Here is a 57,671-nt window from a genome sequence, read left to right on the forward strand (position 1 = left end):
TGCTGCGGGCGTGGTGATCGACAACAGCATCACGCTGACGGATGCGGACGACACGCAGATGGCATCGGCGACGGTGACCATTTCGGCGGGTCGGACGACGGGTGATCTGCTCAATTTCACCAACCAGAACGGCATCACCGGCAACTACGTCGCTGCGACGGGCGTGTTGACACTGACGGGTCCAGCGACGACGGCGAATTATCTGACGGCCCTGCAGTCGATCACCTTCAGCAGCACGAGCGATGATCCGACGGTGAACGGCACGGCGACGGGTCGCACGATCAGCTGGACGGTGACCGACGCCAACTCCGACGCTGCGGGCGCTGCGACGAGCACGACGCAGACCTCCACGATCAACGTGACGGCGGTGAACGATGCGCCGGTGTTGGGTGGTCTGGGCGGCTCGGTGGGTTACACCGAGAACGCTGCGGGCGTGGTGATCGACAACAGCATCACGCTGACGGATGCGGACGACACGCAGATGGCATCGGCGACGGTGACCATTTCGGCGGGTCGGACGACGGGCGATCTACTCAATTTCGCCAATCAGAACGGCATCACGGGCAGCTACAACGCCGGAACGGGTGTTCTGACGCTGACAGGTGCTGCGTCAACTGCGAATTACTTGACGGCTTTGCAATCGATCACGTTCAGCAGCACCAGCGATAACCCGACCGCGACGAGTACGACGCGAACAATCAGTTGGGCAGTGACGGACGCAAACTCTGATGGTGCGGGTGCTGCGACGAGCACGACGCAGACGTCGACGATCAACGTGACGGCAGTGAATGATGCGCCGGTCTTTGCGCCAACTGGAGGAGTATTGACTCTGGTGAGCAATACGGGCAACGGTGCCGTGACGTTCACGGAAGCGGCGCTGGTGGCTTACTTCACCGATGTTGATAGCAGCCAAATCGGCGTGGCCGCTGTCGCGGCAGATACCGGGCTCCAGACCGTCAATGGCACGAACTTGGGCGGGGGCACGGGCCTGACCACGGTGGGTACGATCACTGTCGACGACAACGGAACGCTCGGCGGAACGTTTACCGTCACGGCCACGGATGGGACAACGGCGAGCGCGCCAGCGTCGTCGGTAACGTTCACCAACAATGCGACCGGTACTCTTGCACTCAGCGCCGCCGCCAACGGCGACTCGATCATCGTTGCCTCTCAGACGGGGAACACCACCTTGAATGGTGGTGGTGGTAATGACTGGTTGATCGGCAACACGGGCAACGACACCCTATTGGGTGGAAATGGAAACGACGTGCTGATTGGGGGCGAGGGCAACGACAGGATGACTGGCGGGGCCGGGGTGGATCAGTTCCGATACAACCTTACGGGTGCCACTACCAACGATCCGGTGGGGGGTATCGACGTCATCGTCGATTTCCTGACGGGCGCGGGCGGCGATCAGATCGGAATTTCGCAGGGTTTCATTGATTTCGCTAACACGGGAACGTCCTCTGGGGGCACGACCCTGGCTGCAAGCGATTATCTGACTCGCGCCTCAATTACCAATTTCGTCAATTTGACGGACAGCGATAAGCTCATCGAGCTCTCGTCGTCTCTGACGACAAACCAGATCGAGACTCTGGTGACCCCGGGAAACGGCACCACAGAGGCATTTGTTCTGGTCTTCAACAGCACGACGAATCGTGGCGAGCTGTGGTTTGATCCGCGTTGGGAGACCACCGTAGCCCGCGTTCAAGTGGCGACTTTCGAGAACATCACCTCTCTGGCTCAGCTCACCGCTTTCGATAACACCAATTTCATTCAGTTCAGCTAAGGCGCACTTCTAGCCCACCATGTTAGGGAGACGTTTAGTTCTCTAGCAGGTGGGCTGAGTAACCGGCTGGGTATTCGGGCGCCTGCGGATCAAGACGGCAAGCAACAGGGGGCTCATGAGCAGCCCTGCGCTACCGCCTCCGCCAGATGATCCGCCGCCACTGGCGTTGGATCCGCTGGCATCGGGCGGTGACGGGATGGTCGTGGGCGGCGTCGAGCTGGAGCAAGCAGCAGCCGCCGCGACTCCCGGATTCTTCCCGCCCACCCGCGAGCATCCGGTGTTCTGCGGATCCAGCACGCTCTTAAGCGAAAGCGGCGACAGCAGATTCGCGCCGGGCTGGGTCCACGCGGTATCGAGGCGCGCGTAGTAATCGGTGCCGCCGTTGTTGCTCGTCGTGGACGTGCATTCCGATCTGCCGCCGGAGAGCGTGCCGACGAGGTAGCCGTCCTGATTCCACAGCGCGGAGCCCGAAGAACCCGATTCGGTCGTGCCCTTGCTCCAGTTCGTTGCCCAGGCGTTGATCTTGAACCCGTCGGAGAGGAGTTCGCCGCAGTGCGAGCCGATGCAGACGCCGGAAGCGGCGGATGCCGGACTGGTGAAGCGGCTCAGTTTCTTGTCGTCACCAGAAGGGTGATGAATGCCCACGCCTGATGTAGGCACTGCACCGCTGATATCGAAACCACTGTAGTAGGCGTTGAAGCTGCTGGGTGGCTTCGACGCGAGTTCGATGAGGGCGAAGTCGGAGTTGCTGCCGAGGCGGGAGTTCGTGAGCAGCGTCTTGCCGCGCAGGTTCTGCAACATGGCGCCCCACGTGCCGCCGGCGCAGGCGCCGCGCTGAACGTTGAAATAGACGATCGTGGACGTGACGTTGAGATCGTTGATGCCGCAGTGATTCGCGGTCAGCACTAGAGGCCGGTCGTCCTGCTGCGCGTTGTTGACCAGAGTGCCGGAGCACAGGGTCGTGCCGGCAATCGTGAGCATCACGGTGGCGCGCGATTGCGGATGCCAGGCATCGCCGGCACTGCAGGCGACATCGACGTTGCAGGCGCCCGAGGCGCCGTTGCCGGTGCCGCTCGAAGGATCCAGCGGCCAGCTGCGCCCCGATACATCGGCGAATCCGTGGAACGCGCGCTCGATGACGATCGCGAAATCCTCGCGCTCTTCCGTCGGCATGTTGGCTTCGATCAGCGCCTCGTTACTCCTCACCAGCGGCAGCCATGTGGAGCCGGTGCTCGCTGCAACGATAGGGCCCTGCATGTCGTGCCCGTCGCGGTCGTACACCCAGAGCTGCGCGTTGGGAGGCAGCGTGAGTTGTCGCAACTCGAAGCTCAACGAATGTGCGCCGTCCGACCCGATGCGCAATCTCCAGCGTGCGCGCCCGGGCGCCGGTTCATCCCACGTACCGGCACTGGCGTCGGCCATGACCGGAGTGCCGACTGCGAACGTGAGTCCGTCTTCCTTCCGGGCTTCGATCAGGCTTTTCACCACGACGGGCGAGAGTTGGACCACCGGCACGGAATCGCGTGAATCCAGCGTCGGAGGCGTCGCCATCGCGAAGCGCGGCAGCGCGAACAGCACCAGGAACCCAATGGCGCGGATCAGGAGATCTGCAGAGCGCGCGCGAGCCGGGCGATGCCGAGCCGCCTCCGAAAGCCGCCCTACAAGTTCTGTTCCTCGGCTCCGCCGTCGAGATTCCGACGTGGTCGTCACGTCCACGCGGAAGCGGTGGTGCTGCAGGATGGCTTGCGTGGGTAGCGTCGCGCCCATGTTCATTCTCGATTGCTGACGAATGAGGTAGCGGCGAGACCGCGTGCGACTTGAGTGCTCTCGTCCGGCTCGCGGACGAGTGGACGTTCACGCGCCGGGAACGGCGCGTCGGGTTACATCTGGATCAGGTGTCCTGAAAGCGTAGCCCGGGTGAAACCCGGGGTTACGCTCCGTATGCGAGGGGAATCCCGGGTTTCACCCGGGCTACGGATCGTCAGGCGTCGCGCAGCAGCGCAACGACCCGACGCTCAGCCCAGGAATCGAAGCGCCAGTTCTCGATGAAGCCGCAGTGGCCACCGTGATCGGTGATGTCGCAGGCGACCACCGAGCCGCCCACTTCGAGGCCTGCGAAATCGCGGATCGGGATCACGCTGTCGTCGCGGGAAGTGACGATCGCCAGCGGCGAGGGCGAGGCGGCCAGCAACGCAGGCGTCAGCGTGTATTGCGCCAGATAGTCTTCGTACGTTGCGTACTCGGTGAAGTCGGCGACGAAGCGGCGGGTCGTGTCGACGAATGTCTTGAGCTGTCGATAGGCACTGAAGTCGTAACGCGGCCAGGCGCGCCGCTTGGCCTCGAGCGTGCGCTGCCATTTGTCCAGGAAGTACCAGCGGAACAGCGCGGGTCCGCTGTCGATGCCTTCGAGCGTCGAAGCCGGATTGATCGACGGCGAGATGCCGATCGACAGTCGCGGGTTCACGCCGCGCGATGAACCCTGCAGCCCGACGCGCAGCGAGAAATTGCCGCCCAGGGAAAAGCCGATGACGAACAGCGGGCCCTGCGGCTCGAGCGTGCGGATGCGCGCGAGCGCGCCGAACACTTCGTCCATGCGGGCCGAGTGGAACATCTCTTCGTTCAGATCGTGCGTGCCGGCGTGATCGCGCAGGTTGAGCCGGAACGTCGCATACCCTTCGGTGTGCAGGCGGGCCGCCATCGAGTAGAGATAACTCGAATCGTGGCCGCCCTCCCAACCGTGGACCAGCACGGCGAGGCCGCGACTCGCTGCGGTCGGGGCAGGGGTCTGCTGGCCCGTCAGACGTACGCCGTGGCCGCAGTCGAGCACATGCGCGATGGATTTGGCGTTGAGGTCGAGTCCCTTCTTGCGCCACAGGCGCTGGACCGGCCGCTTGCTCGCCAGCGTCGATTGGAGGCTGGCGTGGCGCAGGCCTGCTGGTGGCGCGAACGCCGGGAATCCCTTGTCGTCCGCGGGCGGCATCGAGCGTACGGGCTCAGGGCGTCGCGAGGCGGCGCAAGGTGGTTTCGTAGATGCGCGAAAGCGGCTCGAGATCGTCGACGCGGACGTGCTCGTTGATCTTGTGGATGCTGTCGTTGATCGGGCCGATCTCGACGACCTCCGCACCCCAGGGGGCGAGGAACCGGGCGTCGGAGGTGCCGCCGCCGGTGAACAGCTCGGGTTCGGCCACGCCGACGACGTGCGCCACGGCGCTGCGTGCAGCGTCGATCAGCTTGCCCGCGCGGGTCAGGAACGGCTGGCCGGTATGCCACCAGGTGGCTTCGTACTGCGGGCACCAGCGATCGAGCACGGCGTGCACGCGCGCCTTGAGATCGTCGGCTTTCGATTCCGTCGAATAGCGGAAGTTGAAAACGGCTTCGGCCGAACCCGGGATCACGTTGGTTGCGCCGGTTCCGGAGTGGACGTTCGAGATCTGGAAGGACGTCGGCGGAAAGTGCGCGTTGCCTTCGTCCCAGCGAGTGGCGACGAGTTCGGCCAGCGCCGGCGCCAGGCGATGCACCGGGTTGTCGCCCTTGTGCGGATAGGCGACGTGCCCCTGCTTGCCGATGACCTTGAGATTGCATCCCAGCGAGCCGCGGCGTCCGACGACGATGCGGTCGCCCAGCCGTTCGTTGGAAGAGGCCTCACCGACGATGGCGTAGTCCGGCACCAGGCCGCGCGCCTGCAGCAGCCGGACCGCGTGCTGGGTGCCAAAGGTCGCCATGCCTTCTTCGTCGCTGGTGACCAGGAAGGCGAGGGTGCCCGGAAAATCGCCGGCAGCGAGCAGGCGCTGCACGGCGCAGACCATGGCCGCGAGACCCGACTTCATGTCCGCCGCGCCGCGTCCGTACAGCACGCCGTCGCGAATCTCGGGTGTGAACGGATCGGACGTCCACTGGTCGAGCGGGCCCGTCGGGACGATATCCGTATGCCCTGCGAGGATCGTCAGCGGGCGGCCGCTGCCGCGCGTGGCCCACAGGTTGGTGACGCCCTCGGCGTCGAGATATTCGATCGTGAATCCCAGCGGGCGCAGACGCGCTGCGATGATCTCGCAGCAGCCGGCGTCGTCGGGCGTGTTCGATCGCTGCGCGATCAGCGCGCAGGTCAGGTCCAGAACGGCTTGCGGAGAAGTGCTCACGAACGACGCTGATGCTTCAGAGATCGCGCAGCAGCTCGTTGATGCCGACCTTGCCGCGCGTCTTCTCGTCCACGCGCTTCACGATGACGGCACAGTTCAGGTTGTAGCGGCCGCCGTCCTTGGGCAGCGAGCCCGCGACGACGACGCTGTAGGCGGGGACGCGGCCGTAGGAGATTTCGCCGGATTCGCGATCGTAGATCGGCGTGGACTGCCCGATGAAAACGCCCATCGAGATGACCGAGCCCTTTTCGACGACGACGCCTTCGACCACTTCCGAGCGTGCGCCGATGAAGCAGCCATCTTCGATGACGACCGGGCCGGCCTGGATCGGTTCAAGCACGCCGCCGATGCCCACGCCGCCGGACAGGTGCACGTTGGCGCCGATCTGGGCGCAAGAGCCCACGGTCGCCCAGGTGTCGACCATCGTGCCGCTGCCGACATAGGCGCCGATGTTCACGTAGCTCGGCATCAGGATCGCGCCCGGCGCGATGTAGGCGCCCTTGCGCACCGCGGCCGGCGGCACGACGCGGGCGTTCTGCTGCGCGAAGCGCTCGGCGCTCCAGCCATCGAACTTGAGCGGCACCTTGTCCCAGCCGCCGAGCTGGCCCATGCCGATGGGCGCGTTGTCATGCAGGCGGAAATACAGCAGCACCGCCTTCTTCAGCCACTGGTTGACCTTCCAGCCTTCGGCGGTGGGTTCTGCGACGCGGGCCTTGCCCGAATCGAGCTGCTCGATGGCCTCGAGTACGGCTTCGCGCACAACGGCGTCGTTGCGATCGAGGGTGGCGCGGTTTTCCCACGCGGTGTCCAGTGTCTTCTGAAGGTCGGTCATATGAATTGCTTTCGACCGGGGCTGACGCCCCGTCCTATGGGGGTTACTAAGCTTCGCTGCGATCCAGCGTGCGGGTCAGCACTTCGCGCAGATCGTCGAGCGTTTCCTCGTCCGTGATCGGACGATGTGCGGAATCGGTGATGAAGAACACGTCCTCGGCGCGCTCGCCGATCGTCGCGATCTTGGCGGCGTCGAGGAGGATGCCGCGCTTGTGGAAAGCGCGGCCGATCATCGACAGCAGGCCCGGCTGATCGGCCGTGACGAGTTCGAGCACGGTGCGCGCACGCGCCTCGTCCTGGCTGACGTAGATCGTCGTCGGCGTGTTGAAGTGCTTCAGGCGATGCGGAATGCGGCGATTGATCTCGACACGCGAGATGGCCGGATCACCCAGGACCTTGCGCAATTGCTCGCGGATCTCCTCGTGGCGGTGCGGATTCTGGATCGGTGAACCGTCGCCTTCCATGACCACGTACGAGTCGAGCACGAAGCCGTCGGCCGAGGTGTGGATGCGGGCATCGAGAATCGTCAGACCCAGCCGCGCCAGCACGCCGGTGGACAGCGCGAACAGGTGATCGCGGTCGTGCATGTAGACGAAGACCGTGGTGCCGCGTCCGCCGACGGTGTCGACGATGACCAGCGGAAGCTCTTCTTCCCTGGCCTTGAGGATCGCCGGCAGATGCCACGCGAGTTCCTCTGCGGAGTGCCTCAGGAAATATTCGTCGCCGAACCGGGCCCAGGCCTTGTCGGCCGTGGCGGCGTCGATGCCCTGGGCGGCGAGCAGCGGCGTCGCCTCGGCCTGGGTTTCGTCAACCATCTCTTCCTGACGCAGCGGATTCTCGATGCCGCGCTCGAGCGTGCGGCTCGTCGCCTTGTAGAGATCCAGCAGCAGCGACTCGCGCCAGGAATTCCACAGCGCGGGATTGGTGGCGCGGATGTCCGCCACCGTCATCAGGAACAGGTAATCGAGGTGCGTGCGATCGCCGACCTTGCGCGTGAACTCGGCGATGACCTGCGGATCGGTGATGTCGGCGCGCTGGGCGGTGAGCGACATCACCAGGTGGCTCTTCACCAGCCAGGCGACCAGTTCGGCGTCGGTGTGCGACAGGCCGTGGTCCAGGCAGAACTGTCGGGCTTCGGATGCGCCGATGTCCGAGTGGTCTCCACCGCGGCCCTTGGCCATGTCGTGGAAGAAGCCTGCCAGGTAGAGCAGCTCCTGCTTGGCGATCTTGTCCATCCGCTGGCTGCAGAACGGCATCTCGTGACGGAAGCGTTCCATCGCGAAGCGCCGCAGGTTGCGCACGACATACAGCGTGTGTTCGTCCACGGTGAGCGTGTGGAACAGGTCGTACTGCATCAGGCCCACGACCTTGCCGAACGCGGGCAGGTAGCGGCCGAGCACGCCGTATCGATTCATGCGCCGCAAGTTGCGCGTCAGGCCGCGGCGTTCACGGAACATCTCCATGAACAGCGTGCGTGCACGCACATCGTTGCGGACTTCATCATTGATCAGGCGGGTGTCGCGCAGGATCATCCGTACGGTCTGTGCGCGGATGCCTTCGAGCCCGCGATGCTGCTGCATCAGCAGGAAGATCTCGATCAGCGCCTCGGGATCCTTGCGGAAGACGTCGTCGTTGCGCGCTTCCATGTAGCCGTTGCGGATCTGGAAACGCGCGTTGACGATCTTCACCGCCGCATCGGGCAGCGGGTGCAGGATCGCTTCCTCGAACAGCTGCAGCAGCATGTCGTTGAGGCAGCTCAGCGACTTGATGGTGCGGTAATACAACTGCATGAACTGCTCGACCGCCTGGTTCGGATGCTGCGGATCGCTGTTCACATAGCCGAACAGGCTCGCGATCTTCACCTGGTGATCGAACAGCAGACGGTCTTCCCGGCGGCCCGTGATCATGTGCAGTGCGAAACGCACGCGCCACAGCAGGTCCTGTCCCGCGAAGAGTTCGTCGCATTCCTGCTTGGTCAGGAAGCCGTGATCGCGCAGCTCGCTGAGCGTGCTCGCGCCGAAGTGACGCTTGGCGACCCAGCCGATCGTGTGGATGTCGCGCAGGCCGCCGGGCGATTCCTTGACGTTGGGTTCGAGTTTGTAGCCGGTGTCGTCGTATTTGCGGTAGCGAGCCTGCTGCTCCGCTTTCTTGGCGCGGAAGAATTCCGCGACCGGCCAGACCTTGTCCGGCGTCAGGCGCTTCTGCATCGCTCCGAACAGCGACTCGTCGCCGGTCAGGTAGCGCGCCTCCATCAGGTTGGTGATGACCGTGATGTCCTTGGCCGCCTCGGACGCGCATTCGTCGAGCGAGCGGACGCTGCTGCCCACTTCCAGCCCGATGTCCCAGAAGAAGGCGGTCAGTTGCTCGAGCGACTTGCGAAGATGCTCGAGGCTGGTGCCGTCGTGCAGCAGCAGGATGTCGATGTCCGACGAGGGCAGCAGTTCGCCGCGCCCGTAACCGCCGACGGCGATCAGGGCGATGCCGGGAGAGTCCGGAGACAGATGCCGGAGCCAGGCTTCGCGCAGCACTTCATCGACGAGGTGGGCGCGTGCCCGGACCAGCGATTCGGCGGCCTGGCCCTCGTGGAAAAGGCTCAGCAGGCGCTCCTTGCCCCAGGCGAGCGTCGCGCGGAAGGCCGGAACCGGCTTGCCATCGTCCGCTCGCAGGCGCGCGCGGACCTTCCGCGCAGAGAACACGCTGGCGGCTTCGTCTTCGGCTAGTTCGAGTTCGGCACCCATGCTCGGCAGTGTCCCGTTTCCAGGTGCCAGTTACCAGTTGATCCGGAATAGCGTTCCGTTGGCCTGGGAACCGGAGTCCGGCAGACGCGGCTAGATCGTTTCGCCTTCCCGCTGCGTCAGCACTTCGAAGCCGTCCGCCGTGACGAGCACCGTGTGCTCCCACTGCGCCGACAACGAGTGGTCCTTGGTGACCACCGTCCACCCATCGGGAAGCAGGCGAACCTCTGCCCGTCCCGCATTGAGCATGGGTTCCACGGTGAAGCACATGCCTTCCTGGAGTTCGATGCCGGTGTCCGGCTTGCCGTAGTGCAGGACTTGCGGATCTTCGTGGAAGATCTGCCCGATTCCGTGGCCGCAGTATTCGCGCACGATCGAGTAGCCACGCGATTCCGACAGCCGCTGGATGACATGGCCCAGGTCGCCGAGGCGAACGCCGGGCTTGATCAGGCGGATGCCGGCGAGCATCGCTTCGCGGGTGGTCTCGACCAGGCGCTTGGCCAGGACCGTGGGTTCGCCGACGAAGAAGGTCTGGCTGGTATCGCCGTGCCAGCCGTCCTTGATGACGGTGATGTCGATGTTGATGATGTCGCCGCGCTTGAGGACCTTGGCGCTCGGGATGCCATGGCAGACCACATGGTTGACCGAGGTGCAGATCGACTTCGGGAAGCCCTTGTAGTTGAGCGGGGCGGGGACGCAGCCCAGTTCGTCGACGATGTAGCGGTGGCAGATCCGATCGAGTTCGTCGGTCGAAACGCCGGCTTTGACATCCGGTGCAATCATTTCCAGCACTTGCGCCGCCGCGTGTCCGGCCTCACGCATTTTCTGGCGTTCGTCCGGGGTCTTGATCGTGATGCCCATGCGGGGAGAGGTTTCCGAATCCATCGGGTAAGCGGTTCCAGGCGATTTTCCTCGCTGCCGAGCCTACTTGGCACGGTTGAGAGGCGAAGCCGCGCATGCTATAAAGCCGCGCTTTTTTTGGCAACGAAGTTCCTCTGGTTCTTCCGCGTCACAACCTCATCCGTTCCGGCCTTGGGTGCATCCGTACTTCACCCCGGAGCGGTCAGTTCTAACCCAAGGAGTTGTTTCAATGTCGAATGTCACCATGCGCCAGTTGCTGGAGGCGGGGGCCCACTTTGGCCACCGGACCCGTTACTGGAACCCGAAGATGGATTCCTACATCTTCGGAAGCCGCAACAAGATCCACATCATCAACCTCGAGCACACCCTTCCGTTGCTGAAGGATGCCTGCTCCTACGTCGGCAAGATGGCCGCCAGCGGTGGCCGCGTGCTGTTCGTCGGCACCAAGCGCGCCGCCCGCGAGGCGATCGAAGCCGAGGCCCAGCGTTGCGGCATGCCCTTCGTCAGCCAGCGCTGGCTCGGCGGCACGCTGACCAATTTCAAGACCATCAAGGGCTCGATCAAGCGCCTGCACGAGATGGAAAAGCAGGTCGAGGACGGCACGATCAACCGCCTGTCCAAGAAGGAACAGCTCCTGTTCCAGCGCGAACTGGAGAAGCTGCGCCGCTCGCTCGGAGGCATCAAGGACATGCCGAGCCTGCCGGATTGCCTGTTCGTCATCGACACGGGCTACGAGAAGATCGCCGTCGCCGAAGCCCGCAAGCTGGGCATTCCGGTGGTCGCCGTGGTCGATTCGAACAACGATCCCGAGCTGATCGACGTGGTCATCCCGGGTAACGACGACGCCACCCGCGCGATCAAGGTCTACTCGCAGTGCGTGGCCGACGCCATCATCGAGGGCCGCGGCTCCAACAGCGTCGCTCCTCGCGAAGATGCCGCCGACGCGGCTTCGGCCGAAGACCGTGGCGCACGCCGCCCCCGTGGCCCGCGCAAGCCGGCCGGTCGTGGCGAGAAGGCGGAGGGCTGAGCATGGCTGCAGTAACTGCCGCTCTGATCAAGGAGCTGCGTGACCGTACCGGCGCCGGCATGGGCGATTGCAAGAAGGCGCTCGAGGCTGTCGAGGGCGACCTCGACAAGGCAATCGAGAAGCTGCGCATGGATGGAACGACCAAGGCCGACAAGAAGGCCGGTCGCACGGCTGCCGAAGGCATCATCGCCCTGGCGTCCAACGCCGAGGCGGTGGCGCTGGTCGAGGTCAATTCCGAGACCGATTTTGTCGCCAAGAACCCGGAATTCCGGGCCCTGGCCCAGTCGGCTGCCAACGCGGCGCTCGTCCATCGTCCGAAGTCGGCCGAAGAACTGGTGGCGCTCAAGGTCGGTGACCGTACGCTCGACGAACTGCGCCGCGAACTCGTCGGCAAGATCGGCGAGAACCTGACGATCCGTCGCGTGGACATCGTGGTGTCCGGCGGGGGTCCGCTGGTCACCTACGTGCACCCTGGCGACAAGATCGCGGTTGCCGTGGCGCTCACGGCCGGCAGCGTGGATCTGGCGAAGGATCTGGCGATGCATATCGCCGCGATGTCGCCGCGTGCGGTCGATCCGGCGAGCATTTCCGCCGACATCGTGGCCGCCGAGCGCCGCATCATCGAGGCGCAGGTCGCGCAGGAACAGGCGGAGGACGCCGCTGCGGGCAAGAAGCCGAAGCCGGCCGAGATCGTCGCCAAGATGACCGAAGGCAAGGTGACCAAGTTCCTCGACGAGCAGACCCTGATCGGTCAGCCCTTCGTGAAGAACGACGCCTACGGCCTGAAGTCCGACGCCAAGGTGCGCGAAGTCCTCACCAAGGAGAAGGCCACCGTGTCGCAGTTCGTGCGGCTGGCCGTGGGCGAGGGCATCGAGAAGAAGCAGACCGACTTCGCAGCGGAAGTGGCTGCGGCAGGCGGCTGAGAAGCTAAACTAGTGTGATCCCGAGGCCCCGGAAACGGGGCTTCGTTTTATCCGAAGCCGACATCAGCCAGCCCGAACGGAAGCTTGATCGATGAGTAACAAGCCGGCTTACAAGCGCATCCTGCTGAAAATCTCCGGTGAAGCCCTGATGGGCGACCTGGAGTTCGGTATCTCTCCGAAGGTGATGTCCTTCGTGGCCGAAGAGCTCAAGCAGGTCGTGGCGGCGGGCGTGCAGGTGGCGCTCGTGGTCGGTGGCGGCAATATCTTCCGCGGCGAAGGCCTTGCGCGTGCCGGCATGGATCGCGTCACCGGCGACCAGATGGGCATGCTGGCCACCGTGATCAATGCGCTGGCGATCCAGGACGCGATCGAACGCGTGGGTCTGCAGGCGCGCGTCCAGTCGGCCATCCGGATCAACGAGGTCTGCGAGGACTTCATCCGTCGCCGTGCCGTGCGCCACCTCGAGAAGGGGCGCGTGCTGGTGTTCGGCGCCGGAACGGGCAATCCCTTCTTCACGACCGATTCGGCTGCCGCTCTGCGCGCCGTCGAGATCGGCGCCGATCTGATGCTCAAGGCCACAAAAGTGGACGGCATCTACACGGCTGATCCGAAGAAGGACAAGACCGCGACCAAGTACGACGAACTGACGTACGACAATGCGCTGGATCAGCGCCTCGCCGTGATGGACCAGACGGCGATGGTGCTGTGCCGCGATCACAAGATGAAACTGCGGGTCTATGACATGGACCGCCCCGGTGCGCTGATCAGCATCGTGATGGGCGACCAGACCATCGGCACGCGCGTTCACGCCTGAGGAAAACATGATCAACGACATCAAGAAGGAAGCTGGCGATCGCATGCAGAAGTGCATCGACTCGCTGAAAGCCGCGCTGGCCAAGCTGCGCACGGGCCGCGCTCACGCGGGTCTGCTCGACCATCTCACCGTCGATTACTACGGCTCCGAGGTTCCGCTTTCGCAGTGCGCGAACGTGGTCGTCGAGGATGCACGGACGATCTCGATCACGGCCTGGGAAAAGAACATGACCTCGGTGATCGAGAAAGCGATCATGAAGTCGGATCTGGGCCTGAATCCGAGCACCGCCGGCACGATCATCCGCATCATCATGCCGCCGCTCACCGAAGAGCGCCGTCGCGACATGGCGAAGATCGTCCGGGGCGAGGCCGAGGGCGGGCGAGTCGCCATTCGCGCCGTGCGCCGCGATGCCAACCAGGACATCAAGGAGCTGGCGAAGGAGAAGGTGATCAGCACTGACGATGAAAAGCGCGGCGAAACCGAAATCCAGAAGCTGACCGACCAGTTCGTCGCCAAGGTCGACGAGCTGGCTGCCGCCAAGGAAAAGGAGCTGATGTCCCTTTGACGGCTGGCGGCATGGGCGAGGCCGGAATCTGCGGCCATCGCGACATCCGCTACCGCATTGCGCTCGCATTCAGCATCGGCACGTTCGAATTGCCGATACTGCTCTCCACGGTGATCCCCACTTGATCCAGGCCCCGCCACCGCTGCCAGACGAAAGCGTTCCGACGCATGTTGCCGTCATAATGGACGGCAACGGACGCTGGGCGAACGCGCGTGGAGAGCCGCGCGCCTTCGGGCACCGTGCTGGCGTACGCGCCGCCCGCCGTGTGTTGCGATGCGCCCGCAAGCACGGAGTGGAGTACCTCACGGTGTTCGCGTTCAGCCAGGAGAACTGGCGACGCCCGGCCACCGAGGTCAGCCTGCTGATGCAGTTGTTCATCCGCACGCTGGGGCGCGAGATGAATTCCTTGCACCGCAACGGCGTGCGCCTGCGCTTCATCGGCGACCACGCCGAGTTCTCCGCGCCGCTGCGCGCCGAGATGAACCGGGCCGTGGAGCTGACCCGCGACAACCGGGAACTGAAACTCAACGTCGCGGTGGGCTATGGCGGCCAGTGGGACATCGTGCAGGCGGCGCAGCGACTGGCCGAACGCGGCGAGACCATCACGGCTGCCGGCATCGAAGCGGGCCTGGATACGGCCGGCATTCCGCCTCCGGACCTGCTAATCCGTACCGGTGGCGAGAAGCGCATCAGCAATTTCCTGTTGTGGCAGCTCGCCTACGCCGAACTGTATTTCTGCGACACGTTGTGGCCGGACTTCGGCGACGCCGACCTCACGGCTGCGCTGGACTGGTTCGCGACGCGCCAGCGGCGATTCGGCCGCGTGCCCGAAAGCGCCTGATCGGACACGCCCCTCGATGCTGATCCAACGGGTACTGACCGCGCTGATCCTGCTGCCGCTGCTGATCGCAGCCATCGCGTTCCTGCCGCCGCCGGCGCTGTACGCCGTCTTCTGCGCTGCGGGCCTGATCGCGGGTTGGGAGTGGGCAGGGCTGATGAAGGCGCCCGCGCCCTCCACCGCGATCCGCGCGGGTTTCGTTGCGAGTTGCGCGGCGCTGCTCGCCGCCGGCTGGCTGCTGCGGGAACACGCGCTGTGGGTATGTGTGGCCGCAGGGCTGTGGTGGCTGCTGGCGATCGGGCTCGTGCGCGGCTATCCGGGTAATTTCGAACGCTCGCGACCGGGTCTCCCGGTGATGTGGCTGATCGGCGTGCTGCTGATCGTGCCCACGATGCTTTCGCTGTGGATGCTGCACGCCATGCCCAACGGGCCGTGGCGCGTGTTCTTCCTGTTCTTCCTGGTCTTCGCCGCCGACACCGGCGCGTACCTCGCGGGCCGAAATTTCGGCAAGCACAAGCTCGCGCCGTCGGTATCGCCAGGCAAGACGGTGGAGGGAATGGTGGGCGGACTGCTGCTCTGTGCCGCCTGGGCGGCATGCGCCGGTCCCTGGGTTTTCCCGATCGATTCGCCGGTGCAGATCGTGCAGCTGGTGGTGCTGTGCCTGTTCGTGGCGCTGTTCTCGGTGCTGGGTGACCTGGTCGAGAGCCTGTTCAAGCGGGCTGCGGGAGTGAAGGACAGCGGCACGATCCTGCCGGGTCACGGCGGCATGCTGGATCGCGTGGACAGCATCCTCGCAGGCGCGCCGATGATGGCGCTGGGCCTGACCCTGCTGAAACTCTGATGCGAAAACTGCTCGTCCTGGGTGCGACCGGCAGCGTTGGCCGCAGCACACTGGACGTGGCGGCGCGTCACCCGGACAAGCTCGACGTCGTGGCACTTGCGGCGAATCGCGACGTCGAAGGCATGCTCGATCTGGTTCGCCGGTTCCGGCCCCGCGTCGTTGCGATGGCGGATCTCTCGGCCGCTCGCGCGCTGCGCCAGGCCAATCCCGGTTGCGAGGTGCTGGAAGGCATCGATGCGATCTGCGACCTGGCGGCGGACGGCTCGACCGACACCGTGATGTCGGCCATCGTCGGTGCCGTGGGCCTGCATCCGACGTTGTCGGCCATCCGCGCCAGCAAACGGGTGCTGATCGCCAACAAGGAGCCGCTGGTCATGGCTGGCGCGCTGATGATGGAGGAGGCGCGCACGCACGGCGCCACGATCATCCCGATCGACAGCGAGCACAACGCGATCTTCCAGTGCCTGCCCGGCGACTATCGTTGCGGGCACGAGGTGAGGGGGGTGCGCCGGCTGATCCTGACCGCCTCGGGTGGCCCGTTCCGCGAAACACCGCTGGAGGCGCTGGCGGACGTGACGCCGGAACAGGCCGTGCGCCATCCGAACTGGAGCATGGGCCGCAAGATCTCGGTCGACTCGGCCACGCTGATGAACAAGGGCCTGGAACTGATCGAGGCCGCGGCGCTGTACGGCCTGCCGCGCGAGCGGCTCGACGTGGTGGTGCACCCGGAAAGCGTCGTCCATTCGCTGGTCGAGTATGTGGACGGCTCCAGCCTCGCCCAGCTCGGACAGCCGGATATGCGGGTTCCGATCGCTCACGCGCTGGCATGGCCGGAGCGCTGGGAATCCGGCGTCGGCGGGCTGGATCTGGCGGCGCTGGGCCGGCTGCGCTTCGAGACGCCTGACCTCGAACGCTTCCCTTGTCTTCGTATCGCCCGCGACGCGCTGGCCGCCGGCAAGAATTTTCCGAACGTATTGAACGCGGCGAACGAAATCGCGGTCGAAGCGTTTCTGAACGTCCACATCGGGTTTCTGGGGATTCCACGAATGGTCGAAAGCTGTTGCGAGGCGGCTCTAGCGGCTGGCCTCCCCAACCCGTCCGACATCGACGCCGTTTTGCACGTCGATGCTTGGGCGCGCGCGTGGTGTGGCGGGAGCCTGAAGGAGCTCGCCGGTGCTTGACCTCGTCTGGGATATCGCCGGGTTCGTCGTCGCCCTGAGCATCCTGGTGTGCTTCCACGAGTACGGGCATTACTGGATGGCCCGCCGCCTGGGCGTGAAGGTCCTTCGATTTTCGCTGGGCTGGGGCAAGCCCTGGAAAAGCTTTCACACGCGCGACGGCGTCGAATGGGCGCTGGCCCCGTATCCGATCGGCGGCTACGTCAAGATGCTCGACGAGCGCGAAGGCCCGGTTGCTCCGTCGGAGCGCCATCTCGCCTTCAACACGCAGTCGGTTCCGCGGCGCATGGCCATTCTCGTGGCCGGCCCGCTCGCCAATTTCCTGCTCGCCATTGCCCTGTACTGGCTGATCTTCATGATCGGCGTCCAGGGATTGCGGCCGCTGATCGACGCCCCGCGACCGGGCACCGCCGCCGCCGCCGCCGGACTGCACGCTGGCGATGAGGTCCTGACGGTCGGCGGCACGCCGGTGCCGACGTGGAATGAGCTCCGCATGGAGCTGATCGACGGCAGCCTGGGCAGCGCTCGCATCCAGTTGGCCGTTCGCAACGAGCAGGGGCTGACCCGCGAGGTCACCTTGCCGCTGAACGGGGTCCGTACCGACCCGCAGTTCCTGTTCGACGACCTGGGTCTGGATGTCTGGCAGCCGAAGATCGATCCGGTGCTGGGTCAGATCATGCCGGGCAGTTCCGCCGAGGCAGCTGGCCTGATCGCGGGCGATCGCATCGTCAGCATCCAGGGCGAGCCGATAACCGATTGGCGGTCACTGGTGACGGCGGTCCGGCCGCGACCTGGCGCGGTGACCCGGATCGAGGTGAATCGTGCCGGCACGATGATCGAGGTCAACGCCGTCCTGGCCAGCGTCGACGAGGCAGGACACAACATCGGACAGCTGGGCGCGCGCCCCGCTGTTGACGAGGAGTTGTGGCAGAATCTGCGCGCCGCGCGCCGGCTTGGTCCGATCGATGCATTTCCTGCAGCGGTCGGACAGGCATGGCAGATGACGCAGCTCACGCTGCGAGTGCTCTGGCACATGGTGCTCGGCGAAGTATCGATCAAGAACGTCAGTGGTCCGATCCAGATCGCGCAGGTGGCGGGAGATTCGGCTCAGATCGGGCTCGTTTCATTCCTCAGCTTCATGGCGGTGGTCAGCGTCAGCCTCGGCGTGCTGAATCTGCTGCCGGTGCCGCTGCTCGATGGCGGTCACCTGCTGATGTTCGCGATCGAAGGAATCAAGGGGAGGCCCTTGTCCGAGCGGGCACAGATTGCTGCTCAGTACGTGGGCCTGACGTTCATCGGCATGCTGATGGTGCTGGCTCTGTTCAACGACATCATGCGCCTCGTCTGACGGCGCCATAAGCAAACCTCGATGGGTCAACACAACAAGCGTTTTCGGCTCAAGCTGATTGCGGGCGCGGCAGCCATGATGTGGCTTCCGGCAGCCTCCGCCTTTGAGCCCTTCACCATCCGCGAGATTCGCGCCGAGGGCCTGGAGCGCCTCGATGTCGGCACGGTGCTCACCTACCTGCCGCTGTCGGTAGGCGACCAGCTCACGTCGCAGACATCCCGACAGGCCATGCGAGGGCTGTACTCCTCCGGTCTGTTCGAGGACGTCAGATTGGAGAGCGACGGTGACACGCTCGTGATCTTCGTCAAGGAGCGTCCCGCGATCTCCAAGTTCGAGATCGAGGGCAACAAGAAGATCGGCGGCGACGAGTTGATGGACTCGCTGAAGAATCTTGGCCTGACCGAAGGCGAGTTGTTCAAGCGCGAACTCCTCGACGGCGTCGAGCAGGAACTGCAGCGGCAGTACTACGCCAACGGCTACTACGACGTCCAGATCAAGACGACCGTCGAACCGCTGCCGAACAACCGCGTGGACCTGAAGATCGACGTGACCGAAGGCAAGGTCACGACGATTCGCGACATCAATATTCTCGGCAACAACGTCTACTCGCGCGAAGAGCTTTTCGAAGCTTTCAAGCTCGACAAGACCAACCGCTGGGAGCCGCTGCAGAAGTCGGACAAGTACTCCAAGCAGCAGCTCGGCGGTGACCTCGAATCATTGTCGTCGTACTACCAGGATCGTGGTTACCTGAAGTTCGAAGTCGCCTCGGTCCAGGTGCAGCTGTCCCCCACCAAGGAGGACATCTACATCACGATCAACGTCGAGGAAGGCGATCGCTACAAGATCAAGGACACGAAGTTCTCCGGCGACACGATTCTGCAGTCCGATTTCCTCAAGCTGTTCCTCTCGACCAAGCCGACGCAGTGGTTCTCGCGCAAGGAAGCCACCGAGAGCGCCAATCGAATCGAAGCCGCGCTGTCCGACGTGGGCTACGCCTTCGCCAAGGTCACGCCGCTGCCGGAGATCGACGAGAACACGAAGGAAATCACGCTCAACTACTACGTCGAGCCGGGCAAGCGGGCCTACGTACGTCGCATCAACTTCTCCGGACACGGTCGCACGCACGACGAGACGCTGCGTCGTGAAATGCGCCAGCTCGAAGCCGCGCCTTTCTCGAAGAGCAGTGTCGAGCGCTCGCGTGTGCGACTCGCTCGTCTTCCGTTCGTGGAAGAGGCCGAGGTCGAGACGCAGCCCGTTCCGGGCAGCGACGATCTGGTCGACATCAACTTCAAGGTAAAGGAGCGCCCGCCGGGCTCGATCCAGTTCGGCGTGGGCTTCTCCGGTTCGCAGGGCTTCCTGATCACCGGCAGCGTGACGCACACCAACTTCCTGGGCACCGGCAACCGCGTCAGCCTGGAAGTGAGCAACAACTCGGTGTCCAAGGCGGCCAGCGCGAGCTGGACCGATCCTTACTTCACCAACGACGGCGTCAGCCAGACGGTATCGGTCTTCTACCGCAAGGCCGATTCGGTGATCCGTCAGAGCTCGGGTTTCAACTACAACACGATCGGCACGACGCTCACCTACGGCATTCCGTTGTCCGAATATTCGGCGCTGCGCGCAGGCTTCGGTATCGAAACGACGGCGATCGACACGTTCGCCAACAGCACGTCGGATCAGGTGCTGGAGTTCGTGATCGACAACGGTACGCGCTACACCGACTTCGAATTCCGGACCGGTATCTCGCGTGATACGCGCAACCGCACGTTCTTCGCCTCGCGCGGATCGCTGCAGTCGCTGACACTCGATGCCCGCATCCCGGGCAGTGATCTGGAGTTCGCGACGGCGACGTACCGCATGCAGCAGTACATCCCGTTGCCGTTCAAGTTCTTCGTTGAATTCAACGCGAACGTCGCGGCCTCGGAAGACTACGGCAGCGGCAAGTCGCAGGTGCCTCCGTACGAGAACTTCTTCGCCGGCGGCTCGCGCACGGTACGTGGTTTCGACGACGGCTCGCTGGGTCCTCGCGATACGCCGTTCGACAACCCCTTCGGTGGCCGCTTGCGCACCACGTCGCAGACCGAAATCGTCATTCCGACGCCGTTCGAGAGCGACCAGAAGTCGACCCGCGTCAGCTTCTTCTACGACATCGGTCAGGTCTACAAAAGTCCCAAGGATTTCGACGCGGACAAGCTGAAGAATTCGGCCGGTATCGCGTTTCAGTGGTTCACGCCCTTCCTGGGATTGCTCGATCTGTCCTACGCTTATCCTCTGAACGACGAATCGAGCGACGACACCGAGCGTTTCCAGATCAACTTTGGTACCGGCTTCTGAGGACACGATCGCGAGATCGCATCCTTCTTCATAAACACACCTAGAGACTTCCATGCGTAATTTTCACCGTGTCTTTGGCGTCATCGCCCTCTTCGTCCTGAGTGCCGGGGCTGCCCAGGCCGCCGACATGAAGATCATCACGATCCGCTTCGGGGATATCGTTCAGGCTGCGCCGCTGTTCAAGTCCGGCCAGACCCAGTTCAAGACCGAGTTCGAGAAGCGCAAGACCGATCTCGAAACCGAGGCGCGCAAGCTCGGCGACGACGCCAAGAAGTTCCAGCGCGAAGGCGACGTGATGAGCAGCGATGCCCGCGCCAAGACCGAAAAGGACCTGCAGACGCGCAAGATCGACTTCGAATACAAGCAGCGCCAGCTTCAGGAAGACGCGCAGAAGCGCGAGCGCGAGCTGTACGACAAGGTCATGAACAGCATCAAGGCCGTCGTCATCGAAGTGGCCAAGGAACAGAGCGCCGACATCGTGCTTCAGGATCCGGTGTACGCCGCTCCTGGAATCGACGTGACCGACCAGGTCATCAAGCGCCTCCAGGCTGCTTCGCCCGCGAAGTAAGCGTTTCGACGGGCATTGATCCCGCGGGGCGCGATGGCCGGGCACACGCTAGGTGGACTGGCGTCGCGCTTCGGGCTCGAGTCCCGCGGTGACGTTGCCACGCCGATCGACGGCGTCTGCAACCTGTCGCCCGGGAAGCCGGGTTGCCTGAGCTTTCTGTCGAGTCCGCAGTACCGGAAATTCCTGACCGAGACGGCTGCTGCGGCCGTCATCGTCCGTCCGCGCGATGCTGCGGCCCTGACCGGCGCCGGATTGATCGCCAAGGATCCATACCTAGCCTACGCGCGCATCGCGGCCTTGTTCGATCCTGATCGGAATTTCGAGCCCGGCATTCATCCTTCGGCGGTGATCGACCCCGCGGCGAAGATCGGCGAGGGCGTGCTCATCGGCGCCAATGTCGTTGTGATGGCCAGGGCCAGTATCGGTGCCGGCAGCTCCATCGGCGCGGGCTGTGTCATCGGCGAAGACACGGTGATCGGCGAGGGTGCGCGCTTCGTTGCCCAGGTCCATGTCGGCAATCGCGTATGCATCGGGCGGCGTTGCCACGTGCAGCCGGGGGCCGTGATCGGCTCTCGCGGGTTCGGCAATGCGCTGGGCCCCTCCGGTTGGGAAGAGGTGCCACAGCTTGGCTCGGTCGTCATCGGAGATGATGTCGAGATCGGCGCCAATACCTGCATTGATCGCGGTGCGCTGGACGACACGTTGATCGCCAACGGCGTGCGGCTCGACAACCTGATCCAGATCGCCCACAACTGTTCGATCGGGGAGCACACGGCCATCGCCGCGTGCACCGGCATCGCGGGGAGCACCCGCATCGGGGCGCGCTGTATGATCGGCGGCGCCGTCGGCATCAGCGGCCACCTCGAGATCACGGACGATGTCGTGATCCTGGGCCGCACGATGGTGACGCGTTCGCTGACGGAGAAGGGGGCGTACGGATCCGACCTGCCGGTTGCTCCGGCACGCGAGTGGAGAAAGCGGACTGTCCGGGTGCGCCGGCTGGACCAGACCGAGCGGCGACTGACGTCGATCGAAAAGACGCTCGGGATCGAATCGAAAAAGGGGAACGAGGGAGACGATGGCGGAGACGACTAGTGTGAACTTCGACATCCGCGACGTGATGCGGATGCTGCCGCACCGCTACCCGTTTCTGCTGGTGGACCGCGTCATCGAGCACGCCGAGGGCGAGCGCGTCGTCTGCATCAAGAACGTCACCTACAACGAGAATTTTTTCGTCGGGCACTTTCCCGAGTTGCCGACGATGCCCGGCGTCCTGATTCTCGAAGCGCTGGCGCAGGCCAGTGGCATTCTGGCGGTGCTCAAGTCAGGTCTGCGCGCGGATTCCGGCTTGATCCTGTACTTCGCCGGCATCGACAACTGCCGCTTCAAGAGGCCCGTCGTCCCTGGTGACCAGTTGCTGCTGCACACGCAGCTGGAAAAGCAGAAGCGCGACCTCTGGAAATTCCGCACGCACGCGACCGTGAACGGCGTCGTCGTTTGCGAAGCCGACATGATGTGCGTGCTCAAGACGCCGGCCCCCAGCCAAGGCCCTGCGTGATCGCGCGTCTCCATCCGACCGCGATCATCGATCCGGCCGCGGAGCTCGACTCGACGGTCGAGGTCGGTCCCTACAGCGTCATCGGACCCGGTGTGAAGATCGGGGCCGGCACCAAGGTCGGTTCGCACGTCGTCCTGGACGGCCCGATGCAGATCGGGTGCGACAACCAGATCTTTCCGTACGCTGCACTCGGCGCGATCTCGCAGGACAAGACCGCGAAGCCAGATGACCCGACTTCGGTCGTCATCGGCGATGGCAACGTGATCCGTGAATTCGTGACGATCCAGCGCGGCACGATGAAGGAGTTCGACACCAAGCGCGGCGTCACTGCGGTGGGTGATCGCAACTGGATCATGAATTACTGCCACATCGCCCACGACTGCCAGATAGGCAGCGACACGATCTTCGCGAACAATTCGAGTCTGGCGGGGCACGTCGAGATCGGAGATTGGGTGATCCTCGGCGGCTACACGCTCGTCTACCAGTTTTGCCGTATCGGCGCGCATGCGTTCACGGCGTTTTCGTCGGGCGTCGCCGGCGACATTCCGCCGTTCGTCATGGTCCAGGGCAATCCGGCCGAGCCACGCGCGATCAACAAGGAAGGCCTGCGGCGGCGCAAGTTCGCGGCCGTCGATATCGAGGCGGTCGAAGAGGCCTACAAGCTCGTGTACCGCTCCGGCAAGCTCATGGCTGACGTGAAGACCGAACTCGTTCCGCTGGCGCAAGCCAACGCGCACGTGAAGACCATGCTGGATTTCATCCTCAGCGCGAAGCGGCCGCTCGTCCGTTAAGGGCTGGCGCCCGTGGTGGTGCAGGCGTGGCCTGGCGCCGTAGGCAACCCGACATCCTTTCCGCCTCGGGATCGGACAGGTCGACCGGCCCCGGACGCGAGGACGTCAATGGGACCGTCCATCTCGGTGCAGTCCGAATCGCTGGGGCGTGGCCTTACGGCGTCCCCGAAATCATGTAGATATAGGGCTGCCGGTCCGAGACCTCCGTGGAGCGCCCTGGATGCTGCGAACGACGGAATCAAGGCCCGGCCCGTCGGCTCCGATTGACGCAGGTCAGTGGAAGATCGCATCGCAGCGGGAGTCTGAAAAGCCAAGCAGTGAAACACCAGGATCGGAAGTTCGGCGAATGAGTGCGACGAAGAAGAACGTGAAGCGCGAACCGGCGGTGAAGCCGGCGGCCGCGCAGCAGGAGATCGCACACGTTCCCCGCGCGCAGGCGGCGCGCGCTCTGCTCGATCTGTTCTACCCGGTCCATTACGCCGTGGGCATGAAGGTCGAGGACACACTCAGGAGCAGCGCCGCGCTCGACCGTCAGCAGGCCATCATCCTGTGGCTCGTCAGGTCCGAAGGCGAAGGTGGCGAAGTCATGCGCCGAAAGTACATCGAGGCAACGATGACGAGCTGGTACGACATCACCGGCAGCTCGATCTCCAAGGCGATCAGGTCGCTGGCCAAGCCGCCGCTGCGTTTGCTCACCATCGAAGAGCATCCGGACTCCGCGCGCGAAAAGCTGATCCGGCTCACGGAGAAGGGCAAGCGATTCATCGCGCAGATGGAGGAGAACGGCACGGCCCTGTGCACCTGGTTCCTGGGAGAATTCTCGAACCGGGATGTGGACTACTGCCTCTACATCTACTCGAAGGTCAACGCGCTGTTCGATTACCTGTCGGATCAGCGGGACGCAGACAGCAGCGGTGCGAAGGCGGAGCGCGTGGACAAGCCGGTCTCCAAGACGACCTACCAGCATCCCTTGTCGTCCACGTTCGTCGAGACGCAGTACTCGTTCGCCGAGATTCCCAAGGTGCGCCCGAAGCTTGGGCCCAGAATGCAGCTGGATATCTTTTTTCCCATTCACTACAAGGCTGGAAACCGAGTCGAGGGCGTATTGCGCAGCGGCATCCCACTGAGCCGGCAGCAGGTGATCATCCTCTGGATCATCCAGTCGGAGGGAAGCAAGGAAAATGGCATGCGGCGCAAGGACGTGGAGAAGGACTTGCAGGATTGGTTCGAAATCAGCAGCAGTTCCATCTCCAAGGCGATTCGATCCCTGACACGGCCGCCCCTGAACCTGCTCACCATCGAAGAGCATCCCAGTTCCGGGCGCGAAAAACTCGTGAAGCTCAGCAGGAAGGGCGCGATCTTCGCCGACCGCATGATGGCCAACGGAACTCAATTTCTGGAAGGCATCGTCGAGAAGTTGAACGACGACGAGATCGACATGCTGATGCACGTGTTCAAGCGTACCTCGGAGATCTTCGAGACTTATCCGGGCCCGTTCCGCTCGGCCAAGCCTGTGCTGCGTCCGCAACTCTGAGCGCCGGAATGGCGGCGACACGCGGCCCAACAGGTTCGCGTGCGACGCCGACGGTCCTGACCCAGTTCGGATGAGTGCCCGGAGAAGAAACGATCGGGCGAGTCGTAACGCTCTGCGGTAGGGGCGGGCCGCGATCTCGTCGACGGACATGATCTCCGCCCTCCCGGAGCCGGTCGTATCTAGGCTCGTATCCCGGCGTCCCTGTTTCCAGGTCCATCTGCGGGGCGAATTCGCTGGCGCCATGGGCGCGGCAATAGCCGTCCCTGCGCGTCCGCTTTGGGTCGTCCGGCCTGTCGCCTGGACGCTCACGTTGCGACAGCCAAGCGTCGCCGACTGCGGGCCTGCGAGGGAAAATTTCGCGCTCCGACGGTAGACGCCGTTCCGGCACGTGATGCCCACACTCTTCGGCGTTAGCGAAGCCGGGCCAGACGAAGTGGGATTTCGGTTCGTCAGCCGGACTCATCCGTCCTTTGATCCGGACGCTGTGTGTCCGCGCTTTTCTGCCGTCTGCGCCTCGTCGTGTCGAAGCGAGGGACAACTGATCGAGTTGTTGATAGAGCGGCCCTCGTCCGGTGATGTCGATCACGTTGCGCGACGAGCGGGGTGTGCGTAGATCAGCGGCGGTGATGCGCGATGGCGATAGACCACATGTCTCGGCGCGACGCGGATCCTCGTGATGCACGCAAGAAGCCGATCACGTGAACGGCATTTTCATGAAGTCGCGAACGATCTGGACGTTTCGCGAAAACCAGATTCGATTCGACGCGAGTCTTGGTCGGTTGCTCTCGAGCGCCGTGTCGACTCACGAGGAGCTGGAGTTGTCCACATTCAAACACTGTCATATGGACATAGTCTCTTGACAACACTATTGCGAGAATGGAAGCTAAATGGACGACGACGTCAGCGGGGCGGTATCCGCTGAGGCATAGCAAAAAAATCAAGAACAGTCGGCTGGGGGTGGCAAGTGAACGGAAGAGGACTGCAGTAATGGCTGACGCCGTCATCATTGGCGCCGGTCAGGCAGGCATCCAGGCGGCCCTGTCGCTCAGGGCAATGGGGTTCGATGGCCGTGTGCGCCTGCTCGGTGACGAAGCCGCCGCGCCCTACCAGAGGCCGCCCCTCTCGAAGGGTTTCCTGCTCGGCAAGGTCGCAGAGTCCGAACTGTTGCTGAGATCGGCGCATGCGCTGTCCGGGCAGGCGATCGAGTGGCTCGGGCAGACACGCGTTCGCAGGATCAATCGTCCAGGGAGAAGCGTCGAAACGGATACCCAGCGCTTTTCCTACGACGCCTTGATCATCGCGACCGGCGGGCGGGCACATCGCCCCGAGATCGAGGGCGCATCACTCCAGGGGGTCGAGACCCTGCGCAGCATCGACGATGCCCTGCGGATCCGCTCGGAACTGGCCCCGGGCAAGCGCTTGGTGATTCTCGGTGGCGGATACATCGGACTCGAGGTCGCCGCTGCATCGACTCAGGCGGGCTGCAAGGTTGTCGTCGTCGAAGGCGCGTCCCGAGTCCTTTGCCGTGTCGCTCCGCCGGCCTTGTCGCAGTTCTTCGAGAAGGAGCACCGTGCGCGCGGTGTCGAGATCGAGTTGTCGTCGACGATCAGCAGAATCGTCGGTACTGACGGCAAGGTCAGCGCAGTGGAACTCGAGAGCGACCGGGTGCTGCCCGCCGATATCGTGCTTCTGGCAACCGGACTGATCGCCAACGACGAACTGGCGGTGACGGCAGGGCTGCCCTGCAATCGCGGAATTCTCGTGAACGAGTGGGCCGCCACGGAAGATCCACGCATCTTCGCGATCGGCGATGTGGCGGTTCAATACCACGCGCAGACTCAGGCCTGGGTGCGAATGGAGTCGGTCGCCAACGCGGTGTGGCAGGGAAAGATGGCTGCCTCTTGTGTCACGAGTTCGCCGCCTCCGCTCCCGGAGTTGCCGTGGTTCTGGTCAGACCAATTCGACATCAAGTTGCAGATCGCGGGCCTGAGTCACCCCGAAGACGAAATTATTCTCCGCGGCGACCCAGGCGACGCGAAGTTCTGCATGTTCACGGCCCGCAACGGTGTGCTCACCAGCGTCAGTGCCGTGAACAGTCCGGGCGAATTTCTCGTCGCCAAGAGGCTGGTCGCCGCACGAAGAGACCTCCCGCTCGCGGCGCTTCGTGATCGCTCCGTTGCACTCAAACAATACCTTCTGGATTAAGTCGGGCCTGCTCATGATCAAGATCTCTGTTTGCCGTCGTGGCGGAGAGCCGCTGTCGCTGACCGCGAAGGAGGGTGAGAACTTCATGCATTTGCTGCGCGACAGCGAGGCGGGCGTCGAAGCCATATGCGGGGGCGCCTGCTCGTGTGCCACCTGCCACGTCTATGTCGGACAGCAGTGGTTGGAGAAATTGCCGCCGCAATGCGATCAGGAGCGAGACATGCTCGGCGACATGCTCTTCTCCAGGCCCGACAGTCGCCTTGCCTGCCAGATCCATCTGACAGCCGATCTCGATGGGATTGCGGTCGAAGTCGCGCCGCCGGAAGGCTGAAAGTTTTCCAGGGTGTCGTCTCCGTAACGTGGACGAGGAGGCGGATCGGCTTATGCGTTCGGGAGCTCTCGGAGGCCTCGGCCTCAGCGGGGCGCTAGACGATTCGCATGGAGCGGAGCATCAGCGCAAATCCCGGATTCCCGATGTTCGAAGAAGTAGATGAAGAACGGGTGTCATCAATAACGCAAAACGAGGAGATCGACAGGATGAGCGTAGCGGAGAAGGTCAGTGCGGGAACGTTCGAAGCCAGGGATTTGTATGCGCCGGAAGTGATTTCAAATCCGTATCCGTACTACGCGATGTTGCGGGACAAGCCGATCCAGTTCGGCTTGGAGGATTATCCGCCGGGCACGATTCCCGGTGTCGACAAGCCGATCCCGTCCTGGGTCATTCTGAAATACGCGGATCTCGTGCACTGCGCGAGCAATCACGCCACGTTCTCCTCGCGTGATCGCATGCAGGAGGCCTCGGACGCGGCGAGCCTGATGCTGGTCAATCACGATCAGCCCGAGCACACGCGCCTGCGCAACATCGCCCGCAAGGCATTCACTCCGAAGCGAGTGGAATCGGACGTTGGTCCCTGGCTCAAGGCCGTGGTCAACGAGATGCTCGACGACGAGGGCGACGGTTACCTGGATTTCATGGAAAACCTCGCCGCGGATCTTCCCGCCCGGTTCATCGCCAAGCTGCTGGGAACGCCCCAGAAGGACTGCAAGCGTATCCGCGGCTGGTCGGACGCCTTCATGGGCACGTCGCATCTCTCGATGGAGGAGAAGGTCCGGTCCAACGCCGAACTGCTGGATTACTACACCGAGCAAGTCACCCGGCGCTATGCGGACATCGAAGCGGGCAGGGCGAGTGACGATCTGCTCACCGGATTCATCCTCGCAGAGGACGGTGGCAAGCGCCTGACGCCGATGGAGGTGATCCGCTTCTGCATCACGATGGTCGCAGGTGGCGCCGAATCCAGCGTGTACCTGTTGGGTAACCAGGTGGCGGCAATGCTCGAGATGCCGGACCTCTACCAGAAGATGCGCGCGGATCGCTCGCTGGTTCGGCCCTTCCTCGAAGAGAGCATCCGACGCGACGGTCCGATTCAGCGGCTGTTCCGAGAATGCACGGAGGACACGGAAGTCTCCGGGACCAAGATGAAAAAGGGGGATTGGGTGGCGCTGTTCTTCGCCTCCGGGAACCGCGATCCGGCGTTCTACGAGCGTCCCGACGAGTTCATCCTGCACCGTCCGAACGTCGGCAAGAACCTGACCTTCAGCCACGGGATCCATCACTGCATCGCGGCTGCGGTCGCGCGTAACGAGGCGGCGGAAATGATCAACGGAATCCTCGACCGCTACGCCAGGGTCGAGCCGGGTGACGGTCCGGTGGTCTATCAGAGCGCCGGATTCATTAATTACGGACCGAAGTCATGCCCGGTGAAGTTTGTTCGCGGCTGAGACCGGCGCACCGAATAAAGGGGAGCGAACGATGGCTGCAACCGACAAGTCACAGGCCCACTTCGACATCGTCGTCGTGGGTGCCGGGTTCTCCGGCATGTACATGGTGCATCGCGCGCGCGCCAGCGGCCTGCGCGTGAAATGCTTTGAAGCAGGTGCCGGAGTCGGTGGCACCTGGTACTGGAATCGGTATCCGGGTGCCCGGGTCGACATCGAGAGCCTGGAATATTCCTACTCGTTCTCGGACACGCTGCAGAAAGAGTGGGAATGGACCGAGCGTTACGCTGCTCAGCCCGAGCTGCTCCGGTACGCCAATCACGTCGCCGACCGCTTCGACCTGCGTGAGGATATTGCGTTCGAAACCAAGGTGCAGTCTGCGATCTTCAATGACGAGGCCTTGCGCTGGGTCGTGCGGACCGATCGAGGAGGAGAGGTCACCGCGCAGTTCTGCATCTTCGCAACCGGGCTGATATCGGCTCCGCTGGATCCCGATTTTCCAGGCCTGGAGCAGTATCGGGGCGAGCAGTACCGGACCGCGCGCTGGCCCCATGAAGAGCCACAGTTCTGCGGAAAGCGGGTGGGCATCATCGGCACCGGGTCCAGCGGTATCCAGGTGATTCCGAAAGTGGCCGAGATCGCGAGTCATCTGACCGTTTTCCAGCGCACGCCTGCCTACACCGTTCCGCTCCGGAACGGTCCACCGGATCCGCAGAAGCTCGTCAAGGTCAAGGCCGAGTACGAGGGCCTGCGGAAGCTCGAGTTCAATTCCTTCGCGGGCTTCGTCATGGTGCACTCCAATCCGGAGCCGCCACCGACCAAGTCGGCACTGGAAGTCAGCGAGGAGGAGCGCCAGGCCGAGTACGAGAACCGCTGGGCGTCGGGCGGCCTCTGTCTGTACTACACCTATTCCGACGTTCTGATGAGCGATGCGGCCAACCAGACGCTCAGTGATTTCGTGCGGGCGAAGATGAAGGCGCGCGTCAAGGATCCCGAGATCGCGGAGAAGCTCACGCCCTACGAGTATCCGATCCTGACCAAGCGGCTTTCTGCGGAGACCGATTACTGCGAGACCTTCAATCGCGACAACGTGAGGCTCGTGGACGTGCGCTCGACGCCGATCGAGACCTTCACCGAGACGGGCATCCGGGTGGACGGCGAGCTCATCGAGCTCGATGCCGTGATCTTCGCCACCGGCTTCGATGTCATGACGGGCGCGATGGACCGGATCGATATCCGGGGACGCAAGGGTTTGACGCTCAAGCAGCGCTGGTCATCCGGGCACACGAGCTATCTGGGCATGATGACGCACGGCTTTCCGAACATGATCTGGATGAATGGTCCGGGCAGCCAGTTCTTCAATCCCATCCTGCAAGCGGAGTTCCAGGGGGACTGGATCGACAAGGTCATCAAGAGCCTCAAGGAGCGAGGGAAGACCTGCTTCGAAGCGACCGAGGAAAGCGAAGACGCCTGGATCAGGCTGAACGACGACATCGCCAACATGACCTTGTTCCCGAAGTCGAAGAACTACTACATGGGCGACAACATTCCGGGGAAGGCGCGGAGGATCCTGTTCTATTTCGGCGGCTTTCCGTCGTATCGCAGCGCCTGTGAAACCGCTGCCCGCGATCTCGATTCATTCAACCTGTCGGGCGAACTCAAGACCGTCACGGCCTGACTTCGCTCCCCTACACCGACTTCGGATCACGACCAAGAAAACTGCACATGGACAAACCACCACTGGAAAGTCGCTGGCTGGCGACTCTGAGCATCGCAATCGATCCGCCCACTGCGGTCGGGCCCGATCTGCTGCTGATCAATGTCGTCGAAGCCAGGCTGGATGGCCCGCGCATCAAGGCCAAGGTCATCCCGCCCAGCGGTGACTGGGTGCGGGTACAGCCCGGCGGCAACTGGAACCTGGATGTGCGGCTTGCGTTTCTCACCGACGACGGCGAGGCGATCTTCTGCAAGTACAGCGGAGTCTTGCGCATGGACCCGGGACTGGGTGAGCGCCTGGCAGCGGGAGAGTCCGTCCCCGGATCAGAAATCTATCTGCGCGCCGCGCCCTGCTTCGAGACCCGCTCCGACAAATACGCGTGGCTCAACGACATGCTGGCGGTGGGCAAGATCACCGGCTTCGGCGGCGGCAAGGTGTCTTACGACATCTACGAGATCCTTTGATTTCGCCGGTGTGACGCATGGAACGCCTTCGCGTGTGACGGGCCGCGGAGGCGTCCGATCGGGCGCCTCGATCTTCAAGTCCCGGGGTCGCGATAGCGCTTCGCAGACGCCGCTCATTCGTGGGAGAGCTTGTCGATCGAGTGCGCCCGGTGCTGCTGCTCTGACGCGGGAGAGTGGATCGTCGGCTCGAGGCGCCAGTGCCTCGGACGAAAGAGGACGCTTCGCGCATCCGACCGCCATCACGCGCCTGCCTAGATTTCAGCGACGCCGCAACAGGGAACTCGATGGGTCACGCGGCTTTGCGTGACGGGGCTAACGAGCCGCCGGCGCGACTGTTGGGAGTCGATCTGCCTGCGAGGCCTCCAGCGACTCGCGCTGGCCCTGGCCGTTGCTGACGGAACCGGTGGTCGGCTTGGTCACGACCGCCTCGCGCGCCATTCCGGAATGGCTCGAAGGAATCCCGGAAGTGGGTGCGCCGCACATCACCCGGAACGGCGGCGCCGTGGACGGGAGTCGCGCGACAGGCCGCCCGCTCGAGTCGGCGCCGGCGACAGCCCATATTTCGCGGGCGACGCGACGTGCTGACATTCCAAATTTCGAACTGGCGGGAAGATTGGTCGGGGCGACAGGATTCGAACCTGCGACCTCTTGCTCCCGAAGCAAGCGCTCTACCAAGCTGAGCTACGCCCCGACTGGGATGTGTTGCTAACTGCTCCGGTCCGTTGCGAACCGGGTCAATTCCATCAGCGTTTCGCGCCAGGCCGAGGCCGGTAAATCGCGGATCGCTTGTCTCGCTTCGTCGGCATGCCGTTCGGCGAGCGCGCGAGTGTAGGGGATCGCTTCGGTCCGTTCAACGATCGCGAGAATCCGTTCGAGTTCGTCGACCTTGCCTTCGCGGATGGCGCTGCGAATCAGCGCGGCATCCTCGTCGGATCCGGTGCGCATGGCGTGGATCAGCGGCAGGGTTGGCTTTCCCTCCGATAGATCATTGCCCACTGCTTTTCCGCTGACCGCAGGGTCGCCGGTGTAATCGAGGACGTCGTCGATCATCTGGAACGCGATGCCCAGCGCATGCCCGTAGTCCCGAAGACGCTTCTGAAGATCCGGGCTGGCATCGGCCGCGATGGCGCCGAGTTCGCAGGCGGCGGCGAACAGGACCGCGGTCTTGAGTTCGATGACGCGCACGTAGCGCGCTTCGTCGACGTCCGGGTTGCCCTGATTCATCAACTGCAGGACTTCGCCTTCGGCGATGGCGTTCGTCGCATCGGCCATCACGCGCATCACGGCGGGCTTCCCGACTTCCACCATCATCTGGAAGCTGCGCGAGTACAGGAAATCGCCCGACAGTACGGCGCCGGCGTTCCCCCAGACGGCATTCGCGGTCTTGCGGCCGCGGCGCAGGTCCGAATGGTCGACCACGTCGTCGTGCAGCAGCGTGGCGGTGTGGATGAATTCGACGACGGCCGCGAGTTGCCGGCGGCTCGACTCATCCTTGCTGCCCAGCGCGCACGCGGCCAGAAGCACCAGGGCGGGCCGCAGGCGCTTGCCTCCGGCGGTGACGATATAGCCCCCGATCTCGTTGATCAGGGCCACTTCGGACGACAGGCGCGCGCGGATCACGGCATCGACCCCGCGCATGTCGTCGGCAATCGGGGTCAGGAGAGTTTTGAGGTCCATGAGCGCAAGGGATCGAGGCGCGCGATGCTAGGGAGGCGCGGAGTCGCGGTCAACGCGGGCAAGCCTGTGATTTTAGATTGACGATTCGACGGCACACCCATAAACTTCGCGACCTTTTTCAAGCTTGGCCAGCACTTGGCAGGCAGTTGCGGGAGCAAGAACCGATGTACGCCGTGATCAAGACCGGGGGCAAGCAGTACCGCGTTGCCTCGGGTGAAACCCTGAAGATTGAAACCCTGGTTGCCGATGTCGGCAGCACCGTCTCCTTTGACGAAGTCCTGCTGGTTGGCGAGGGCGAGTCGGTGAAGGTCGGCGCTCCTCTGCTTGCGGGCGGTTCGGTGAAGGCCGAAGTCCTCGCGCATGGTCGCGGCGACAAGATCCGCATCGTGAAGCATCGTCGTCGCAAGCACTATCACAAGGAAATGGGCCATCGGCAGAACTTCACGCAAGTGAAGATCACCGAGATCGTCGCCTAATCCCGGAGCACTGAAATGGCACATAAAAAAGCAGGCGGCTCAACCCGCAATGGTCGTGATTCCAAGTCCAAGCGCCTCGGCGTCAAGCGCTTCGGCGGTGAACTGGTCATCGCGGGCAACATCATCATCCGCCAGCGTGGTACCGAGTATCACCCCGGCGTGAACGTCGGCCTGGGCAAGGATCACACGATCTTTGCGCTGACCGATGGCAAGGTGTTGTTCAAGGCCCGTGGCCCCAAGAACCGCACGCACGTCGACGTGGTTCCTGCCTAAGAATCACCGCGAACCAGAAAAAGGCCCCGAACGGGGCCTTTTTCATTCTCTGCCTCCATGAAATTCGTAGACGAAGCCACAATCAAGGTCGAAGCCGGTGACGGCGGAAACGGCTGCGTCAGTTTCCGGCGCGAGCGGGCCATCCCGTTCGGCGGGCCGGACGGTGGCGATGGTGGCGACGGCGGCAGCGTCTACGCGGTTGCCGATCCCAATCTCAATTCGCTGGCCGACTTCCGCTTCAACCGGGTGTTTCGCGCGCGCCGGGGCGAAAACGGCACCGGCTCGAACTGCCGCGGTGCCGGCGGAGACGACATCGAAGTCCCGATGCCGCTGGGCTCCCTGATCAACGACATCGCCACCGACGAGCGTATCGGCGAGCTGACCCGTCCGGGGCAGCGCATCAAGATCGCGCAGGGCGGCTTTCACGGTCTGGGCAATGTCCGCTTCAAGTCGTCCACCAATCGCTCACCGCGTCGCGCCTCGCCGGGAACCCCGGGCGAACAGCGCGAACTGCGCGTCGAGCTGTCGCTGATGGCGGACGTCGGCCTGCTGGGCTTGCCCAATGCCGGCAAGTCGACGTTGCTGGCCTCGGTTTCGGCGGCACGTCCGAAGATCGCGGACTACCCGTTCACGACGCTGTATCCGCAGCCGGGCGTGGTCGCCGTGGGACCGCACAAGTCCTTCGTCATGGTCGACGTGCCGGGCCTGATCGAGGGCGCGGCCGAAGGGGCCGGGCTGGGCATCCGGTTCCTGAAACACCTGAGTCGCACGCGCCTGCTGCTGCACATGATCGACGTGATGCCGCCGGATGGCGCGTCGCTGTCGGCCAACGTGCGCACGATTCGCGAAGAACTGCGCGCTTTCAGTCCGGAAGTCTCCGCTCGCGAGCAGTGGCTGGTCTTCAACAAGATCGACGTGATGCCCCGCGAGGAGGCCGACGAACTGGTGCAGCGGACGCTCGCAGAGCTCGACTGGAAAGGTCGGTGGTTCGCCATCTCGGCCGTCACCCGCGTGGGTTGCGACGTGCTGAGCGCCGCAGCGATGCAGTGGATCGACGAGCAGGCGCCGCGCGAGCCGGAAATCGTCGCAGAACTCCTATCGAACGAACCGCCGACGGCCAACCCGGAGGCAGAAGGAAACCCGGCGGCATGACGCGCGAGAAGCTCAAGACGGCAAAGCGCTGGGTCATCAAGATCGGCAGCTCGCTGCTCACGGCGCGCGGCCAGGGGCTGGATCACGAGGCGATTCGCGACTGGTGCGCGCAGATCGCCGCGCTGCGCGCCGGCGGACGCCAGATCGTGCTGGTGTCGTCCGGCGCGGTGGCCGAGGGCATGGCCCGTCTGGGCCTCAAGAAGCGTCCCGGTGTTCTGCACGAGCTGCAGGCCGCGGCGGCCGTCGGCCAGATGGGTCTGGTTCGAGCCTGGGAGCTGGGCTTCGAGACGCACGGCATCCGCGCTGCTCAGATCCTGCTCACGCACGAGGACGTGGCGGACCGCTCGCGCTATCTCAACGCCCGCGCGACGCTCAAGTCGCTACTCGAATTCGGTGTCGTGCCGGTGGTCAACGAGAACGACACCGTGTCGACCGACGAGATCCGGCTGGGCGACAACGACACGCTGGGCGCCCTGACGACGAATCTCATCGAGGCCGACCTGCTGGTCATCCTGACCGATCAGGATGGCCTGTTCGACGCCGATCCGCGCATCAAGCCGGACGCCAAGTTGGTGTCGGAAATCACGCTGTCGGCGCCCGAACTCACCGCGATGGCCGGCGACAGTAAGGGCGAACTGGGACGCGGCGGCATGCGCACCAAGCTGTCCGCGGCTCGTATCGCCGCGCGCTCCGGCGCGAGCACCGCCATCGCCTTCGGAAAAGCCCCGCAGGTGCTGGAACGACTGGCGGCTGGGGAATCGCTCGGGACCTTGCTGTTGCCGGATGCGGGCGGCATGTCGGCGCGCAAGCGCTGGATCGCGGGCCAGCTTCAGGCGCGCGGAAAGCTCCATCTGGACGCGGGCGCCGTGGTGGTGCTCAAAGGGCAGGGCAAGAGCCTGCTGCCGGTCGGCGTCAAGCGGGTCGAAGGCGACTTCGACACCGGAGACCTCGTCATCTGCCTGGATCCGGACGGGCGGGAAATCGCGCGCGGGCTATCCAATTACTCGGCCAGTGACGCCGGCAAGATTCTCGGCGCCAAGCGCGACGATCTGATGGCGCGCCTGGGCTATCCCGGTGAGGCCGAACTGATCCACCGCGACAACCTCGTGCTGTCCTGAGACGCACCGCGGCGAACAATAAAAAAGGCGCGGGCCGAAGCCCGCGCCTTGCGCCACGACCTGATGACTCAGGCGAGCGCGGCGATGTGCGCCGTCAGGCGGCTCTTGTGACGAGCAGCCTTGTTCTTGTGGATCATGCCGCGGTTCGCGTAACGATCCAGCACGGGAACCATGGCGGCGTAGGCGGCGAGGGCGCCGGCCTTGTCCTTGGCATCAACGGCCTTGACGACCTTCTTGATGGTGGTGCGGATCATCGAGCGCTGACCTGCGTTGCGCGCGCGAGCCTTGACGGCTTGACGGGCGCGCTTCTTTGCGCTGGCGGTGTTGGCCAAAACGTACTCCTGGTGAATCAAATCGTTGAGGGATATTTCCGTCGCAGCCCACGCGATAATCGCGTGATCCCTGACGAAAAAAAGCGCGGTAGTATTGTGAGCCGTATCCCCCTTGTCAACGCTCGCGGAATGCCAGCCTCCTTGCCGCGAACCGCGCCATGTCTTCGTCCCGCCTGCTGAAATCGACCGGCATCGTCGGTCTGATGACGCTGCTGTCACGCGTCCTGGGCTTCGTGCGCGACATCCTGTTCGCCTCGTTCTTCGGCGCGGGCGCGGCCATGGACGTGTTCCTGCTGGCGCTGAAGATCCCCAACTTCGGTCGGCGCGTGTTCGCGGAGGGCGCTCTTTCGCAGGCCTTTGTCCCGGTTTTCACCGAGGTGAAGGCCAACGGGACGCACGAGGACGTGCGCCAACTGTTTGATGTCGTTGCTGGAACCCTGGGGACCGTGCTGGCGCTGGTCACCTTGATCGGATGCCTTGGCGCACCGCTGATGGTCTGGGTGTTCGCGCCGGGCATCGCGACGGACCCGGCGCGCCATGCGCTGGCCACCGAGCTGCTGCGATGGACCTTCCCCTACCTGATGCTGATCTCGCTGACCGCGCTGGCGGGTGCGGTCCTGAACTCGTTCGGGCGCTTCGCGGTGCCTGCGTTCACGCCGGTGATCCTGAACATCTGCCTGATCGGCACCGTTTTCGTCGACGCCGAATCCGTGCGCGTGCTGGCCGTCGGCGTCTTCATCGCCGGCATCGTCCAGTTGCTGTTCCAGCTCCCCTGGCTGGCCCGGCTGCGCCTGTGGCCGCGCCCGAAATGGGGCGGCAAGGATCCGCGGGTGCGCAAGATCGTGAAGCTGATGGCGCCGATCGTGTTCGGGTCTTCGGTCGCCCAGATCAGCCTGCTGCTGGATACCGTCATCGCCTCGATGCTGTTCGCCGGCAGCCTGAGCTGGCTCTACTACGCCGACCGCCTGATGGAGTTCCCGCTCGGCATCTTCTCGATCGCGGTGGCCACCGTGATCCTGCCCAGCCTGTCGGCCCAGCACGTGGCGCAATCCACGACGCGGTTCAGCGAGACGCTGGATTGGGCGCTACGTGTGTTGCTGCTGGTGGGCGTTCCGGCTACTGCCGGCCTGATCCTGCTGGCCGGCCCGCTGGTCAGCACCTTGTTCCTGCACGGGCAATTCAGCCTGCGCGACCTCGACATGACCCGCTGGGCGCTGATGGCCTACGCGTTCGCGTTCCTCGGCATCTCGCTGGTGAAAGTGCTCGTTCCGGCCTTCTACGCGCGCCAGCAGACCGGCATCCCGGTGCGCTACGGCGTGATTTCGCTGGTGCTGGGCATGCTCACGAGTCTGAGCCTGGTCGGACTCGGGTTCTGGTTCGAATGGACGGCGCCGCACGTGGCCCTGGCCTGCGCCACGTCGGCCAGTTCGCTACTCAATGCCGGCCTGCTGTACCGCCGCCTGCGCCGCGACGGCGTCTACGTGCCGCGACCGGGTTGGGGCGCCTATATGGCGCGTCTGGGCGTGGCGCTGGCGGCAATGGTCGTCGTGGTCTGGTTTCTGGGCGGCTCGCTGGAGAGCTGGACCGCGGCGCGCCTGCACGAGCGCGTGCTGCGCCTGGCGATCCTGGTGGCCGCTTCGATGGCCAGCTATTTCTCCGTGCTGTGGGTCAGCGGCTTGCGCATCTCGCATTTCCGCGCGCAGACCTGAGGGTTATCCCCATGCTGGTCGATATACTTGCGCGATGATCGAACCGCTTCGCATCGAATTGGTTCGCGGCCTGCATAACCTGCGACCGCGGCACCGCGGCTGCGCGCTGACCGTGGGCAAGTTCGATGGCATCCACCTGGGCCATCAGGTCCTGCTGGAACGGACCCGCGACGAGGCGCGCAGGGCCGGCGTGCCGGCGGCCGTGCTCAGTTTCGATCCTTCGCCGCGCGACTTCTTTCACAAGGATCGGGCGCCGCCGCGCATCTCCAGCCTGCGCGACAAGCTGGCCGCGCTTCAGCACTACGGCATCGACCGCCTCGTGCTCGTGCGCTTCGACCAGTGCATCGCCAACATCCCGCCCAAGGCTTTTCTCGAAGAGGTGTTGCTGGCCAAGCTCGGAGCGTCCGCGCTGATCGTCGGCGACGACCTTCGCTTCGGCCGCAACCGCTCGGGTGACATCCAGTACCTGCGCAGCCGGGCCGACGAACTCGGCTACCGCGTGCTGGCGGTCGACACGATCGAGGTCGGCGGCGAGCGCTGCAGTTCCAGCGCGGTGCGTGAAGCCCTGAGCAACACGGACTTCCCGAGAGTCGAACGCCTGCTCGGTCGGCCGTACCGCGTGACCGGTCGCATCCGCAAAGGCCTGCAACTCGGACGCCAGCTCGACATGCCCACGGCGAACATCTCGGTGCGCAAGCGGCTTGCCATTCCGTACGGCGTCTACGCGGTCGTCGCGCGCGAGGGTGATCGCACCTGGAAGGGCGTGGCCAGCCTCGGCATCCGCCCGACGTTGAACCTGAGCCAGTGCCTGCTGGAGACGCACCTGTTCGATACGCAGGTGGATCTGTACGGCCGCGTGCTCGAGGTGGAGTTCCGGCATTTCCTGCGCCCGGAATTGAAGTTCGACTCGATCGACCTGCTCAAGAAACAGATGCACGAAGACGCAACGGCGGCCCGCCGGCTGCTCGATTCCTGAAGACCTGACCCCAATCGTGGATTACAAGAACACGCTCAACCTGCCGGAAACCGCGTTTCCGATGCAGGCCAACCTCGCCAAACGCGAACCTGAATTCCTTGCCCGCTGGGAAGCCGAAGCGCTGTATGCGCAGGTGCAGGAGGCGACGCGGGACGGAGCACCTTATCGCTTCGTCGATGGGCCGCCGTACGCCAACGGCGACATCCACATCGGCCACGCCGTCAACAAGGTGCTCAAGGACATCATCGTCAAGTCGCGCCGCCTGGACGGACGCCATGCGGCGTTCACGCCGGGCTGGGACTGCCACGGCCTGCCGATCGAACTGCAGGTGGAGAAGAAGTTCGGCAAGGTCGGCGAGAAGCTGGACGCCGCGGCGTTCCGCGCCAAGTGCCGCGAATACGCGAACGAGCAGGTCGAGCGTCAGCGCGCCGACTTCAAGCGGCTGGGCGTGCTGGCCGACTGGGAGCGCCCGTACCTGACGATGGACTCGCGCTTCGAGGCCGAGCAGCTGCGCTGCCTGGGCAAGATCGTGCAGCGCGGACACGTGGTGCGCGGTTTCAAGCCGGTGCACTGGTGCCTGGACTGCGGCTCCTCGCTCGCCGAGGCCGAAGTCGAGTACGAAGAGAAGAAATCCTTCGCGATCGACGTGAAGTTCGTCGCCGCCGACGGCGCCGATCTCGCCCGTCGCTTCGGTGTCGCCGACGCGGCCGGAGCAGGCTTCGTCATCTGGACGACGACGCCGTGGACCTTGCCTGCCAACCAGGCGATCGCGATCAACCGCGATCTGCGTTACGCCCTGGTGCGCACGCAGAAGTCGGGCCTGGTCGTGCTGGCCGCCGAGCTGGTCGACGCCACGATGAAGCGCTGGGACGACGTGGCCGAAGTGCTGGCGACCGTCGATGGCGGCGCGCTCGAAGGCGCGCGCGCCCAGCATCCTTTTGCCGATCGCATCGTGCCGGTGATCTGCGGCGATCACGTCACGCTGGAAGCCGGTACCGGCCTGGTCCACACCGCGCCCGCGCACGGCGTCGAGGACTATGTCGTCGGCCTGGTGTACCGCCTGCCGGTGGACAACCCGGTGCAGTCGACCGGCGTGTATGCCGCCAACACGCCGCTCGTCGCCGGCCTGCATGTGCGCAAGGCCGAGGAGCCGATCCTGGCCGCGCTCGAGGAGCGCGGTGCGCTGGTCAAGCGCGCCACGCTGATGCACAGCTTCCCGCACTGCTGGCGGCACAAGTCGCCACTGATCTTCCGCGCCACGCCGCAGTGGTTCATCTCGATGGATGCGAAGGGCCTGCGCGCGCAGGCGCTCAAGGCGATCTCCGAGACGCAGTGGATTCCGAACTGGGGAGAGGCGCGCATCCGCGAGATGGTCGCCGGCCGACCCGACTGGTGCATCTCGCGCCAGCGCACCTGGGGCGTGCCGATGGCCGTCTTCGTGCATCGCGAGCGCCAGGATCTGCATCCCGACACCGAAGCACTGCTCGCGCGCATCGCCGACAAGGTCGAATCGGGCGGTCTCGAGGCCTGGTTCGGCTCGTCTCCCGCTGATTGGGGCGTCGACGAAGCCCAGTACGAGAAGTGCCCGGACACGCTCGACGTCTGGTTCGATTCGGGCGTCGTGCACCAGTGCTGGTTCAAGGCGCTCGAACCCGAACTGCTGAAGGACGGCGTTGCCCCGATGGGCGACATGTACCTCGAAGGCTCGGACCAGCATCGCGGCTGGTTCCAGTCTTCGCTGCTCACGAGCACCGCGATGCACGGCCGCGCGCCGTACCGCTCGGTGCTGACGCACGGGTTCACCGTCGACGAGCAGGGACGCAAGATGTCCAAGTCGCTCGGCAACGTCGTGGCGCCGCAGCAGGTCACCAAGACGCTGGGCGCCGACGTGCTGCGCCTGTGGGCCGCCGCCAGCGACTACTCGGGCGAGATTGCCATCTCCGACAAGCTGCTGACGCGCATCGCGGACGCCTACCGGCGCATCCGCAACACCGCGCGCTTCCTGCTCGGCAATCTTCACGGCTTCGATCCGCGCACGGACCTCGTCGCGCCTGCGGACATGGTGGCGATCGATCGCTGGGCCGTCGCGCAGGCGGCGGCACTGCAGGTCGAACTCGCGAAGGCTTACGAGGACTGCGCGTTCCACGTCGTCTACCAGAAGCTGCACAACTACTGCGTCACGGATCTGGGCGGCTGCTATCTCGATATCCTGAAGGATCGCCTCTACACGACGGGCAGCAAGAGCCTGCCGCGACGTTCGGCGCAGTCCGCGATGTGGCACGTGCTCGAAGCGCTCGTGCGCTGGATCGCGCCGGTGCTGTCGTTCACGGCCGACGAGATCTGGCAGCTCATGCCGGAGCGCAAGGGTTCGGTGTTCTCCCAGCGCTGGCACGTGTTCCCGAAGGGTGCCGATGCCGGTGCGCTCGACTGGCCGCGGCTGCTGGCCGCGCGCGAGGCGGTTCGCAAGGCACTCGAGGGCCTGCGCGCAGGCGGACAGATCGGCTCCGGTCTGAATGCGGAGGTCGGGTTGTTCGCGGATGCCGAACTCGGCGCCGCGCTGACGTCGATGGGCGATGAACTGCGCTTCTGGTTCCAGACCTCGGAAGCGCACGTGCAGGCTTTGGCGGCGGCGCCGGTCGACGCACAGCGCTTCGACCTGGAAGGCGTCGGCGTGCTTTCGCTGGTGGCGTTGCCGACGGCGCACGTGAAGTGCGAGCGCTGCTGGCATCAGCGGGCCGACGTCGGCTCGCATGCGGAGCATCCGACGCTGTGCGGCCGTTGCGTGGACAATGTGTCCGGCGCGGGCGAATCGCGTCGCTACGTCTGAGGATCCCGTGGCTGCCTTCAAGCTCAAAAACGTGCATTGGCTCTGGGTTTCCGCGGGCGTGATACTCGCGGATCAGATCACCAAGCAGCTCGTGATCCGCAGCATCGAGCGCTTCGAATCGATCACCGTGCTGCCCCTGCTGAACTGGGTGCATCTGCACAATCGCGGCGCTGCGTTCTCGATGATGAGCCAGATGCCGCCCTGGTTCTTCGTGCTGCTTGGCGTAGGCGTGGCCGTCGGCATCATGGTGTGGATGCGGCGCAATCCTTTCGGCCAGCGTCTCGTTGCCTCGGGCCTGGCGCTGATTCTCGGCGGTGCGCTGGGCAACGTCATCGATCGCGTGCGCCTGGGCCATGTCACGGACTTCGTCGATTTCCATATCGACGACTGGCACTTTGCCGCGTTCAACGTGGCCGACGCGGCCATCACGGTCGGTGCGGGCCTGCTGATCCTGGACATGCTGCTCGAGTGGCTGCGAGCGCGTGCCGCTCGCAAGGTCGTCGGCGACGGACCGCTGCCCTGATGGACATCCTGCTCGCGAACCCACGGGGATTCTGCGCAGGCGTCGATCGCGCCATCGACATCGTGCAGCGCGCGCTCGACGTGCTCGGCGCGCCGATCTACGTGCGTCATGAGGTCGTGCACAACCGCTTCGTCGTCGACGATCTGCGGCAGAAGGGCGCGGTGTTCGTCGAGGAAGTCGACGAGATCCCTGCGGGCGCGACCTGCATCTTCTCGGCGCACGGGGTTTCCCAGGCGGTGCGTGCCGCGGCGATCGAGCGTGGGCTGACGGTGTTCGACGCGACCTGCCCGCTGGTGACCAAGGTCCATATCGAGGTGAAGCGCTACTCGCGCGAGGGTCGCGAGGTCGTGCTGATCGGCCACGCGGGGCACCCCGAAGTCGAGGGCACGATGGGGCAGTTCGATCTTCGCCAGGGCGGCCGGATCCATCTGGTCGAGACGCCCGCCGACGTCGAGCGCCTGGAGATTTCGCAGCCGGACAAGATGGCGTACGTCACGCAGACGACGCTGTCGATGGACGATACCGCCCGCGTCATCGACGCGCTGCGCGCGCGTTTCCCGCTCATTCTCGGGCCGCGCAAGGACGACATCTGCTACGCGACGACCAATCGCCAGGATGCGGTGAAGGAGTTGTCTGCGCAGTGCGATGCCCTGCTCGTCGTCGGATCGCGCAACAGCTCCAACTCGAACCGGCTGCGCGAGCTGGCCGAAACGCGCGGTACGCCGGCCTATCTGATCGATGGCCCCGACGACATCAAGCCCGAGTGGGTCGTCGACAGGAAGTGTGTCGGCGTCACGGCCGGCGCGAGTGCGCCGGAAGTCCTGGTGCGCCAGGTCGTCGAACGCCTGAAGCAGTTCGGCGGCGTCGAGGCCAGAGAGCTGCCGGGGCGTACCGAGCACATCGTGTTCGCGCTGCCGCCGGCCCTTCGCAAAGTCGTCGCTCGCTGAGCGACGATTTCCGGCACGAGCGTCGTCCTGGCGTCTGCGCGTACAGAGCGTTCGCAGCTAGCCTCGATAGAACGCTGAAAAGCTCAGTTCCAGGCTGCGTTCCAGCAACCATACCGTGGCCAATACGGCGATCAGCACCGAACCCGCGGTCAGGATCAGGCGCTGATACAACCAGGTGTGTCGCAGCCGGTAAGCGAGCGGCAGAAAAATCGCGACGACCGCGAGTTGCCCGAGCTCGACGCCGACATTGAAGCCCACCAGAGAAGACAAGCGGGCGGCCTGCGGGAGGCCTAGTGCGCTCAGGACGTTTGCAAAGCCCAGTCCATGGATCAGCCCGAAGAAGAAGGCGGCGGTCCAGCGTCGCCCCGGGAAGATGGGGCGAAGATTGTTCAGTGCGGCCACGATCACCGACGCGGCGATGCTCGACTCGACCCAGCGGGAGGGCAGGCTCACGACTTGGAACGTGGCAAGGCTCAGCGTGATCGAGTGAGCGAACGTGAATGCCGTGACGATCTTGAGCACATCGACGATCGACTCGCGCAGGCTGTCGACGGCCTGCCAATTGCCAGCCTTGCGCAGCAGCACGGACGGCAGCAGCAGGCTGAGCAGAAACAGAATGTGGTCGTAGCCGATCCAGATGTGCCAGACGCCGTCGCGGACGTAAGCAACGAATTGCCGGACAGGGTCGGCCGGCGCCGTACCGACCCGTTCGACATCGTTGCTCCGGCTGAGAATGGCGGTGTGGGTCTGGCCCAGATACTCCAGCTTGAGCAGTCCGCGATGCTGTGGGTCGAGGTCGAAGAACAGCCGGTAACGCAGCGCCCATTGCGTCGGAATCGCGGGACAACTCGCTCGGAACCGGATGACCGCGTAGGCCCCGTCCGTGTGTTCATCCACCAGGTGCTGCACGGCAATGGCGGGGCAGGCTCCTCGATCCGAGGTGATGTCGAGGCGTGTCAGCGCGTAGGCCGCGACATCCGCATGCCGTTTCCGCAGTTCACCCCAGGTGATCGCGCCGTCCTGATCCGCGTCCAGCCCCAACGCGTGGTCGAGATCGCGCAGCGCAATGTCCCACTGCCCTTCCGCGACGGCGCCATCCATCGCCAATTTCAGATAGCTGTCACTCGGCTTGTGCGCCAGGCTGTTCGAGCTGCAGAGCAACAGTGCGAGGACGACAAGAATCCGGGTCACGGTGGCAACGCCCGGATTGCCTCGGCGAGGCGAGCCAGCCGTACATCCTCCAGTCCGCTCTCTTGCATGGAAGCCAGCACGGGTGCTGCGGCCAGGGGATCGCGCGCTGCGATAGCGGATTCCAGAAGAATCCTGGCGTCGCGTGGCTCGCGTTGCGTCATCCAGTTGCCCTGAGCGAGTTGCAGGGCTTCAGCAGGTTGCCCGAGCAGGTGCAGTCGCATGCGCGCCTCTTCGCCGCGATGCGCGCTGTCCCCACGCTGGCGGCTCGCCTCGAAGCGTGCCTCCAGCAGGGCGATGTGTGCCCTGGGTTCCAGTCCGAGCGCCTGCTCGGCCAGGCTGAGCCGCAACAGCAGGCTATCGGCGCGAGTCTCCTCGATGAGCAGCGTGCGGACCTTGTCGGCCTGCCCGCGATCCAGCAAAAAGTCGGCGTAGCTCATCAGCAGATAGCGGTCACGAGAGCCGATCCGAAGAGCGCTCTGAAAATGCGCTTCGGCCTGATCGGGCAGACCGCGTCTTTGCGCCATCTCGGCGAGCAGGGTCCAGGCCCAGCTCCGTTCCGCTGCCGGCGCGTCCGGAGCATCTTCGAGAGCTCGACGCAGCAGCGAATAGCCCTGATCGGCGTGACCGTCGAGGCTCAGGCTCTTGCACAGGCAGGTCGTCGCAGCGAAACGATATTGCGGTTGCGAAAAAACCGCCGCGCAGTGACGGAGGGCCTCTGGAAGGTCGCCACGGATCTGCAGGATTCCGCCCCGTATCAACCAGGCCTGCGCGTTGCGGGGGTCGTGCCTCAGCAGCGTGGCGAGGTCGGCCAGCGCGCGGTCGAAGTCGTGCCGCTGCTGGTGCAGCAGGCCGCGCAGCAGCAGGACCTCCGGAGGTGGAACGTCCTGATGGAACCAGGGGTCCAGTGCCGCTTCCGCATACCCGAAATAGCGCGGGTCGAACTCCGTGCGTCCGATTTCCACGTAGCGGCGTGCAAGTTGTGTCGCCAGCGCAAGATTGCGGGGATCGGCCGACACCGCCTCGCGAAGAGGGCGTAGCTCACGCAGCGCGCCGCCGATGACAAGCGGCAGGCGTTCGAGCACTTCGCGGTCATCCTGCGGAACGCGGGGTGCGGCGTCGGCCACCAGCAGGTAGCCCAGCGTCGTCAGCAGAAGCGCGAATCGCGTGATCGCGCCGCGAACGCGGGGCGCCGCTGGGGCTGTATTCACGCCGGGCCTCATTCGATTCAGCGGGAGTGCCGCATCAGGCCGGGCAGCCCTGGCCGCCCGGCTGCTGCAACGGAACGACCTATCGGCTCGCCGATGGTGGTGGCGCGAGTTGCTGGTTGTTGAGGTAGGGGAAGGCGGGCAGCGAGGGCGGGGTGCTGCGCGCGACATTGAGCGGAACGTTCGCGATGGACTTGCGCGTGCAGGGCGAGCCCAGGCAGGTCCCGGGACCATTGCCGTCCCCGCCGAGATCGAGCAGGGCGATGGCGAGCAACACGTCCACCACCGGGTCATCCGGTTTGCGACCGTTCGGATAATCCGAGAGCTGCCGGGTGTCGAGCCTCAGCACGTCGGGAATGACCGGATTGGCGAGGGCCTGCAACACACAGGCACCGACGCCGGTGCTTTCCTCGGTTAGACCCACGACGCCGCAGGTCGCCAGCCCGGTAGCGGCCAGCGCCGGCCCGAGATGGTAGTGGTAGCGCTTGATCGCAGTGATGTACTCCGCGGCGTACTGCGAGTCGTCGGCAGGATCGGTGGCGTTGGCGACTTGGCGTCGCGCGCCGCCGGTAGGGCCTGGTGTGAGCAGCGCAGTCGTCGTTGCGGGGCCGCCCATTCGATCCACCCGGTCGAAATCGGGGATGGGATCAGAGCGAAAGTCGAAGCCCGTCAGCTCGGGGGCGCCGCCGTTGTCGCCCCCCTTGGAGTCGTGGCCGTCACCACAGCCGACGAGCGCGACGGACCCGCCGAGCGTCAGTCCCAGCAGAATCTGGCGGGCGTTCATGGCGTGGTCCCTCGGAAGCGGCGGGTTTCGCCCCACACCTGGATCGTCGGGTCGGCGATCGCGTTGCCGCCGGTGACCGTCGCAAGGTCCATCTCGAAGATGATGCCGCTGATGTTGCGAGCGGCGAATCCATCGACCGTGTTGCGGATACTGAACGGACTGCTGTCCTGCGGCGGATCGGTGTTGAGGGACGTGATCAGACTGATGCCGCCGGCGGGGCTGTTCTGCAGATACTGGGCATTGGTGCCGGCAAATCCGATGGTGTCGAAGAAGAACGGGTCTTCCACCAGGCCAGCGAAACCGCGGAGTCCAGAGGCATTGTCGGTTGCGATCTGCCCTTCGCGAGCAGAGATCACGCGGCCGCCGGCACCCGGGACGTTCTCGAACCGGAACGCACATTCGCCATTGCCGTTGCGCGCCAGGCGCGCGATGACCTGGATGTCCGGGTGCGAATCGAGATTGCCGTCGGCGCTGTTGTCGATGTTGAAGACGTAGACCACGTTGCGATCGCAGAACATGGAGGGGCCATCGATGCGAACGCCACCGGCCGTGAGCGCGGAGCGGCCACCGAACGTCATGGCCAGCGCGATCTTGTTCACGGCTGGATCCGGACGCCACAGATAGACGTCCGCGATGTCGGCCGCCGGGTCCGCTGTCACCAAAGGCGTCTCCACGTGGTCGGCCGCCAGCACCGCTCCGGCGAAGCCTGCAGCCACAAGTGACACCCAGCCGGTCGTCTGCCTCACGCCACCCTCCTGCGGCGCATCAGCGCCGCTCGTTACTCACGAACCACGGGCGGCCAGACTCGTCCGCGTAAAAGCTGCGCATCTCGGCTTCGTTGAACGGCCGCGAGCCAATGCGGCCGAACACCGCGATCTGCCCTCCGGTTTCATCGACGGCACGATCGCGGTCCAAACCCCGCGCCAACGCCAGCGCAGGTCGACCCAGCTGACGGCCGGCAATCCACTCCGGCTTCGGTTCCGGCGAGAACCCGTAGAACTTGGGCTGCGAATCCGGCGACGTCAGCTGCAGCACGTGCAATGTGCCGGCGGCATCGGCGACGTAGGCGAACAAAGATGCGTTGGTGGAACCGACGACCACGTCGCGGGCGTCGACGATTCGACGATCCGCGTTGAAGAGCTGCAGCAGTGAGGGCTGCTCGGGTTTCTCGATGTCGATGATCGCTACGCCTTCCTTTCCGGCCGCCACGTACGCATACGTTCTGGCGAGGTACACGCGATGCGCGTCGGCCAGTGGCACGATCGCGGCGGTGACGCGCGGCTGATCGGGCCGAGTGATGTCGAGCACCTGCAGCCCTTGGCTCGTCACCGCGAACAGATACCTGAACTGGACCGCGACCGCGCGCAGGCCCGGCAGCGGCAGCACACTCTCGACCACAGGCACGAGCGGGTCCTTGAGATTGACCGTGACGAGCCCGGCCTTGCTCACGACGTATGCACGGGCGCCTGCCAGGACGGCGTGTTCTGCACCGTCGAGCAGCCCATCCGGATTGAAGGTGATCGCGCGGGTCAGGAAATTGTTGCGCGGTTCACCATCCTGCATCGTGTCGACGTCGGTCAGTATCAGGCCCTCGCGACGATCGGTGATCAGCGCGTAGTGATAGATCGGCAGGAAGGGCTGTTCCTGATTCACGACGCGCATCAGGTCGCCGACATTGCGCAGAGGATTGATCGGCTGGTTCGTCGGCAGCACGACGCAACTCGCGTCGGCCGATTCGATGCGCGTGTTCTGTCCCAGCGTGGAGAACGGGGCCGTGATGATGCGCTGCGAGAAGCCCTTGTTGGCGATGCTCGCGACGTCGTACACCTCGGTTCCGCGCTTCCCCTGTGCGACGTACAGGTACTCGCCACGCAGCGCCAGGCAGCCGACGTCGCCACCGGTCCGCTGCGTCTGCACGGTTTGCAGCTCGCGACCCAGCCCTTCGTGCTGCTGGTAACGCTCGGGATACGCGTAACGCTGCAGGTAGGAACCGATGACCGCCTGCGGCTCATCCCATTCGGTGACCTGCACGGCACCGATCTCGCCCGACATCCCGACCCAGGAATTGAACCCGACGAAGTTGACGAAGCCGGTGCCCTGCCCAAGCAATGAGGCCATCCAGGCGTTGTTGTCGTTGGCTTTCGAGAGGTGGCAGTCCTCGCAGGTCTTGGTTTCTGTCTTCCGCTCGGTGTGAGGGTAGTGGGGTGCAAAGGCCTGCGACGAGAAGCCGCTGGCCGCCACCGGGGCCTGCTGGATATAGATGCGCTCGCGATTGGAGTTGGTCGACGACAGCACCAGGGCGGACGACGAGCGTATCGGGGCGATTCGATGCCCCTTGGCTTCGCCGTGCTTGCCCAGCATGTAGAAGTCGTCGCGCGCGACCTGCGGGTTGTACGTCGCGAAATTGCGCGACTCGCCGCCCTCGAAATGCTGGCGCTCCGATTTCCAGTTGGCCTGGATCGGCAGGTGGCAGCCGAAGCAGGACGTCGTCCACGAGCTGTGGCAGGTGGCGCAGACCATCTCGTCGTCTCCGTGCGCGCGATCACTCTTGGCGACGTCGGTTCCGAAGTGCTGCGTGCTCGTGTTGCGGCTCATCAGCTTGGCGCGCGCCGCCTTCTCGTTGTAGTGCGCGTTGCCCGGCGTGACGGAGTCCTTGACCAGCGACATTTCCCATTCGAGGCCGGGCGTGAGCGCCGAACGCTGCATCAGCTTGCCGCCGACCCATTCGAAGCGCAGGCGTCCGTCCTGAGTCCGCAGACGGCTGAAGTCGGTGCCGGAGGGGAGCTGCGGTTGCGCCTTGCCCGCGGCGTCGACGCAGACGCTCTGCGGTGCGGCCACGGCCTCGGTGCGGGGCTCGCCGCTGGCGGCCGACAGGGTCAGCGTGGCCAGCGTCGTCCCGGGTCCGCACTGAGCAGGCGGCGCCGCCGGTCCGGAGCTGCGCAGGTTCGGATAGCGATCTGGCGTGCCGTGGCAGTCCTGGCAGTCGATCTCGATGGCCTGCGCGACTTCGCCGTAGATGTGCCCGTTGCCGTGCGCGTCCTGCGCGAAGTGGCAGTCGACGCAATGCATGCCCACGTCGACGTGGATCGACGACAGGTGCACCGACTTGGAGAACTTCTTCGGATCGTCGTCGGCAACTTTCCCGCCGTCCTTGTCCAGCAGATTGCCCTTGCGATCGCGCTTGTAGATCGCGCGGAAATTCCAGCCGTGGCCGTGGTAGTCGGCAAACTGCGTGTCCTTGAGCTGAGGATTGAGTTCCGACACTTTCTCGAGGAATTCCGGGTCGGCCCACTTGCCACGGATGGCGGCCTCTTCCGGATTGCGCTGGTTGATCTTGCGGATCTCGGCGTCGGTGGGCTTGGCTTCCTTTTCCGGCCACATGTGCGGCGCGTCGGACTCGTAGTCCCACATCGTGTAGCCGAGCATCGAGTTCAGGAAAATGTTTGGTTGGTGCATGTGGCACACCATGCACTGAGACGTCGGGATCGCACGCGTGAACTCGTGCTTCAGCGGATGTCCGCTGACGTCCTTGGCGATCGTCGGATCGACCGTCTGCGTCATTCCCTTGTTGCCGTGCTTTGCGTAACCGGCCGCGTGACGGGCATCGCGGTCGTTGCCGTAGACGACGTGGCAGCCGGAGCATCCGGAGGATCGGTAGTCGCCCGGCTGATCGTTGGTTCCGAGGAACCACATGTACGGATCGTTGAGTCGCGTCTTGTGCATGTTCAGCAGCGGCACCGCGATGCGGTTGCCGGTGCCGGGGCCGCGGCTCGACTGCTTGATGTCGGGTCGACCGGGTTCTTCGAGACGCTGGATCTGACCGAGTGAATTCGGAATCCCGGTCTCGGCGAAGATCGAGCCGATATTGCGGCCGCCGCGCTCGAATACGCGGAAGACATCCGCTGGCGGCGTGACTTCCCACATCGGCATGGGATAGACCTCGTTGACGATGCCTTGCCGGACCATGTTGGCGTCGGGCTTGACCGGGTTTTCGAGCTTGGCCGGGAGGCCTTCGCGCGTGTAGGCCTCGCCCAGCACGTATCGCTTGAAAGGCAGAATTCCGTTGTTGTACGAAGCGCCGCCGAAGAACATCGTGGCGGTCGACATCAGGCTGCGCTCCGCAGCCTCGATGATCGGCAGGTGACAGGCTCCGCAGCCCTCGCGCGCGACGCGGTAGTCGCCCGGATTCATGAAACGGATGAACTCCGGCGCTTCCTTGTTCAGCAGTGTGTAGCTGTGCTCGGGATTGGCGCTGCCTTCCCAGGCGGACGGGTAGCGCGGCAACACGTGCGCGCGCTCCATCGCATCGATGTAACCGAGCTCGACGCGGCTGAGTCCGTTGGCGATGGCGACGCTCGGATCGCCGCCGTGGCAGTCGGTGCAACCGAGCACGACGGCCGGGTTGCGATGCATCGTCTTCTGATCGGAGTCGGTGTGGCAGCTCACGCAGCCCTCGCTCTTGGCCTGCGACTCGGCATAGGTCTGCGTGGCGGGAGCGGGCGGCGCGACCATCCATTCGCGCTCGACGGCGTGTCGCCCTTCGCTGGAGTACACCGAGCTCTGAATCCCGAAAGACAGCGCCAAGGCGATCAGCACGCGTAGCCCGGACGAAGTCCGGGGCTTATCGCCACGCGGATGCACGGCGCAGTGCTGCAGGGAAGAATCCCGGACTTCGTCCGGGCTACGGTGACCGAGGATTGCCGACCGGATACTCATGTCAGTAGGCGAGGATCAGGTTGCCCAGCACGGAGTAGCCCTCTTCATCGGGATACAGGTCCTCGAAACCCTGGCCAGGCAGCAGATAGGCGCCCGAGAGGCGGAAGATCAGGTTCTGTGTGAAGAACGGCCGCCAGATCACCGCGGCCGAGAGATCCCAGCCGATGTCGCGATCGATCCCGCCCTGGTTGCGCGCCACTTCGAGCACCGCCGTGTCGTCGAACCAGAGATGGTTGAAGTTGGTCGAGACGCGAAGCTGCGGCGCGATATCGAAGTCCTGGCCGAAGCCGGCGAGCAGGATGCCGGGATTTGCGAAATTGGACTGGCCGTGTTCCTTGCTCGAACGCAGGTTGTTCAGCAAGGCGTTGCGCTGCGACAGGTTCACGATGCCGCTGCCGATCAGCGGAATCGACTGGCGGAACCAGAAGCTGGTGTCGGCGCCGGCGAACGTCGGGTTCTCGAAGATCGCATCGAAGCCGTTGGCCTCGTTGTCGTAGGGATCGTCGTCGCCTGAACCCCACAGCAGCGAGACTCGATGACGGATCCAGTTGGTGTCGATCGAGAATTCGGCCGCTGCGAACGCGGCCATGATGTCCCGCTTCTTGTCGGTGAACACGCCGCTCGATTCGTCGCCGAACGCCAGGTACGTCGACACGGTGGTGTTGAGCCGGCCGAAGTGGCCGTCGCCGTTGTAACCCAGGTACGTGACGTCGTACTTGCGCGGCGACTCGGTGCCGATTGACGCCGGACGTTCGACGAACCCGTTGTCGTTGAAGAACAGGCCGCGCTTGTCCTCGCGGTTGCGGTTGTGCGCGAGCGTCACCTGCGAGGTGAAGCCCAGCACCGGGAAGTCCTGCCGGTAGAGATTGGCGAACAGCGTGTCGTCGTGACGCGGATCCTTCTCGACGGCGTTGAGTGCGGTGTTGGTGTCCTTCTCCAGGCGTCGCATCAGCGCCAGGTTGAACTGCCAGCGGTTGTTATCGCGCGTACCGAAGTAGCGGACCATCAGCTGGTTGTCCTGGAACAGGAACCCGCGGAAGTCGGACGAGAACGGCTGGATGCCGACCCGGATCGAGTCGAAGTCGAAACGGTCGGACACGTTGCGCAGGTGGTAGTCCGCGAACAGTTCCTGGATGCCGACGTGCGAATCGGTGCGCGCAGTGCCGTTGTCCGGATCGATCTCCAGCACGCGCGACTCTTCGTTGCGCGCGTAGTTGAAGCTGATCACCGGCAGGAAGTGGTATTCCCAGTCGGGCGGCCGGAACGTCGTGTCGCCTTTGAGGTACACCACCGACAGGATCAGGTTGGTGTTGAACAGCGTGTTGTCCGATCCGCCGAAGATGCCGGTGGAGCCGGGGCTGGTGGTGGACTGCGGCCCGACCGGCTGCGGGAAGCGGCGCGGTTCGACGATGGCGTCGACGATCGCCGACAGGATCAGGAACTCGTCGCCGTTGCGGACCGGCTTGTCGCCTTTCCAGGTGTTCTGGTGATACGGGTCGTACCAGCGCTGCGGCATCAGCTCCAGGGCGTTGAGCAGGCGCCAGCGGTCCGGCACCGGCGCCTTCGTCCAGCTCTCCGGCATCCACGGCCGCTGCGGCGGCGCCACCGCGACCAGTCCGCTATTGGCGTTGGGGTTGACCGTCAGCGGGCCGCTCGCCGTGCGCGCACGTTCCGGAGCCACGGCGGCTTCACCCGGACGGCGACGCAATCCCAGATTCGCGGCGTCCGAAGAATCCGCGGATGCAGCGGCAGGCTCTTCCATTGCGACGGGCGGACGTACGCGCGGCAGCACAGCCGTCGGCGGCGGTACGGCCGGAATCGGTTCGACCGACTCGGCCGCGACAGGCGAAGGAGCGGCAGCAGCCGCAGCCGCGTCGGCGAAGTCGCTGTCCGGTTCCGGCGGCGGCATCGGTAGAGGCGGGCGCGGCAGCGGAATGACCGGGAGCGGGTCCGCGAGCGTGTCCGGCTCGACGGCAGCAATCGAGCGCGAGGCCGCAGGTACCGCGGCGAAGTCGAACGAGGGATCCGAGTAGAGCCGGTCCGCGATGTCACCGGGCACCGAGGCGATCGTCTGGGCGTCGGGCACACGCAGCACGGCGCCGGGCCGCAGCGTGTGGATCGAACTCCTGAATGCGCCGGGATTGGCCCAGTACAGTGCCACGGTGGCCTGGCAGGTCGATCGGGCGCTGCGTTCCGGCCGCACCTGCATCGCAATGGAATGCAGCGTCTCTCTAGCATTCACCGGCCCGTAAGTGCGCGGCGCATCCTCGCCGTGCGCGACGTGAAGTACGCAAGCCATCGCCATCGTCGCGATCACGCGGCGGGCGCTCATCCGGCGCGTGCTCACTTGCCTTGACATACGTTCTGATCCCCCGAGTCGAGGAAGGGGGACTGCGGGCACTGCACGTAGCGCAGGCGCGTACCGCGCGGCTCGAAGCGATCCGCGCGGATCACCGAAGGTGCGTTGCCGATGCTGCCTCCCAGGCTCAGTCCCGCGTTGTGCAGGCCGAGGAACGCGACCATGTCGTCCTGGTCGATGCCGTCACCGGAAACACCGATGGCGCCGACCAGCGTGTTGCCGCGATAAACCGGAACGCTGCCGGCGAAGATCTGCAGCCCGTTCGCGAGGCGGCTTGGCGTGCTCGTCGTCGCCGGCATCTGCGTGCATGCACCGACGCCGACATCGGCGCCGCCGCCGAGCACGAAGACGACGTGCTGCAGCACAGCGCTGTTGACCAGGTCGAACTGCAGGCCGGTGGAGAACGGGCTCCACCGGTCATACGGCTTCGATAGAGGGCCGTTCGAGGCGCCGCTAAGGCCGTCGGGGAAGAAGGGTCGAGCCAGGTTGCCGACGGAGCGGTCACCGAACGCGACGCTGCCGTCCGCGAGCAGCGTCGAACGCCCGAAGGCATCGCGGAAGGGCGCGACATAACCGGCAATGCTCGAGACCTCGCCGTTGCCCAGGTAAGTGGTATCGGGTGTGGCGAACAGATCGGCGGCGGCCGCGGTGCCCGAAAAGAACGCAGCGGCGCGCGCCTTCTGCAGGGACACGTCGGTTCCGAACACCGGCGCGTCACGCGTGCGTGCCACGCCCAGCGTCGCGCCGAACGTGTCGACCACGGAGACGGTCACCCGCATCTGCGAACTGAGGGGCCGGCGAATCTGTGCGCGCGATCGATTGGCGACCGCCAGCGCGCCGCGCAGCAGCTCGGTGACCTCGGTCGACGTCAGCGGCGCGGTGGTGACAGCGCTGTCGGTTCCGGCGCTCGGCGCGAAGCGTTCCGCGTTGGCGCCGTCGACCAGGACGAAGGCATCGAGTCCCGCCAGCGCGGCGCCTGCCGGCCGGATACCAGAGCCCGGTTGCCCGAACACCGTGCCCGCGACGATTCCCGCACTGCTGTAACCCGGCACCGCCTGGAGGCTTCCGACCCCGGCCAGCGCCGCGAATGCCGGGGCGGTCGCCGGGTCGGACGCCAGATCACCACGATCGACATCGCGATAGCGAAAGGTCTTGCCGTCCACCGTGATGCGGTCGGCCTGGCGATCTTCGGGCGCGTCGAAACCTGCCGTCGCAGCGACCGCGAGCAGTTCGTCGACGTCGGCATCACGATCGCTGATCACCGGATCGAGTGCGTACTCGGCGTCGGCGATCACGCCCACTCCGCCGACCAGCGCGCCATCCTTGTACAGAGGAAAGCCGCCCGGATCAGCGGACAGTCCCAGCGGCGAGCGCTGCGGGCCTGGACCCGCTGCGCCACCGGTGAATCGCGTCACCAGGTCCGAGCAGGGTAGGGAACTGAACTGCACGCCGAACAACGGTCCACCCGGTTGGTCGGTTTCGCGGGGATTGAAGAACTCCTGAACGATCTGGCTCGCTGTCCGCGTCGAGAAGGCGTTGCCCTCGGAACTCAGGTACGCGCCCGTGACCGCTTTGGCGATCGCTGCCAGCGAATCGGGAATCAGGGTGATGCCGTGCAATCCGCCCGCGACGACGCGCGACCCGAGCGTGTTGGGGATCGTGATGCTGGTCGCGGCGCCGTTCATGCGGAACACGCCCAGCACGTTGCCGACCCGATCCACGACCGCGATGGTGGCCGGCGTGCCGCGCGCCTGGGCTTCGCCGACCGCCTGTGCGATGACCTGCTGGACGTCGGCGATCTCGAGGCGCTGCGTCGTCTGGCAACTGCCGTCGCAACCGGTCTCCGACAATCCGCCGCCGCCACCCGAACACGCGACGAGCGCGGCCGCGAGCGGCAACGCAAGTCGTAACGGGCGAGCCGCAGTCAGCAGGCGAAAGACGAGAGTGCGACGGAAGAGCAGCATCAGGACGCACCTCGCGGTGTGATCAGCTTGGGGTGCCTTTGCGCGCCGAGGGTCTTGCGCCGCGTCGCGCCCGGATCCCAGAGCACGCCCTGGTCGACGTGGTAGCTGTGGCAGTCCAGGCAGGTGCTGGTCACCTGTTTCTTGCCGCCGACATCGCCGTGGCACGCGCGGCAGTTTCCGATGTCCGGCAGCAGCACGTCGCTGCTCAGCTTCGACGTCCTTGCAGCATGGCAGTCGACGCAGGCGGTGTCGGCGTGCGGCGCGTGGGTGAACGCCGCGGCACTCAAGGCGTGTTCCTGCAGGGCGACGGGTGCGATGTCCCAGGGCAATTTGGGATCGTTCGTCGGCTCCACCACGTGGCAGTAGCGGCACAGCCGTCCTTCGAAGACTTCACGCACGACCGCGTCGCCCTGTGTGGCCGACCACTGCGCGATGAATTCGCGTTCGGCCGGCGTGCGGGGCGGTCCGGGTCGACGGCGCTCCGGTGCGGCCGGCAGCGCTGATCCCAGCGTCTTGACCTGTTGCCGGTCGAGCGCCTTGGCGGCGAAATGATCGCGCAGCACGGCGGCCACCTCGGCCGGCTTGCCGTGCGGCACCACGCGTGTCGGATCGTCCGGATCGAACTCGAGACGATGGCAGTCCGCGCAGTGGCGTTCCATCGACACCGCGCGGAAGCCCACGGCACCGCGATCCGGCTCATGGCAGCTCGAGCATTCCAGCTTGCGCTTGCCGTCCGGCGCGTCGATGCCCTTGGTGTCGAGATGCAGGTTGTGCGGAAACACCAGTCCGTTGTCCTCGCGCAACGCCACGCCATGTTCCTGCACTACCGGCTCCGCCTTGAAGCTGCGCGTGGCCTTGTCGAACTGGGTCAGCACGGGAGAGAACGGCGGGTGATGGGTGGCGAAATCGCCGACCTTGCCCATCGTCGAATCCGGGAAGCGCGCCTGAAGGTTTTCGTGGCAATCGGTGCACAGCGAAGCCAGTCGCACGATGGTCCCGTCGGGTCCGTTGTGCTCGCGATGGCAATCGGTGCATGCCGCCGCCGAGAAGTCGGGCAGCGCTGCCATCGCGGCGTCCGGAACGTGATGCCGGACCGCGTCGTGGCAGGCGAGGCAGGCGTTGTTGCGGACCTGCTTGAACGGCTGTACGTGGCAGGCCGCGCAGTCGGTTTCGAAATACGCGTGCGCGCTCGACAGCGGCCCGGAGTTCCACGCGGTCTGTGTGGGCACCAGCGGAAGCGCCGCCATCTTCATCTGGGTGGCGGGGTCCTTGCTCCCCGCGTAGCGCAGCACCAGCGGCAGCAGCAGCATCGCCAGCAGCACCACGATGAAGGCGACCCAGGCCGGGCGGCGTCGCGACAGCCAGGTTTCTTCGAGACGCGTGGCGGCGATCTCCGCCGGCTTTTCCTCGACGGCGTCCGCGCGCTCTTCGACCAGCAGCGTCAGGTCGGAACCGGCTTCCGGCTTCATCACCGTGATGCGGAAGCGCCCGAAGTCGAGGATGTCGTTCACCTGCAGGGCACGCGCGGAGCAGGGCGTTCCGTTGACCCAAACGCCGCTCGGCGTCTTGGCGTCGAGCCGGAACGTGCCGTCCGGCATCGGCGTGATCTCGGCATGCGCCAACGCGATGCGCGGATCCGCGATCTCGACGTCCTGCTCGGTTCCTCGGCCGATGCGTACCGTCGCCGTTTCCAGGGGGATGTTCGAGAAGGCGATCGTGCCCTTCTGCGACTGCATGCGGCGGATGAGCGTCTTCATCGCGCGGCCGTCACCAGTACAGGAACACGCTGATCACGTGCGTCAGCAGCGCGGCCAGCAGCGCGAGCGTGAGCGGGACGTGCAGATAGAGCCAGATCTGCATGCGCGCATGCAGCTGGATGTCCTGATTGATCCGCGAGACCAGTTCCTTGCGCCGGCCCAGGATGTCCAGAAGCTGCCGGATATGCGCCGCCTCGTCTTCGTCGCGACCCGAGCGCTTGACGATCTGCCCGGCGATGAACATGACCGTGGATTCGGCCTCCGACTCGGCTCTTTGGCCGGCCAATAGCGTGTCGGCACGCACGTTCAGCGTCCGGTTGAGGTCGTCGAAGTCCTGACGCGCCGGCTCCGCAGGACCAAAGAGCTGTGCGATGACGCCGCCGCCGATGCGCACGCGCCCGATGGATCGCGCGATCGCGCGATGAATGTCCGAGCTCAGCGCCTGCGCGACCGCGATCGACTGACGGTTGAGTTCGGCCATCTCGGCCAGCATCGCGTCACGTGTCTGTCCGCGACGCAGCGCGGTGATCCTCTCGGGCAGTGCTGCGTACGCCCAGATGCCGTATACGCCGCTGGTGATGACCACCAGCATCAGCACGTAGGCCAGCGTGTGAACGTTCCAGCCGAACTGGAACCCCGTGTGCAAGGTGCCGACGATCACCAGCGCGAGCCCGAGATACACGTGAGCCGAAAGCCAGCCTTTGACCTGGCCCAGGCCGCCGCGGTAGCGGCGCTTGCGGATGCCGAGCCACGACAGCACCAGGATCAGCCCGGCGCCGATGCTGCCCAGCCCATAGCCCAGCCAGGTGCCGCCGTTGGGGCCATCGATCGGATCGTGGATCGCGTACA

At 64.8% G+C, this 57,671-nt stretch carries 47 protein-coding genes and 1 tRNA gene (1 of these 48 cut by a window edge); 30 read left to right on the plus strand and 18 right to left on the minus strand.

The annotated features are described in order from the left end of the window. On the plus strand, positions 1-1,789 hold a 1,789-nt coding region (locus DFR24_RS24295), incomplete at its 5' end, for a beta strand repeat-containing protein (protein ID WP_211346573.1). 42 nt (positions 1,790-1,831) lie between these two features. On the opposite strand, the gene DFR24_RS02755 is transcribed toward DFR24_RS24295, so the two are convergent. The 6 genes from DFR24_RS02755 to map all read right to left on the minus strand — a co-directional run bounded on the left by DFR24_RS02755 (position 1,832) and on the right by map (position 10,352). Next, complete coding sequence (locus tag DFR24_RS02755) at positions 1,832-3,367, minus strand: trypsin-like serine peptidase (RefSeq protein ID WP_162850999.1); 1,536 nt, start codon at positions 3,365-3,367, stop codon at positions 1,832-1,834. A 403-nt stretch (positions 3,368-3,770) separates the two neighbouring features. Then, on the minus strand, positions 3,771-4,769 hold the full coding sequence (locus tag DFR24_RS02760) for a YheT family hydrolase (RefSeq protein WP_133879814.1): 999 nt from the start codon (positions 4,767-4,769) through the stop codon (positions 3,771-3,773). A gap of 13 nt (positions 4,770-4,782) precedes the next feature. Continuing rightward, positions 4,783-5,925, minus strand: a complete 1,143-nt coding sequence (gene dapE, locus DFR24_RS02765) for a succinyl-diaminopimelate desuccinylase (RefSeq protein WP_133879815.1) — start codon at positions 5,923-5,925, stop codon at positions 4,783-4,785. Between the two features lie 16 nt (positions 5,926-5,941). Beyond that, the gene (dapD, locus tag DFR24_RS02770; protein ID WP_133879816.1) at positions 5,942-6,757 is read right to left on the minus strand and encodes a 2,3,4,5-tetrahydropyridine-2,6-dicarboxylate N-succinyltransferase; all 816 of its coding nucleotides are present in this window, start codon (positions 6,755-6,757) and stop codon (positions 5,942-5,944) included. A 46-nt stretch (positions 6,758-6,803) separates the two neighbouring features. Then, positions 6,804-9,494 carry a [protein-PII] uridylyltransferase gene (gene glnD, locus DFR24_RS02775; RefSeq protein WP_133879817.1) on the minus strand — a complete coding sequence of 897 codons (2,691 nt, stop codon included), beginning with the start codon at positions 9,492-9,494 and terminating at the stop codon, positions 6,804-6,806. 90 nt (positions 9,495-9,584) lie between these two features. Further along, the gene (map, locus tag DFR24_RS02780; protein ID WP_133881436.1) at positions 9,585-10,352 is read right to left on the minus strand and encodes a type I methionyl aminopeptidase; all 768 of its coding nucleotides are present in this window, start codon (positions 10,350-10,352) and stop codon (positions 9,585-9,587) included. Between the two features lie 229 nt (positions 10,353-10,581). Between map and rpsB the strand changes: the two genes are divergently transcribed. The 20 genes from rpsB to DFR24_RS02875 all read left to right on the plus strand — a co-directional run bounded on the left by rpsB (position 10,582) and on the right by DFR24_RS02875 (position 30,836). Continuing rightward, positions 10,582-11,379: a 30S ribosomal protein S2 gene (gene rpsB / locus DFR24_RS02785; RefSeq protein WP_133879818.1), complete on the plus strand. Its 798-nt coding sequence runs from the start codon at positions 10,582-10,584 to the stop codon at positions 11,377-11,379. A gap of 2 nt (positions 11,380-11,381) precedes the next feature. Continuing rightward, positions 11,382-12,302: a translation elongation factor Ts gene (gene tsf / locus DFR24_RS02790; protein WP_133879819.1), complete on the plus strand. Its 921-nt coding sequence runs from the start codon at positions 11,382-11,384 to the stop codon at positions 12,300-12,302. A 91-nt stretch (positions 12,303-12,393) separates the two neighbouring features. After that, a complete protein-coding gene (gene pyrH, locus DFR24_RS02795) occupies positions 12,394-13,116 on the plus strand; it encodes a UMP kinase (protein WP_133879820.1) in 723 nt (240 codons plus the stop codon). 7 nt (positions 13,117-13,123) lie between these two features. Next, entirely contained in the window at positions 13,124-13,681 is a 558-nt protein-coding gene (frr, locus tag DFR24_RS02800) for a ribosome recycling factor (protein ID WP_133879821.1), read from the plus strand. Next, the gene (locus tag DFR24_RS25115; protein WP_281280136.1) at positions 13,678-13,806 is read left to right on the plus strand and encodes a hypothetical protein; all 129 of its coding nucleotides are present in this window, start codon (positions 13,678-13,680) and stop codon (positions 13,804-13,806) included. The genes frr and DFR24_RS25115 overlap by 4 nt, the downstream gene beginning before the upstream one ends. Then, complete coding sequence (uppS, locus tag DFR24_RS02805) at positions 13,803-14,522, plus strand: polyprenyl diphosphate synthase (RefSeq protein WP_281280137.1); 720 nt, start codon at positions 13,803-13,805, stop codon at positions 14,520-14,522. The genes DFR24_RS25115 and uppS overlap by 4 nt, the downstream gene beginning before the upstream one ends. 16 nt (positions 14,523-14,538) lie before the next feature. After that, positions 14,539-15,360 (plus strand): phosphatidate cytidylyltransferase, encoded by an 822-nt coding sequence (locus tag DFR24_RS02810; protein ID WP_133879823.1) that lies wholly within the window; start codon positions 14,539-14,541, stop codon positions 15,358-15,360. Continuing rightward, positions 15,360-16,541 (plus strand): 1-deoxy-D-xylulose-5-phosphate reductoisomerase, encoded by a 1,182-nt coding sequence (locus DFR24_RS02815; protein WP_133879824.1) that lies wholly within the window; start codon positions 15,360-15,362, stop codon positions 16,539-16,541. The genes DFR24_RS02810 and DFR24_RS02815 overlap by 1 nt, the downstream gene beginning before the upstream one ends. Further along, positions 16,534-17,886 (plus strand): RIP metalloprotease RseP, encoded by a 1,353-nt coding sequence (rseP, locus tag DFR24_RS02820; protein WP_133879825.1) that lies wholly within the window; start codon positions 16,534-16,536, stop codon positions 17,884-17,886. Before DFR24_RS02815 ends, rseP begins: the two co-directional genes overlap by 8 nt. 21 nt (positions 17,887-17,907) lie before the next feature. After that, entirely contained in the window at positions 17,908-20,220 is a 2,313-nt protein-coding gene (bamA, locus tag DFR24_RS02825; RefSeq protein WP_133879826.1) for an outer membrane protein assembly factor BamA, read from the plus strand. A 52-nt stretch (positions 20,221-20,272) separates the two neighbouring features. After that, positions 20,273-20,788 carry an OmpH family outer membrane protein gene (locus tag DFR24_RS02830; protein WP_133879827.1) on the plus strand — a complete coding sequence of 172 codons (516 nt, stop codon included), beginning with the start codon at positions 20,273-20,275 and terminating at the stop codon, positions 20,786-20,788. A gap of 33 nt (positions 20,789-20,821) precedes the next feature. Then, positions 20,822-21,883: a UDP-3-O-(3-hydroxymyristoyl)glucosamine N-acyltransferase gene (gene lpxD / locus DFR24_RS02835; RefSeq protein ID WP_133879828.1), complete on the plus strand. Its 1,062-nt coding sequence runs from the start codon at positions 20,822-20,824 to the stop codon at positions 21,881-21,883. Then, positions 21,867-22,346 carry a 3-hydroxyacyl-ACP dehydratase FabZ gene (fabZ, locus tag DFR24_RS02840; RefSeq protein ID WP_133879829.1) on the plus strand — a complete coding sequence of 160 codons (480 nt, stop codon included), beginning with the start codon at positions 21,867-21,869 and terminating at the stop codon, positions 22,344-22,346. Before lpxD ends, fabZ begins: the two co-directional genes overlap by 17 nt. Next, complete coding sequence (lpxA, locus tag DFR24_RS02845) at positions 22,346-23,137, plus strand: acyl-ACP--UDP-N-acetylglucosamine O-acyltransferase (RefSeq protein ID WP_133881437.1); 792 nt, start codon at positions 22,346-22,348, stop codon at positions 23,135-23,137. Before fabZ ends, lpxA begins: the two co-directional genes overlap by 1 nt. Positions 23,138-23,285: 148 nt before the next feature. After that, positions 23,286-24,671 carry a winged helix DNA-binding protein gene (locus DFR24_RS02850; protein WP_210772491.1) on the plus strand — a complete coding sequence of 462 codons (1,386 nt, stop codon included), beginning with the start codon at positions 23,286-23,288 and terminating at the stop codon, positions 24,669-24,671. Positions 24,672-25,547: 876 nt separating this feature from the next. Beyond that, a complete protein-coding gene (locus tag DFR24_RS02855; RefSeq protein ID WP_133879830.1) occupies positions 25,548-26,876 on the plus strand; it encodes an NAD(P)/FAD-dependent oxidoreductase in 1,329 nt (442 codons plus the stop codon). Between the two features lie 13 nt (positions 26,877-26,889). After that, positions 26,890-27,207, plus strand: coding sequence for a 2Fe-2S iron-sulfur cluster-binding protein (locus DFR24_RS02860; RefSeq protein WP_133879831.1), 318 nt, complete (start codon positions 26,890-26,892; stop codon positions 27,205-27,207). A gap of 206 nt (positions 27,208-27,413) precedes the next feature. Next, positions 27,414-28,658 carry a cytochrome P450 gene (locus DFR24_RS02865; protein WP_133879832.1) on the plus strand — a complete coding sequence of 415 codons (1,245 nt, stop codon included), beginning with the start codon at positions 27,414-27,416 and terminating at the stop codon, positions 28,656-28,658. A gap of 31 nt (positions 28,659-28,689) precedes the next feature. Continuing rightward, positions 28,690-30,333, plus strand: coding sequence for a flavin-containing monooxygenase (locus DFR24_RS02870; RefSeq protein WP_133879833.1), 1,644 nt, complete (start codon positions 28,690-28,692; stop codon positions 30,331-30,333). A 47-nt stretch (positions 30,334-30,380) separates the two neighbouring features. Next, entirely contained in the window at positions 30,381-30,836 is a 456-nt protein-coding gene (locus DFR24_RS02875) for a DUF3237 domain-containing protein (RefSeq protein ID WP_133879834.1), read from the plus strand. Positions 30,837-31,450: 614 nt separating this feature from the next. Here the strand turns inward: DFR24_RS02875 and DFR24_RS02880 are convergent. Beyond that, positions 31,451-31,527, minus strand: a tRNA-Pro gene (locus DFR24_RS02880). Positions 31,528-31,541: 14 nt separating this feature from the next. Next, positions 31,542-32,513 carry a polyprenyl synthetase family protein gene (locus DFR24_RS02885; protein WP_133879835.1) on the minus strand — a complete coding sequence of 324 codons (972 nt, stop codon included), beginning with the start codon at positions 32,511-32,513 and terminating at the stop codon, positions 31,542-31,544. A gap of 164 nt (positions 32,514-32,677) precedes the next feature. Between DFR24_RS02885 and rplU the strand changes: the two genes are divergently transcribed. The 4 genes from rplU to proB are packed head-to-tail and all read left to right on the plus strand — an operon-like array spanning position 32,678 to position 35,532. Next, on the plus strand, positions 32,678-32,989 hold the full coding sequence (gene rplU, locus DFR24_RS02890; RefSeq protein WP_133879836.1) for a 50S ribosomal protein L21: 312 nt from the start codon (positions 32,678-32,680) through the stop codon (positions 32,987-32,989). 15 nt (positions 32,990-33,004) lie between these two features. Then, the gene (rpmA, locus tag DFR24_RS02895) at positions 33,005-33,262 is read left to right on the plus strand and encodes a 50S ribosomal protein L27 (RefSeq protein ID WP_133879837.1); all 258 of its coding nucleotides are present in this window, start codon (positions 33,005-33,007) and stop codon (positions 33,260-33,262) included. Between the two features lie 57 nt (positions 33,263-33,319). Beyond that, on the plus strand, positions 33,320-34,414 hold the full coding sequence (gene cgtA / locus DFR24_RS02900) for an Obg family GTPase CgtA (protein ID WP_133879838.1): 1,095 nt from the start codon (positions 33,320-33,322) through the stop codon (positions 34,412-34,414). Then, positions 34,411-35,532, plus strand: a complete 1,122-nt coding sequence (proB, locus tag DFR24_RS02905) for a glutamate 5-kinase (protein ID WP_133879839.1) — start codon at positions 34,411-34,413, stop codon at positions 35,530-35,532. Before cgtA ends, proB begins: the two co-directional genes overlap by 4 nt. 68 nt (positions 35,533-35,600) lie before the next feature. On the opposite strand, the gene rpsT is transcribed toward proB, so the two are convergent. Further along, positions 35,601-35,864, minus strand: a complete 264-nt coding sequence (gene rpsT / locus DFR24_RS02910; RefSeq protein ID WP_133879840.1) for a 30S ribosomal protein S20 — start codon at positions 35,862-35,864, stop codon at positions 35,601-35,603. Positions 35,865-36,022: 158 nt separating this feature from the next. Between rpsT and murJ the strand changes: the two genes are divergently transcribed. Genes murJ through ispH form a run of 5 tightly spaced genes read left to right on the plus strand, consistent with a single transcriptional unit; the run spans position 36,023 to position 42,846 of the window. Further along, on the plus strand, positions 36,023-37,573 hold the full coding sequence (gene murJ, locus DFR24_RS02915; RefSeq protein WP_133879841.1) for a murein biosynthesis integral membrane protein MurJ: 1,551 nt from the start codon (positions 36,023-36,025) through the stop codon (positions 37,571-37,573). Between the two features lie 34 nt (positions 37,574-37,607). Then, complete coding sequence (locus tag DFR24_RS02920; protein ID WP_246051492.1) at positions 37,608-38,549, plus strand: bifunctional riboflavin kinase/FAD synthetase; 942 nt, start codon at positions 37,608-37,610, stop codon at positions 38,547-38,549. Between the two features lie 13 nt (positions 38,550-38,562). Then, entirely contained in the window at positions 38,563-41,376 is a 2,814-nt protein-coding gene (gene ileS, locus DFR24_RS02925) for an isoleucine--tRNA ligase (RefSeq protein WP_133879842.1), read from the plus strand. Between the two features lie 7 nt (positions 41,377-41,383). After that, positions 41,384-41,899: a signal peptidase II gene (gene lspA, locus DFR24_RS02930; protein ID WP_246051494.1), complete on the plus strand. Its 516-nt coding sequence runs from the start codon at positions 41,384-41,386 to the stop codon at positions 41,897-41,899. Beyond that, positions 41,899-42,846 carry a 4-hydroxy-3-methylbut-2-enyl diphosphate reductase gene (ispH, locus tag DFR24_RS02935; protein WP_133879844.1) on the plus strand — a complete coding sequence of 316 codons (948 nt, stop codon included), beginning with the start codon at positions 41,899-41,901 and terminating at the stop codon, positions 42,844-42,846. The genes lspA and ispH overlap by 1 nt, the downstream gene beginning before the upstream one ends. 57 nt (positions 42,847-42,903) lie before the next feature. Here the strand turns inward: ispH and DFR24_RS02940 are convergent, their stop codons facing one another. From DFR24_RS02940 to DFR24_RS02975, 9 genes are all read right to left on the minus strand, one after another. After that, positions 42,904-43,947, minus strand: coding sequence for a HupE/UreJ family protein (locus tag DFR24_RS02940; protein WP_133879845.1), 1,044 nt, complete (start codon positions 43,945-43,947; stop codon positions 42,904-42,906). An 86-nt stretch (positions 43,948-44,033) separates the two neighbouring features. Next, positions 44,034-45,257 carry a tetratricopeptide repeat protein gene (locus DFR24_RS02945; protein WP_162851000.1) on the minus strand — a complete coding sequence of 408 codons (1,224 nt, stop codon included), beginning with the start codon at positions 45,255-45,257 and terminating at the stop codon, positions 44,034-44,036. A gap of 67 nt (positions 45,258-45,324) precedes the next feature. Next, a complete protein-coding gene (locus DFR24_RS24300; protein ID WP_162851001.1) occupies positions 45,325-46,026 on the minus strand; it encodes a DUF4331 domain-containing protein in 702 nt (233 codons plus the stop codon). After that, the gene (locus DFR24_RS02950; protein WP_133879847.1) at positions 46,023-46,772 is read right to left on the minus strand and encodes a DUF4331 family protein; all 750 of its coding nucleotides are present in this window, start codon (positions 46,770-46,772) and stop codon (positions 46,023-46,025) included. The genes DFR24_RS24300 and DFR24_RS02950 overlap by 4 nt, the downstream gene beginning before the upstream one ends. A gap of 19 nt (positions 46,773-46,791) precedes the next feature. After that, a complete protein-coding gene (locus tag DFR24_RS02955; RefSeq protein WP_366518897.1) occupies positions 46,792-50,538 on the minus strand; it encodes a hypothetical protein in 3,747 nt (1,248 codons plus the stop codon). Positions 50,539-50,743: 205 nt separating this feature from the next. Continuing rightward, a complete protein-coding gene (locus DFR24_RS02960; protein ID WP_162851003.1) occupies positions 50,744-53,074 on the minus strand; it encodes a FimV/HubP family polar landmark protein in 2,331 nt (776 codons plus the stop codon). Positions 53,075-53,085: 11 nt separating this feature from the next. After that, positions 53,086-55,065, minus strand: coding sequence for a GlcG/HbpS family heme-binding protein (locus DFR24_RS02965; protein ID WP_133879850.1), 1,980 nt, complete (start codon positions 55,063-55,065; stop codon positions 53,086-53,088). Further along, the gene (locus DFR24_RS02970) at positions 55,065-56,822 is read right to left on the minus strand and encodes a cytochrome c3 family protein (protein ID WP_133879851.1); all 1,758 of its coding nucleotides are present in this window, start codon (positions 56,820-56,822) and stop codon (positions 55,065-55,067) included. The genes DFR24_RS02965 and DFR24_RS02970 overlap by 1 nt, the downstream gene beginning before the upstream one ends. A 10-nt stretch (positions 56,823-56,832) precedes the next feature. Continuing rightward, positions 56,833-57,671 carry the 3' portion of a hypothetical protein gene (locus DFR24_RS02975; RefSeq protein ID WP_133879852.1) on the minus strand. The gene runs 91 nt beyond the window's last position, so only the last 839 of its 930 coding nucleotides appear in the window; its start codon lies beyond the right edge, outside the window; the stop codon is at positions 56,833-56,835.

Origin of the sequence: Panacagrimonas perspica, assembly GCF_004364935.1 — a bacterium.
Classification (GTDB): domain Bacteria; phylum Pseudomonadota; class Gammaproteobacteria; order Nevskiales; family Nevskiaceae; genus Panacagrimonas; species Panacagrimonas perspica.

Excerpts from the sequence above, each read along its gene's own strand:
- DFR24_RS02760 (WP_133879814.1), bottom strand. The coding sequence starts at position 4,769 with ATGCCGCCCGCGGACGACAAGGGATTCCCGGCGTTCGCGCCACCAGCA.
- dapD (WP_133879816.1), bottom strand. The coding sequence starts at position 6,757 with ATGACCGACCTTCAGAAGACACTGGACACCGCGTGGGAAAACCGCGCC.
- glnD (WP_133879817.1), bottom strand. The coding sequence starts at position 9,494 with ATGGGTGCCGAACTCGAACTAGCCGAAGACGAAGCCGCCAGCGTGTTC.
- map (WP_133881436.1), bottom strand. The coding sequence starts at position 10,352 with ATGGGCATCACGATCAAGACCCCGGACGAACGCCAGAAAATGCGTGAG.
- rpsB (WP_133879818.1), top strand. The coding sequence starts at position 10,582 with ATGTCGAATGTCACCATGCGCCAGTTGCTGGAGGCGGGGGCCCACTTT.
- tsf (WP_133879819.1), top strand. The coding sequence starts at position 11,382 with ATGGCTGCAGTAACTGCCGCTCTGATCAAGGAGCTGCGTGACCGTACC.
- pyrH (WP_133879820.1), top strand. The coding sequence starts at position 12,394 with ATGAGTAACAAGCCGGCTTACAAGCGCATCCTGCTGAAAATCTCCGGT.
- frr (WP_133879821.1), top strand. The coding sequence starts at position 13,124 with ATGATCAACGACATCAAGAAGGAAGCTGGCGATCGCATGCAGAAGTGC.
- DFR24_RS02810 (WP_133879823.1), top strand. The coding sequence starts at position 14,539 with ATGCTGATCCAACGGGTACTGACCGCGCTGATCCTGCTGCCGCTGCTG.
- DFR24_RS02815 (WP_133879824.1), top strand. The coding sequence starts at position 15,360 with ATGCGAAAACTGCTCGTCCTGGGTGCGACCGGCAGCGTTGGCCGCAGC.
- bamA (WP_133879826.1), top strand. The coding sequence starts at position 17,908 with ATGGGTCAACACAACAAGCGTTTTCGGCTCAAGCTGATTGCGGGCGCG.
- DFR24_RS02830 (WP_133879827.1), top strand. The coding sequence starts at position 20,273 with ATGCGTAATTTTCACCGTGTCTTTGGCGTCATCGCCCTCTTCGTCCTG.
- lpxD (WP_133879828.1), top strand. The coding sequence starts at position 20,822 with ATGGCCGGGCACACGCTAGGTGGACTGGCGTCGCGCTTCGGGCTCGAG.
- fabZ (WP_133879829.1), top strand. The coding sequence starts at position 21,867 with ATGGCGGAGACGACTAGTGTGAACTTCGACATCCGCGACGTGATGCGG.
- DFR24_RS02855 (WP_133879830.1), top strand. The coding sequence starts at position 25,548 with ATGGAAGCTAAATGGACGACGACGTCAGCGGGGCGGTATCCGCTGAGG.
- DFR24_RS02860 (WP_133879831.1), top strand. The coding sequence starts at position 26,890 with ATGATCAAGATCTCTGTTTGCCGTCGTGGCGGAGAGCCGCTGTCGCTG.
- DFR24_RS02865 (WP_133879832.1), top strand. The coding sequence starts at position 27,414 with ATGAGCGTAGCGGAGAAGGTCAGTGCGGGAACGTTCGAAGCCAGGGAT.
- DFR24_RS02870 (WP_133879833.1), top strand. The coding sequence starts at position 28,690 with ATGGCTGCAACCGACAAGTCACAGGCCCACTTCGACATCGTCGTCGTG.
- DFR24_RS02875 (WP_133879834.1), top strand. The coding sequence starts at position 30,381 with ATGGACAAACCACCACTGGAAAGTCGCTGGCTGGCGACTCTGAGCATC.
- DFR24_RS02885 (WP_133879835.1), bottom strand. The coding sequence starts at position 32,513 with ATGGACCTCAAAACTCTCCTGACCCCGATTGCCGACGACATGCGCGGG.
- rplU (WP_133879836.1), top strand. The coding sequence starts at position 32,678 with ATGTACGCCGTGATCAAGACCGGGGGCAAGCAGTACCGCGTTGCCTCG.
- rpmA (WP_133879837.1), top strand. The coding sequence starts at position 33,005 with ATGGCACATAAAAAAGCAGGCGGCTCAACCCGCAATGGTCGTGATTCC.
- cgtA (WP_133879838.1), top strand. The coding sequence starts at position 33,320 with ATGAAATTCGTAGACGAAGCCACAATCAAGGTCGAAGCCGGTGACGGC.
- proB (WP_133879839.1), top strand. The coding sequence starts at position 34,411 with ATGACGCGCGAGAAGCTCAAGACGGCAAAGCGCTGGGTCATCAAGATC.
- murJ (WP_133879841.1), top strand. The coding sequence starts at position 36,023 with ATGTCTTCGTCCCGCCTGCTGAAATCGACCGGCATCGTCGGTCTGATG.
- DFR24_RS02920 (WP_246051492.1), top strand. The coding sequence starts at position 37,608 with ATGATCGAACCGCTTCGCATCGAATTGGTTCGCGGCCTGCATAACCTG.
- ispH (WP_133879844.1), top strand. The coding sequence starts at position 41,899 with ATGGACATCCTGCTCGCGAACCCACGGGGATTCTGCGCAGGCGTCGAT.
- DFR24_RS02940 (WP_133879845.1), bottom strand. The coding sequence starts at position 43,947 with ATGGATGGCGCCGTCGCGGAAGGGCAGTGGGACATTGCGCTGCGCGAT.
- DFR24_RS02945 (WP_162851000.1), bottom strand. The coding sequence starts at position 45,257 with ATGAGGCCCGGCGTGAATACAGCCCCAGCGGCGCCCCGCGTTCGCGGC.
- DFR24_RS24300 (WP_162851001.1), bottom strand. The coding sequence starts at position 46,026 with ATGAACGCCCGCCAGATTCTGCTGGGACTGACGCTCGGCGGGTCCGTC.
- DFR24_RS02955 (WP_366518897.1), bottom strand. The coding sequence starts at position 50,538 with ATGGTCGCGCCGCCCGCTCCCGCCACGCAGACCTATGCCGAGTCGCAG.
- DFR24_RS02960 (WP_162851003.1), bottom strand. The coding sequence starts at position 53,074 with ATGAGCGCCCGCCGCGTGATCGCGACGATGGCGATGGCTTGCGTACTT.
- DFR24_RS02965 (WP_133879850.1), bottom strand. The coding sequence starts at position 55,065 with ATGCTGCTCTTCCGTCGCACTCTCGTCTTTCGCCTGCTGACTGCGGCT.
- DFR24_RS02970 (WP_133879851.1), bottom strand. The coding sequence starts at position 56,822 with ATGAAGACGCTCATCCGCCGCATGCAGTCGCAGAAGGGCACGATCGCC.